Origin of the sequence: Ruegeria sp. HKCCA4008 (assembly GCF_013033125.1) — a bacterium.
Lineage (GTDB): Bacteria > Pseudomonadota > Alphaproteobacteria > Rhodobacterales > Rhodobacteraceae > Ruegeria.
The window spans coordinates 457,837-514,723 of sequence record NZ_WQDM01000002.1 but is presented as its reverse complement, the minus strand read 5'-3'; the positions used below and the strand labels follow the sequence as shown (position 1 = coordinate 514,723).

The window sequence follows — 56,887 nt, the reverse complement described above, 5'->3', positions numbered from 1 at the left end:
GCGCGTGGGCTTCACCGGTGGCGACACGGATGGCACTGATATCTTCGGGACGATTGGCAAGACGGCAGTGGATATGAACTGCGCCACCTTTCTGCGCCAGGCCCGCCATTTCCATCATACCCGCGCCCTTGCCATCGATCTGCGCCGCCTGAGCAAGAATTGCGCCAAGGGTAACGACGCCAGTACCCCCAACACCCGTGATGACCACGTTATGCGTTCCCTTGATCGCGGGCAGCTCGGGCATCGGCAGGTCCGGCAAGTCGATCTCGGTCGTTGCCTCTTTGCGGATCTTCGCGCCCTCAAGCGTCACGAACGAAGGGCAAAAGCCGTTCAGGCAAGAAAAATCCTTGTTGCAACTTGACTGATCAATGGCGCGCTTGCGGCCCAGTTCGGTTTGTTTCGGCACGATCGACACGCAGTTCGACTGCACCCCACAATCGCCACAGCCTTCACAGACATCTGTGTTGATGAACACACGCTTGTCCGGGTCCGGGAATGTGCCCCGCTTACGGCGACGACGTTTCTCAGCCGCGCAGGTCTGAACATAGACTATGACCGAAACACCTTCGATCTCGCGGAATTTCTCCTGCACCTGCATAAGATCCGCGCGCTCGTATGTCTGAACGCTGGCTGGCAGAGCCTTGAAGTTTACGTCTTCCTTTTCGTCATAGACCAGCGCGACCTCGCGGACGCCCATCGCTTTGACCTCTGCAACGATCCGTTCTGCGGTCAGGTCGCCTTCGTTGTCCTGCCCGCCGGTCATGGCGACCGCGTCGTTGAACAGGATTTTAAAGGTGATGTTCGTTCCTGCCGACAACGCCGCCCGGATCGCTTGAACGCCCGAATGGTTGTAGGTGCCGTCGCCGAGGTTCTGGAACACATGCTTGGTGGTCGAAAACGGTGCTTCACCAATCCAGTTCGCGCCTTCACCGCCCATTTGGGTGAAACCTGTCGTCTCACGGTCCATCCACTGAACCATATAGTGACAGCCGATACCGGCATAGGCGCGGCTGCCATCGGGCACCTTCGTTGAGCTGTTATGAGGACAGCCCGAACAGAAATACGGAAGCCGCGTCGCAATTTCCTGCGCGTTGTCGGCCCGGCGTGCTTCGGACAACGATGCAAGCCCGGCGTTGATGCCTTCAGTTTCACGCCCCTCTTCGATCAGGATTTCGCCTAGTTTTTCGGCGATCATGATCGGATCCAAGGCACCGCGTGTGGGGAACAATTCTTCCCGGTGCAACGTTCCGGCACCACCTTTGTACCAGCCATAAACCCTGCGACCACGCCGGTCGTCAAAAATGGCCTCTTTGACCTGAACTTCGATCAGCTTGCGCTTTTCCTCGACGATCACAATCAAGTCCAGCCCTTCGGCCCAGTCGTGGAACCCGGCCATATCCAACGGGAAAGTTTGCCCAACTTTATAGGTGGTGATCCCGAGTCGTTCGGCCTCGGCCTCCTCGATATTCAAAAGCGAAAGAGCATGTGTCAGATCTAGCCAGTTCTTGCCTGCAGCCACAAAGCCGATCTTGGCACCGGGTTTGCCCCACATTCGCTTGTCGAGCTTATTGGCATGAGAAAACGTCTCGGCTGCAAACCTCTTGTAGTCGATGACGCGCGTTTCCTGCAGATGCGGGGTATCGCCCAAACGAATATTCAACCCACCGTCCGGCATGTCGAACTCGGGCAAAACAACCTGCATGCGGTCAGGGCTGCCATCCACGACCGAAGTGACCTCGATCGTATCTTTCATCGTTTTCAGGCCAACCCAGACACCAGCAAACCGGCTAAGCGCAAAGCCGTAAATCCCGTAATCGAGGATTTCCTGAACCCCCGCTGGGCTGACAATCGGCATATACATGTCGACCAGAGACCATTCTGATTGGTGCAGAACAGTCGAGCTTTCGCCGGTATGGTCATCGCCCATCGCCATGAGCACACCGCCATGTTTGGCTGTCCCCGCCATGTTTGCGTGGCGCATGACGTCACCGGACCGGTCAACGCCCGGCCCCTTGCCATACCAAAGCCCGAAGACGCCATCGAATTTGCCGTCGCCGCGCAGACCCGCCTGCTGGCTGCCCCAAAGCGCGGTAGCCGCCAGGTCTTCGTTCAAACCGAACTGAAACGTGATATCGCTTTCGGCCAGTGGCTTTTGGGCCCGCATCATTTGCTGATCCACTGCCCCTAAAGGCGACCCGCGGTACCCGGTGACCAATCCCGCCGTGTTAAGGCCCGCTTGCCGGTCTCTGGCCTTTTGCATCAGCATCAAGCGCACAAGCGCCTGCGTTCCATTCAGAAGAACCGGGTTTTTCTCAAGATCGAACCGGTCGTTCAGCGTTATCTGTGGCTGGCTCATCAGACGTCTCCCCTCGTCAGATCAGTGTGCTTTACTTGGGCTCATTTTAGGTCATAAATTCTGACCTGTATAGAATTTATCCACTGATATGTAACGATTTCGTCCATTGAATGTAGAACTTGTTACCTATTTCATATAGGGCTTCTGAAAGATAACGAAAGTTGCGGTGATGGATTGGGACAAGCTTAGAATATTTCACGCGGTGGCCGATGCGGGCAGCCTTACGCACGCCGGAGACAAGCTGAACCTGTCTCAATCCGCCGTAAGCCGACAGATCCGCGCATTGGAAGAGTCTCTGGATGCCACCCTGTTCCACCGTCACGCGCGGGGACTGATTCTCACCGAACAGGGCGAGTTGTTGTTCGACGCCACATCCGCCATGTCGAAACGGCTGGATGCCGCAGCCGCGCGTATTCGCGACAGCGAGGAAGAAGTATTTGGCGTCTTGCGTGTCACGACGACCTTCGGCTTTGGAACACTCTGGCTGGCACCGCGCTTGCCCAAACTGTACGAGCAATACCCTGACCTTAACATCGACCTGATGCTTGAAGAACGCGTTCTGGATCTTCCGATGCGCGAAGCGGACGTCGCCATCCGCATGAAAGAACCCAGCCAGGCTGATCTGGTGCGCAAGCGCCTTATGACCGTTCAGATGATGCTGTATGCAACCCAGGATTATATCGAAAACCACGGCGGCATGTTGCAATCCCTGGAAGAGATCAAGGACCACCGTCTGATTTGTCAGACCCCTGCGGCGCCGCAGGTTGGAGCCAGTGCCGCCATGGTGCGCCACCTGATGACCTATAATCCCGGGTCCTTGCTGACTGTGAACAACTATTTTGGTGTGCTTCAGGGCGTTTTGCACAATCTGGGCATCGGTGTTCTGCCCGATTATGTCACTCAGGATTTTCCGCACCTCGTGCCCATCCTGTCAGACATCGAAACCGCAGATGTTCCGGTCTATCTGGCCTACCCGGAAGAATTACGGCATTCAAAACGCGTTGGCGCGTTTCGCGATTTCGTGCAGGACGAAATCATCGAACAGCGTAAACAACTGAAACAGATGGGAAAACTGTAGCTATGCGTAAATAGCATAACGGACATGAAGTGTTCACAGGGTTAATTGCCTTGAACGTTCACAAACTGACCCCTAAATGAGCACTCGAAGGCGGTGATGCTGAAACGCTCATCATCTTCATACCTCCCTGTTGGACTACGGCCGAGCTCATAGCTCGGCCTTTTTTTTGGCTGGACCCTGCATTAAGTCAGCGAAAGCTCTGGGAAAAATACACGCATAGGCATATGATCCCCAAAAACGATACAATTTCGTGTTTGAGGGAAAATACATGTTCCACCCACTCCGCCTGGTTTTGGCGCTCGTCTCCGCATTGTTCATGGCAGTGCCACTATATGCACAGGACGCCGGCTCAACTTCTACAGTGGCCATTCCGGAAGACCTGACACCCGAACAGGTCGACGATCTTGTTGCACGCATGTCCGATGATCAGGTTCGCGCAATTCTATTGGAGCGTCTTGATGCCGTGGCGGAAAAACAAGCCGCCGAAAAGGCGGACGTAGAAGACCCGTTGACCGAGATAAGCGAGATTTGGGCAGCCATGGTCGCATCCTGGACACATGTTCTGACCACCGCTCCCAACATTATCACCGCGCAGATTACCGCGTTCAGCAATTTTAGCGATACATTCGGAACGACCGGTGTCTTTACACTTGTGGGGCTTGTCCTTTCTGTACTTGTTGTCGGTTTCATTGCGGAAAAGCTGTTCATCTTCCTGACACGTCGCTGGCATGAAGCGACCGAAGCGGCGGACGAGGCCGACCTTTGGGGCGCCGTCAGATACCTGTTTCGTCGGTTCTGCCGCGAAATCGCCGGGCTGATCATTTTCTATGTCGTGATCCGCGCAGTTGGCCGCGGTCTTCTAACCACCGAACAGATCACCTATGCTGCACCGTTTGTATTCTATCTTATCTGGGTGCCGCGATTGGGTGCAGCAGCGTCCCGGTTTGTTCTGGCACCGGAAAAGCCGCAATTTCGGTTGGTCAATATCGACGACCACTGGGCAAAGTACCTGCACCGCAACCTGATCGGCCTGTTGATCCTGATCGGGTTCACGCTGTTCGTCGTACGGTTCAACGCGCTCAATGGCGTCACGGGTGACGATACCCGCATTGGCTTCTGGCTGAACGCTGCAATTCACGTCTATATCGCCGTAATCGCCTGGACCGCGCGTGAAGGACTGTCGCAGATGATGCTGGGGACAGACCCGGATCACACGAAATTCGATGAGGAAGTTGCGCATTATTACCCCTATTTTGCCATCGGCGTTTCGGTGGCAATCTGGCTGCTGGTCGAGTTCCTGGTCGCACAGCGTGATCCGGCAACATTGAGATTGCTGACCAGCGGTGCGCATTTCACGACGATGTTCTGGTTGTTGATTGCACCTGCGCTGGATACGCTGATCCGTGGTCTTGTGCGACATTTGCAACCGCCAATGTCGGGCGAAGGCCCTCTTGCCGAACGCGCCTACCGTTCCGCGAAACGCAGCTATATCCGGATTGGTCGCGTTATCGCCGGCTTGGTCGTGGTTTTCATGATTGCACGCGCATGGCATCTTGACCTGCGCAATGTCGCTTCGGCCGGTGTCGGTGCCGAAGTCGGCGGGGCTGTGATCGAATTCCTGCTGATCATCGCCATCGGCTATATCCTGAACGAGGTCGTCTCGCTCTGGATCAACCGCCGATTGGCCAGGGAACAGACAGCGGCCGAGGCCCTGGACGAAGAAGCAGGCGGTGAAGGCGGCGGTGCCGGCGGCTCTCGTCTGGCGACGGTTCTGCCTCTGATGCGGATCACCGCCCAGATCACGATTGCCGTGATTTTTGGCCTGCTGGCGCTGGGCGCATTGGGCATCAATATCACGCCGCTTTTGGCCGGCGCCGGTGTTCTGGGACTGGCGATCGGCTTTGGTGCGCAGAAGCTGGTTGCTGACATCGTGGGCGGGGTTTTCTTCCTGATCGACGATGCCTTCCGCGTCGGAGAATATGTCGATGTCGGTGGCACGATGGGAACTGTCGAGAAAATCTCGGTTCGCTCGATGCAGTTGCGTCACCATCGCGGCCCCGTACACACGATTCCCTACGGTGAGATTCAGAAGCTGACAAATTTCAGCCGCGACTGGGTGATCATGAAGCTGAAATTCACCGTGCCGTTCGACACCGATCCCAACAAGGTCAAGAAGATCTTCAAGAAGATCGGCGCTGAAATGATGGAGGACGAGACCCACAAGGATGGCTTCCTGCAACCGTTCAAATCGCAAGGTGTGTTCGATTTTGACGATGTCGGCATGATCATCCGCGGCAAGTTCATGGCCAAGCCCGGCAAGCAGTTCACACTGCGCAAGGAGATCTTCAACCGGGTCAAGGCGGCCTTCAAGGAAAACGGCATCGACTTTGCCCGCCGCGAAGTGCGCGTTGCAATTCCGGGTTTGGACGACAATGAAAACCTGACCCCGGAACAGAAGACGGCTGTTGGTGCCGCGGCCGCAGCGCAGCTCAACAAGGATCAGGGATCGGCGTAACCCTCGCGGCCCACGCCAGCTGCATGCACCCATTTCGGGGCGCATTCATCCGGAACCGGCAGTGATGCCGGTTCCGTTTTTCTTTGAAAGACGCAACCTGCGCCGTCTTGACCCTTTCCACACGCGCGCGCTTGCCCTACAAGGCGCGCAATCTCGGCCCACTTGGACACAGGACAGAAGATGCAAGAGCCCGCCATCACACCCGATCTGATTGCCGCACACGGGCTCAAGCCCGAGGAATATGACATGATCCTCGAGATCATCGGGCGTGAACCTACTTTCACCGAGCTCGGCATTTTCTCGGCCATGTGGAACGAGCACTGTTCCTACAAATCTTCGAAGAAATGGCTGCGCACCCTGCCCACCTCTGGTCCCCAGGTGATCTGCGGACCCGGTGAAAACGCAGGCGTGGTGGACATTGGCGACGGTCAGGCCGTGGTCTTCAAGATGGAAAGCCACAACCACCCGTCTTACATCGAACCCTATCAGGGTGCGGCGACCGGCGTGGGGGGCATCCTGCGCGACGTCTTTACCATGGGCGCGCGTCCCATTGCGTCCATGAACGCATTGTCCTTTGGCGAGACTGGCCATCACAAGACCCGTCAACTGGTCAACGGCGTGGTCGAGGGTATCGGTGGCTATGGCAACTGCTTCGGCGTGCCTTGCGTCGGTGGCGAAGTGCGCTTTCACCCTGCATACAATGGCAACTGCCTTGTGAACGCCTTTGCGGCCGGTCTGGCTGACAGTGACAAGATTTTCTATTCGGCCGCGTCGGGCGTGGGTATGCCTGTCGTCTATCTGGGCGCAAAAACCGGTCGTGATGGTGTGGGTGGTGCAACCATGGCATCCGCCGAATTCGACGACACAATCGAAGAAAAGCGCCCCACCGTTCAGGTCGGCGACCCCTTCACCGAAAAACGCCTGATGGAGGCGACGCTGGAACTGATGCGGACCGGTGCGGTGATCTCGATCCAGGACATGGGCGCGGCGGGCCTGACCTGCTCGGCCGTTGAAATGGGTGACAAGGGTGGCCTTGGCGTGCGTCTTGATCTGGAGAACGTTCCTCAGCGCGAAGAAAACATGACAGCCTATGAAATGATGCTGTCCGAGTCTCAGGAGCGTATGCTGATGGTCCTCAAGCCCGAGCTTGAGGCAGAGGCCCGCGCCGTGTTCGAAAAATGGGATCTTGATTTCGCAATCGTTGGCGAAACCATTGCCGAAGACCGCTTTCTGATCATGCATAACAATGAAGTCAAAGCCGATCTGGTTCTGTCCAAACTGTCTTCCACCGCGCCGGAATACGACCGCCCATGGGAGCCTACGCCACAGGCAGAGGAACTGGCCGAAGTGCCCCAGATCGACCCGATTGACGGGCTGCGCGCCCTGCTCGCTTCGCCGAACTACGCAGGCAAGCAGTGGGTCTATGAACAATACGACACCATGGTGATGGCGGATTCCGTCCGCACGCCGGGTCTGGGTGCGGGCCTGGTCCGCGTCCACGGGACCGACAAGGTGCTTGCCTTCACATCCGACGTGACCCCGCGCTATGTGCGCGCAAACCCTTTTGAGGGCGGCAAACAAGCCGTGGCCGAAGCCTATCGCAACCTGACCGCCGTCGGAGCCAAGCCGCTGGCCACCACGGACAACCTGAACTTCGGCAATCCCGAAAAGCCCGAAATCATGGGCCAGTTTGTCGGTGCCATACAGGGCATCGGCGCCGCAGTCGGCGCCTTGGATATGCCGATCGTGTCGGGCAACGTCTCGCTGTACAATGAGACCGACGGACAGGCCATTCTACCGACCCCCACCATTGGCGCAGTCGGCCTGTTGCAGCATTCGGACGAGGTCATCGGCAACGAAGTGCGCGAAGGCCACGTCGTGCTGGTGATCGGTGAAACCAAGGGGCATCTGGGTCAATCCGCCCTTTTGGCTGAGGTGTTCAACCGCGAAGACGGCGACGCCCCGCATGTCGATCTGGATGCCGAAAAGCGCAACGGTGATTTCATCCGCGCCAACCGCGAGATGATCAAGGCCTGCACCGACCTCAGCGATGGCGGCATCGCTCTGGCTGCCTTCGAACTGGCAGAAGCCGCAGGCGTTGGCGTGTGTCTTGACGACGCCCCGACTGAATTCCTGTTCGGTGAAGATCAGGCCCGCTATCTTGTTGCGTGCAATTTCGATCAGGCCGAGGCATTGATGATTGCGGCCGGTCAGGCCGGCGTTCCTTTGAATGCGGTTGGTCGTTTCACCGGCGATACGGTGAAGATCGGCAGTTCGGAAGCCTCGCTTGATGAACTTGCCGCGATTTACCGCAACAGCTTTGCCGAGGCTGTCGCCTGACAACGCAACGCGAATGCCAATCGAAACCCGCGCTGTGATCCGGTGCGGGTTTGGTTGTTTTTGCATGTGCCAGTGCTCTTGCACGCCCGGTTCATGCGCTCTACATCTTGGGAAAGACCTTCTGGAGATACCTACATGCCGATGAGCGCCCACGAAATCGAACACCTGCTGCGCGAAGCCTTTCCCGACGCCGAGATTCAGGTCGGCGGAAGTGACGGTGTTCATATGTCTGCCATGGTGGTGGATGAAAGCTTTCGCGGCAAAAACCGGGTTCAGCAACAGCGCGCTGTTTACGCAGCTCTGAAGGGCAAGATGGACGGCCCGGACGGAGAATTGCACGCGCTGGCGCTGACCACCAAAGTGCCGGAATAAGCTTCTCGGCTTCTTTCGAGGCGAACATATGACTCTCCCGTTGGAGAAACGAATAGGAAACGCAAAATGACCGATGTGAAAACCCAGATCGACGAAACCGTCAAAGCCAATGACGTGGTGCTGTACATGAAAGGCACCAAGGAGATGCCACAATGTGGTTTCTCGTCCCGCGTGGCCGGCGTACTGAACTATATGGGCGTCGAATACACCGACGTGAACGTTCTGGCCGACGAAGACGTGCGTCAGGGCATCAAGGATTATTCCGACTGGCCGACCGTGCCGCAGCTGTATGTCAAAGGCGAATTCGTAGGCGGTTGCGACATCATCACCGAGATGACCCTTTCGGGTGAGCTGGACACGCTTTTTGATGAAAACGGTGTCGGCTACAACAAGGAAGCAGCCGACAAAATCCGCGAAGCAAACGCGTGATCCTGCCTACCGGCTGGTACAGTCCCGATAAATCGCCTGCTCATTGGCGGCGCCCGCCGCCAAATAGCTGATCGACGCGTTCCAGCCTTTTGAGCGCAGGATATAGGTTCCTTCGGCTCCGAGAGATTCATAGCGGATGCCCGATCCGCTTTCGACCTGGCGCATCGCGACCAGAGTATTGTCCACCATCGTCGCCGCTGCGCCTGAACCGTCGGGCGCGTTGAAATAGGTCACCGGCAACGGCACGCCGTTCTCGCAGGTAAAGGTGACAGACAGAATGTCGATTTCGGCGAGCGCCGCCGTTGCCGAAAAAACAAGCAAAGCACCGCAGAAGAAATTGCGCAGATAGGTCATTGTGCCTTCTTCTCCTCGACGACCGAAGCCAGCGCTTCCGCACGTGCCGCCAGCTCGGCCAGCGTATCCGTGACGGATGGCGGCACCACCGCGACTTCAATACGTTCAGGTTCCGGCGCGGGCGCGTTTCTCAGCGATTGAAGCTCGGCCTCGGCCTCGGCCAGCCTGGCCTCCAGCGACTTGACCTTGTCTTCCGTTGCCGCCGTCTTGTCAGCCAGCAGCAGACCGGCCATCAGCAACATGCGCGCTTCCGGCATCCGCCCAATCTGATCGGACAGAACCTGCGCTTCGTCATCCAGCATTTTGGCGGCCGCGTGCAGAAAGGGTTCTTCCCCGTCCCGGCAAGACACATCAAAACCCCGCCCGCCAATATGAATGGTTACCTCGGGCATTACTCTACCTCACCTTCTACAAGTTTTGCCTGCGACAGCAGAGGTTCCAACCGTGCCAACACGGCCTGCGCTTCGGCTGCATCCGAAGCCTGCGCCGCACGCGTTGCCTCAAGCTCGGCAACGGTGGCGCGGTTCAGCAATTCAGCGTCCGTCAGCCCTTCTGCGGCCGCGGAACGCAACTCTTCGACCGAATTCCGCAACTGCTCGTTCGCCTTGCGCATACGTTGCAGATCGTCATCCAGGCGGGACATCGCAGCGCCATGGCTGGCCCGTTCGGCCCGCAGCATCTCAAGCTCGGCGCTCAGATCATCGACCCGTACCGTATCTTCAAGCTCTGCCTTGAGGCGGCTGTTTTCCGCCTCGACTTCTTTTGCCTGAGCAAGCAATTCACGCAATTGCTCAAGTTCGGCTTTCACCGCCGAAGGATCTTCGATGCCGTCAAGTTCGGCGCGCAGCCTTTCGTTCTCGGCCTTCAACGCGTCCAGTTCGGCACTGTTGTCCAAGGCCGCCTTGGCCTCGGCCAGCTCGGCGCGGGCCGCTTCGACAGACGCGATTTTCGCCCGGGCTTCCTCCAGCTCTGCGCGCAGCGCATCCGCGTCTGGGGCATCCGCTGGTTCCGTGCGCAACTCTTCCAGATCAGCACGCAACGCGTCCACTTGTTTTTCGTGCTGCTCTTTCAGGGTCTTCAGTCGTTCCTGAAGCTGCGCATTGGCAACTCTTTCGTCTTCAAGTTCGGCCTGAAGCCCCTCATTTACTTCAGCGTTCCGGGACGCACCGCCCAACCCTTCGACGCCCGCACTGATACGGTCCATCGCAGCAATAATACGGTGCTGTAGTTCCTCTAACTGGCTCATGCCCCTGTCACCTCTTTATCAAGGTTCATTCTGTCGCGAAGTGATCCGAATCAATACCGAATCCCGCTTACCGACAGTCTAACGGAATGCGACAGAAAATACCCACTGTTTGGTTTCAATCACTTGGGCCGCGCTCTTCACCTATCGGGCGTTGCCAAAGCCCGGTTCCGCTTGCACTTTGGGTGTTGAATGGTATTGAGCGCGCAATCTGCTTTTTATCCAAAGGAACAACGCCCGTGGACCTGACTGCGCTGCGCAAAGCCAACCCCGAACACTGGGACAAAGCTGCGGCCATCCGCACCCTGACCCTTGACGCCGTCGCCGCCGCAAATTCCGGCCATTCCGGTATGCCGATGGGCATGGCCGATGTTGCGACCGTTCTGTTCGAAAAGCACCTGAAATTCGACGCCTCGGCCCCGAACTGGCCCGACCGCGATCGGTTCATCCTGTCGGCTGGCCACGGTTCGATGCTGGTCTATTCGCTTCTCTATCTCACCGGTCATGCCGATGTGACGCTGGAAGAGATCAAGAATTTCCGCCAGTTGGGTGCCAAGACCGCGGGCCACCCTGAAAACTTTCTGATCGACGGTGTTGAAACCACGACCGGCCCGCTTGGTCAGGGTATCTCGAACGCCGTGGGTTTCGCCATGGCCGAGGAAATCCAGCGCGCGCATTACGGCAAGAAGGTCGTGGATCATTATACTTACGTGATCGCGGGCGACGGCTGTCTGATGGAAGGCGTCAGTCAGGAAGCGATCACATTGGCCGGCCGCCATGAGCTGAGCAAACTGATCGTCTTCTGGGACAACAACAACATCACCATCGACGGCACTGTCGATATTGCTGATCGCACCGATCAGGTCCGCCGATTTGCGGCCTCTGGCTGGCACGTGATTGAAATCGACGGCCATGACCCCAAAGCCATCGATGCGGCCATTGTTCAGGCGAAAAAGTCCAAGAAACCAACCATGATCGCCTGTGAAACCCATATCGCTCTGGGTCATGCTGCGCAGGACACCTCGAAAGGCCATGGCGCACTGACAGATCAGGATCAGCTGAAAGCCGCGAAAGAGGCCTATGGTTGGCCGCACGAAACATTCGAAGTTCCAGCCAACGTCAAAACCGCCTGGGAAGCCATTGGTGCACGCGGTGCAGACGAACGTGCGGCTTGGGAAGAACGTTTCGTGCAGCTTTCCGAGAGGAAGCAGGCCGAATTCAAACGCGCCTATGCGTTTGAGGCCCCCAAGCGGCTGGCTGGCGCCATTCGTGCGTTCAAAAAGCAGATGTCTGAAGAACAGCCGAAACTGGCCACCCGCGCCTCGTCCGAAAAAGTTCTGAACGTCGTGAACCCGATCATGACCGAGACTGTTGGCGGCTCAGCCGACCTGACCGGATCGAACAACACAAAATCGGCTGATATGGGCGTGTTCCTGCCGGAAAACCGCAAGGGCCGCTATATCCATTACGGCATTCGCGAACACGGCATGGCCGCTGCGATGAACGGCATGGCGCTGCACGGCGGTATCCGCCCCTATGGCGGTACCTTCATGGCCTTCACCGATTATGCCCGCCCATCCATGCGGCTGGCGGCACTGATGAAGATCCCGTCGGTTTTCGTAATGACCCATGACTCGATCGGTCTGGGCGAGGACGGCCCGACCCACCAGCCTGTGGAGCATCTGGCCATCTCGCGCGCGACGCCGAACACCTATGTGTTCCGCCCCGCCGATACGATCGAAACCGCAGAAGCCTGGGAACTGGCACTGACATTCAAGGACAGCCCCTCGGTTCTTTCGCTGACCCGCCAGGGCGTGCCGACCGTGCGCAAGGATCACAAGACCAAGAACCTGACCGCACAAGGCGCCTATGTTCTGGCCGAGGCCGAGGGCAAGCGTCAGGCGATCCTGATCGCGACCGGGTCCGAGGTGTCGCTGGCCATGGAAGCCAAAGCGATGCTCGAAGCCGAAGGCATCGGCACCCGCGTCGTCTCGATGCCCTGCATGGAGCTGTTCGCCGAGCAGGACGAAGCCTATCGCAAGCGTGTACTGCCCGCAGGTCCGGTCCGCGTCGGCATCGAGGCCGCCGTGCGCGCCGGTGGCTGGGATCGCTGGCTGCTGGGCGAGCGTGGCCGCGAAGCCAAGGCAGGTTTCATCGGCATGTCCAGCTTTGGTGCCTCGGCCCCTGCCGGTGAGCTGTACAAGCATTTCGGCATCACGGCCGAAGCAACCGTGGCCAAGGTCAAGGAATTGCTGGGTCTGTAAACAGACCCAGTTGATCGAGCAAAGGGCGGCCTTGGCCGCCCTTTTCATTTTGGTTTCAATGCGTTTCGGATTTGCTGAACAGGGGCATGATTATCTTGGTTGCCACCGGGATCAAAACCAATCCCCAGGCCAAACCAAATACGCCATCCATCGTGGCCTTGGATACCCACTCAACCGCACCAACCCATTGTTCAGAGACGGAATGCCCAATGGCATAGGCCCAATCGTGGATATGATGGCCCAGCCAACCAAAACCCAGAACCTCCATCCCGTGGATGACGATCGAGCCCCCCACCCACAGCATCGCCGCAGTTCCGACAATGGACAGTGTTTTCATCACTCCTGGCATTGCCTTGACCAACCCTCGGCCAAGACCGCGACCGATAGGTGTCGGCGCGTTCTGCGCCAGATAAAGCCCCACATCATCCATTTTCACGATCAACGCGACGGACCCGTAGACGGCCACCGTCACGCCGATCCCGACAACGGCCAGCGTCGCGGCCTGCATCCACAGGTTCGGGGCTTCGATCGCCGCCAATGCAATGGTCATGATCTCGGCAGACAGAATGAAATCGGTCTTGATGGCGCCCTTGACCTTTTGTTCCTCCAGGTGGCCCGGATCGCGGTTTTTCATGTCGTCCTCAATCACATGGCTGCCATGAGGAAACAGAACATGAAAAATCTTCTCGGCCCCTTCAAAACATAGATATGACCCTCCAAGCATCAACAAGGGCGTGATCAGCCACGGCGCAAAATTGGCCAGCAACAAGGCGACGGGCAGCAAGAGTATGATCTTGTTGAAGATTGACCCGCGCGCAATGCGCCAGATGATCGGCAACTCGCGCGCCGGGGCGAAACCTTGCACGTATTTCGGCGTCACTGCTGCGTCATCGATGATCACACCGGCGGTTTTGGCCCCTGCTTTGCCTGCCGCCGCAACCACATCATCCACTGATGCCGCCGCAACTTTGGCAATGCCCGCCACATCATCCAACAGGGCCAAAAGACCACTCATCGCGTTTCCCTTCAATCTGCTGCCGCCAACCGGACCCTACCTGATCCAACGGCTAGCGCAAGCGTTAGCGCAACCGGCGCAGGTTTGCGCTAACACCTTAAAAATATGCCGTTTTTGCCCTTTTGAGATTCCCTTTTCGCCGTTATATGGCCCTCAAAGCAAGCGCATCTGGAGACGTCATATGACCATCAAGGTCGGTATCAATGGTTTTGGCCGTATTGGCCGCTGCACCCTGTCGCACATCGCCGCGTCCGGGCGCAACGACATCGAAGTGATCAAAGTCAACGCAACTGGCCCGCTGGAAACCTCGGCGCATCTGCTGAAATATGACAGTGTTCACGGGCGTTTTCCGCGCGACATCACCATTGACGGCAATACCATGGATCTGGGTCGCGGCCCGATGCAGATGTTCTCGACCTACGACATGACCGAGTTGGACTGGGAAGGCTGTGACGTCGTTCTTGAATGCACCGGCAAGTTCAACGATGGCCTGAAGGCCAAAACGCATCTGGAACGTGGCGCCGGCAAGGTACTGCTGTCGGCTCCGGGCAAGAACGTCGACAAGACCATCGTTTTCGGCGTCAATCACAACACGCTGGCCGCCAATGACAACATGGTTTCGAACGGTTCGTGCACGACCAACTGCCTCGCCCCGCTGGCCAAGGTGCTGGACGAGGGCGTCGGCATCGAACACGGCATCATGACGACGATCCACGCCTACACAGGCGACCAGCCGACACTGGACCGCCGCCACAGCGACCTCTACCGCGCCCGCGCTGCCGCAATGTCGATGATCCCGACCTCGACCGGCGCCGCCAAGGCGCTGGGTGAAGTTCTGCCAAACCTGAAAGGCCGTCTGGACGGGTCCGCCATTCGCGTCCCTACCCCGAATGTTTCGGCGGTGGACCTGACGTTCCGTGCCTCACGCGACACAAGCGCGGCGGAAATCAACGCGATCGTCGAAGAGGCCGCCAAGGGCCCGATGCAGCGCGTTCTGGGATATGAGCCCGCTCCGCTGGTGTCGACCGACTTCAACCACACCGAGGAAAGCTCGATCTTTGCACCGGATCAGACCCGCGTCGTCGATGACCGCATGGTCCGCGTTCTGGCCTGGTATGACAATGAATGGGGCTTCTCGGTCCGTATGGCCGACGTAGCTGTTGCGATGGGCCGCCTTAACTGACCCTTCGGACTTCGCTTGTACCTTGATGCCCGCTCAGGTTATCTGAGCGGGCATTTTACGTTCGGGACAGCCATGACCAACCAAATAGCTATCTGGCTCGGCCTTCTTCTTCTCGGCGGTATCATGCTGGATGTGGCGCTGTACGGCACCGAACATCTGCTTTTCCTTGGAAAGAAGCTTTACGACTTTCTGGACTGGCTCGCTTTCTGGCGGTGACAGAGGTTTTCCTTGACATTTCGCTTGATCTGTCATTGTTAGCGCTAACTCATCTTGCTGAGACATTTGGACGGAGCAGACCATGACCTTGAAACTGGCGATCAACGGATTTGGACGGATCGGGCGCGGGGTTCTGCGCGCGGTGATGGAAAGCGGACGTACGGACGTCGAGATCGTCGCGATCAACGATCTTGGCAAACCCGAAATGAACGCGCACCTGTTTGAATTTGACAGCGTTCACGGCCGCTACCCCAACCCGGTTACGCTCAGCGATGCAGGTCTGGACGTGGGTCGTGGACCAATTCGGCTGAGCAGCGAGCGCAACCCCGAGGATCTGCCCTGGTCGGATATTGACGTCGTTCTGGAATGTACGGGTGTTTTCCGTACGCGCGAAGCGGCGGAACGTCACTTCAAGAACGGATCCAGGAAAGTTCTGATCTCTGCTCCGGCCAGAGGTGACGGCGGTGTGAAAACCATCGTCTTTGGCGTCAACGATGGTGAGCTGACCGCCGATGATCTGGTGGTGTCAAACGCGTCTTGCACCACCAACTGCCTGTCTCCTGTTGCTGCCGCTCTGGATGCCGGCCTTGGTATCAAGCACGGCAACATGACCACGGTTCACGCTTACACTGCCAGCCAGCCGGTGCATGATACAGTGGGTAAAGATCCCTACCTGTCCCGAGCGGCGGCGCTGTCGATGATCCCTACGACAACCGGTGCGGCCGCTGCAGTGGGGCTGGTGCTGCCGCAACTCAAAGGAAAACTGACCGGTCAGGCCATCCGCGTTCCAACCCCCAATGTCTCGGTCGTTGATCTTGTGGCCGAGGTTTCACGCCCGACGACTGAAGAAGAGGTCAACCAACTGTTCGTCGATGCGGCTGCCAAAATCCCCGGCGTTCTTGCCGCGGAAAGCCGTCCTCTGGTTTCCATCGACTTCAATCACGACCCGCACAGCTCGACCGTGTCACTGGCTGAAACCAAAGTCACTGATGGCACGCTGGTTCGTGTGCTGGCGTGGTATGACAATGAATGGGGCTTTTCGAACCGGATGCTGGATACGGCGGCCGCAATGGGTGCCCTAGCCTAACCTTTTTTTCAGCGCATCATTGACACGGGGCGTGACGAATTTCGACACGTCCCCGTTCAGCCGGGCGATTTCCTTCACCAGCTTGGACGCGATCGCCTGATGGCGCGCTTCGGCCATCAGGAACACGGTCTCGATCGAATCGTCCAGAGCCCGGTTCATGCCGACCATCTGAAATTCGTATTCGAAATCGGCAACCGCACGCAGGCCGCGCACGATGATTTGCGCGCCGACATCCCGCGCACAATCAATCAGCAGGTTTTCGAAAGGATGCGCGATGATTTCGGTTCCGGTCTGCTCGGACAGCTGGGCGCATTCCGCTTCGATCATGGCCACGCGCTCTTCCAGCGAGAACAGAGGGCCCTTGTCCCGGTTGATGGCCACACCGATAACCAGTTTGTCCACCAAAGCTGCCGCCCGACGGATGATATCGATGTGCCCCATGGTGATGGGATCAAAGGTTCCAGGATACAATCCAACCCGCATCGCGCCCTCCTGCGCAACAAAATTTCTGCGCAAGCAAACATAACTTTGCTGCAGGTGCAAGTAATTGCTTGGGCAACCCTTGCCGTCAGTGCCCCATTATCATGCCTTCAAGGGCATCTTTTTCCATCGCAAGTTCGGAAAGCTGAGCCTTCACCACATCACCCAAAGTGACAATGCCTACAAGTTTTCCATCTTCAACCACCGGCATGTGGCGAAAGCGCCCCTCTGTCATACGGGACATAATGTCTTCCACGGTGGTCTGGCGCGTCGCCGTGACGAGGTCTTGGGTCATATAAGACTTTACCGGTTGGTTCAGACAACCACTGCCGCTGGCCGCCAGTTCCCGGACGATGTCTCGTTCCGACAGGATGCCGGCCGCGGTTTCGCCACCGTCGTCGGAAACAACGACCGTTCCGATCCGCTTGTCCGCAAGAATCTTCGAGGCCTCTGAGATTGTCGCCGTTGACGCCACGGTCACGACACCATCTGTCGCTTTGGACTTCAGGATGGCCTGGACTAGCATGAAGAATACCTCCGGAATAATAACACTTATTCCAAAGCGTTGCGCGATTGCCGCGACCTGTCAAGCGTCGGGACCTGCTTCCAAACGAAGCACTTCATCGCGAATACCGCGTGTCAGGGCATCCGCAAAGCGGTTCAACCGCTCGTTGCGCTGGTCACCTTGATGCCTGACCAGATAGAAGCTGCGCGTCAAACTCACTTGATCCGTCAGGATTTTCCGAAGCCCCGGGTGGAACGGCAACGTGAAATCATGCGCCACGCAAACCCCTGTTCCCAGGCAGACCTGCCGCAGTTGAACCGATACCGAATTCGATGCAAGAGCGACACGGTCAACGCCAATGTCATTCAGGTAGTCAAGTTCCCGGTCAAAGATCATATCAGGGATATAGCCGATCAACCTGTGGCCCTTCAGGTCAGCTATGCTCCGGATCGGATCATGTCGCTTCAGATACTCTTCGGTCGCGACCATGTGCAGCTTGTAGTCGCTGATTTTCTTCACCAGCAGCTGACCGGCGGTCGGCGCACTGACCGTAACCGCCATATCCGCCTCGCGACGGGACAGGTTGATCACACGCGGAAGCGCAAGGATCTGAATGTCCAGATCAGGGTTTGCGTCGCTGATTTTGGCACACACCTGCGGCAGCAGATAGTTGGCACTGCCGTCCGGCGCACCAATCCGGATTTGCCCGCTCAGGGTTTTCGTTGGTCCTGTTACCGCCCCGGCCGCCGCGCGCATCGCCTCTTCTGCGTGCAGCCCGTGTTCCAACAGCCGCTGGCCCGCCGGGGTCAGAACATAGCCTTGCTGCGACTTGGTGAACAATGTGGAATCCAGCGTCGCCTCCAGGCGCGCAATGCGTCGACCGACGGTGGCAGGGTCGATCTTCAGGATACGACCAGCGGAAGACAGGCTTTCCTCGCGCGCGACAGCCAGGAAAATCCGCATATCATCCCAATTTGGGGTCATTTTGAACCCTTTTGCATTTTTGCAAAACTCTTTTGAGACATTGCCTCTGTTCGCGGGATTTCTGCAAGCCTATTCTGCGCGCAAATCTATCGGAGGAGCTATTGATGCAAGACCTGACCCATTTCCTGAACGGCGAAATGGTCGCCGGAACGTCCGGTCGTTTCGACGACGTCTACAACCCGGCAACGGGTGAAGTTCAATACAAGTGCCCGATGGCCAGTGCAGCGGAAACCACCGCCGCGATCGAGGCCGCCGCCGCCGCCCAGCCCGCATGGGGCGCAACCAACCCGCAAAAGCGCGCGCGCGTCATGATGGCCATGGTCGGCCTGATGAACCGCGATATGGACAAACTGGCCGAAGCGCTGAGCCGCGAGCACGGCAAAACCATCCCCGACGCCAAGGGTGATTTGCAGCGTGGTCTGGAAGTGATCGAATACTGCATTGGCGCACCGCAGATGCTGAAAGGTGAGTTTACCGACAGCGCGGGCCCCGGCATTGACATGTATTCCATGCGCCAGCCTTTGGGTGTTGTCGGCTCGATCATGCCGTTCAACTTTCCGGCCATGATGCCGCTCTGGCACGTTGGCCCTGCTCTGGCTTGCGGTAACGCCGTTGTTCTGAAACCGTCGGAACGCGACCCGTCCGTGCCGCTGATGCTGGCTGAACTGTTCGTCGAAGCCGGCCTGCCCAAAGGCGTTTTCCAGGTCGTGAACGGCGACAAGGAAGCCGTCGACACCATCCTCGACAGCGAGATCATCCAGGGCGTCAGCTTTGTGGGTTCAACCCCGATCGCACAGTATATCTACAGCCGCGCAACCGCGAATGGGAAACGGGCACAGTGCTTCGGCGGTGCCAAGAACCACATGATCGTCATGCCCGACGCCGATCTGGATCAGGCGGCGGACGCGCTGGTTGGCGCCGGTTTCGGTGCGGCCGGCGAACGTTGCATGGCCGTTTCGGTTGCTGTTCCCGTGGGTGAAGAGACCGCGGACGCACTGATCGAAAAACTGGTGCCGCGCATCGAAAAGCTGAAGGTTGGCCCCTATACTGCCGGCGATGATGTCGACATGGGCCCGGTTGTGACCGCCGCCGCGAAACAGCGCATTCTGGGCCTGATCAATTCAGGCGTCGAACAGGGGGCGAAACTGGTTGTCGACAACCGCGACTTCAGCCTGCAAGGCTATGAGGACGGCTTCTTTGTCGGCCCCCACCTGTTCGACCACGTGACGCCCGAGATGGACATCTATAAACAGGAAATCTTTGGCCCGGTTCTGTCCACCGTGCGCGCGGGTTCGTACGAAGAGGCCCTTAAACTGGCGATGGATCACGAATACGGAAACGGCACCGCGATCTTTACCCGCGATGGCGATACCGCACGTGACTTTGCCAGCCGTGTGAACATCGGAATGGTCGGCATCAATGTTCCGATTCCGGTTCCGCTGGCCTATCACACCTTCGGCGGTTGGAAGAAATCCATGTTTGGCGATCTGAACCAGCACGGCCCGGACAGCTTCAAGTTCTACACCCGCACCAAAACCGTGACCGCACGCTGGCCGTCGGGCATCAAGGAAGGTGGCGAGTTCAACTTCAAAGCAATGGACTGATCCCACAGTTTCCTGACGCTTGAAGCCCGGCCCGTTAAATGGCCGGGCTTTTTGCATCTTTCCGCCGAAAACCAGCTTTCGTCCGCTCGGTCACAGGAAATTCAAGTGGTTCACTCTGGAAAAATTCAACCAACACCCATATTTTGGCGTGAACGATGTACTGAGCAGTGAACTTATCGGAGGCAACCTTGTCCCAATCCCGTATGACCCGTCGCTCTGCCTTGCTGGGCGTGGCTTCTTTGGTGGCAACACCTGCCCTTGTTCGGGCACAAAGCACGGATGCTTTCCCTGAAACGGAAGACGCGATCAGTACGCAATTGCCAGTCCGACGCAATATATCGTCCTTCTCGCAGCAGAACTGGCAGGACCATTTCGATGAATTGGGCGTTGGTTGCCTGTTGGCCGATATCACCAGCCGCGCCGTCCATTACTGGGGGCCTGACGGCACATACAAACTGTACCCAAGTTCCGTACCCATGAGCGAAGAGCTTACCAAACGCGGGTACACGAAAGTTGTGCGTAAGACGGAATTCCCAAGCTGGACACCTACGGCATCAATGCGCGAACGTGATCCTTCTCTGCCGCTTCGGATGGAAGGTGGCGATCCCGGCAACCCACTGGGAACCCGCGCCATGTATCTGGGTTGGCCTGCCTATCTTGTCCATGGCACGCACGACACCCGCAAGATCGGTCGTCAGAGCTCGTCAGGTTGCATTGGCCTGTACAACCAGCATGTAGAAGAGCTGTATCCGCTGGTGAAAGTTGGCACACAGGTTCGACTGGTCTGATCCACCCGGGCTGAAAAGCAAAAGCCCCAGTCGGTCGCCGGGGCTTTCTTGTCTTCGGAAGACGACGTTTATTCCGGCAGGATCACGGCATCGACGACGTGGATGACGCCATTGCTGGCTTCAATGTCGGCCTGTACGACTTTGGCGTCGTTCACTTTCACGCCGTTTTTGGCGTTGACGCTCAGCCGGTCGCCCTGAACAGTCAGAACCTTGGCGCGTTTGCCCGCGATATCACCGGACATAACCTTGGCCGGTACCACGTGATAGGTCAGAATCGCGACCAACTGATCTTTGTTTTCTGGTTTCAAAAGCGTCTCGACAGTGCCTTCAGGAAGCGCAGCAAAAGCTTCGTCCGTGGGTGCAAATACGGTGAACGGACCATCACCTTTCAGGGTGTCAACCAAGCCTGCAGCCTGAACGGCGGCGACCAGAGTGTTGAACGACCCGGCGGCAACGGCGGTGTCGACGATGTCAGCGGCCTGAGCCTTGAGCGGCATAGCGAATGCAAGTGCGGCGGCTGCGCTCATGAATGTACGACGGAACATAGCTGTCTTCTCCTCTCCAGCGTGTTATGGAAAGGGTTACGGACCTTTTGCCGCAATGGATCACTTTGGTTTCAGTTTTCTTTGAGCTGCACCCAGATGCTTTGCGCCCGCCCCTCGGCCAGGAACGGCAAGGCAACAACGGCATCAGGCCGATCCTGTTGCAGGTAATATCCCGGCCAAAGCATTGAATACGCGCCAGATTGCAGCAAGCTGTGCAATACGTACTGCTCTCCCCAGCCCGGACAATCATAGAAGAAGCGCTTGGGATATTCGTAGGGCAAAAAAACATCGTGAACGTGGATCACCACCCCGGGGTTCAGCGACGGTATAATGCGGCAGAACAGATGGGCGACGTCATTGCTCATCCGCACAACATGGCTGGAGTCGATGAACAGAATGTCTCCGGCCTCCAGCTCTGCGAACAGTGCCGGGTCTGTTTCTTCAAGACGTTTTTGTTCGAACCGGTCGACCACATGGGCGATATCGGCGCGTGGGTACGGATCAACCGCGGTAATGGTGGTATCCAGATTGCCATCGATGATTGCCTGACGGGTCACACGGGTGGAATTGCCGCAACCGACCTCGATCACGCGTTTGGGCTGAAAACGGCGGATCATCAGATACAACGCATCCGCATCCGGGCTGTCATAGTAACCATTGCCCGTACGATAACCGGTCTGGTTGCGTGCGGGATCTTTCAGCGCCTCCAGGGCGGCTTTGTGACGCTCGTATTCCGCCACAAGTTGAGAGATGTCGAACCCTTCCATCCCTGGCGACAACGCATAGGCGGGGCGCGTCAACCCACCCGCCGCTTCGAAGGCTTCCAGCCGCGCCCGTTCATCCTGTTCCGCAACTCTGTCGACCAGTTTCACCCCCAATTCTTCAAGGGCGGCGTTGATCTTCGGGAATTTTCTGGGTTTCAAGGCGCTGGCTCCGCGATCTGTGATGCAATGTTCCTTACCGTTGCGAACCGTTTCTCTGCAAGGGCAAGCCTGTCAAACCCTTGGCAAAACGTAAATTTCCGTATTCACTGATGGGACTGACAACTGCGAGGGCCCCCATGCAGCAGGAATTTACACTCGGGATCGAAGAAGAATACCTGTTGGTGGATCGTGACAGCCTGCAATTGTCCGAAGCCCCCGAAGCGCTGATGGCGGCCTGCCAAAGCGATTTCGAAGGTCAGGTCAGCCCCGAGTTCCTGCAATGTCAAATCGAGGTTGGAACCAGACCGCACGCCACGGTCGCTTCGGCGCGCGAAGACCTGAAGCGGCTGCGGTCATGCGTGTCGAAACGGGCTGCTGAATACAACCTGTCCCCTATCGCCGTCTCGTGCCACCCTTTTGCCAACTGGAAGGATCAACACCACACGCGGAAAGAACGCTATGACGCGCTGCAACATGCATTGGGCGGCGTTGCCCGGCGGATGCTGATCTGCGGGATGCATGTACATGTCGGGGTCGAGGACCCTGCCTTGCGTGCCGATCTGATGCCGCAACTGTCATACTTTCTTCCTCATCTTCTGGCGTTGTCCACATCTTCGCCCTATTGGAACGGCGAGGATACCGGCCTGTCTTCATACCGGTTGACGGTGTTCGACAACCTGCCCCGCACCGGGCTGCCACCCGTGTTCGCTAGCTGGGGCGAGTACGAACGGAACACAGGCATTCTGGTCGAGCTTGGGGTCATCGAAGACACCACCAAGATTTGGTGGGATCTGCGCCCCTCCCATCGTTTCCCAACTCTGGAAACGCGGATCATGGATGTTCAACCCCGTCTGGAACACACTTTGTCGTTGGCCGCACTGGTTCAGGCATTGACCCGGATGCTGTGCCGTCTGAAAGACCGCAACCTGCGCTGGCGGCAATATGATCGTTTCCTGATCGGTGAAAACCGCTGGCGCGCGCAGCGCTACGGAGTGGGTGAAGGGCTGATCGATTTCGGCGACCGTTCGGTCAAGCCCATGTCTGAACTGATCGGCGACCTCATGGGGTTGTTGGCAGAAGACACCGAAGCACTTGGCACGATGACCGAGCTTGCACGGCTCAGGCAGATTGCTGAAAACGGCACTTCCGCCACGCGCCAACGCCGTATTCATGCCGAGGCATCAGCGCGCGGTGATGATCCGGGGCAAGCCGTCGTGCGCCACCTGATCGAGGAGTTTCACGCCGATCTCTGAACGTTTCCGGCTTGTGACCCGTTTCAACCGACTCATTGTTGCGCCTGCAAAATTTCTGTAAGAATTCAGAAATAAACAACCGTTCAATTCATTGCCGACGGGAGGGAGCGTCATGGATTTCGCACTCAGCGAGGAGCAAACAGCCATATTCGACATGGCGCACGCGTTCGGGCAGGAAAACATCGCCCCCTTTGCGCGCCAGTGGGAAGCGGACGGAACCATTCCCAAAACCCTGTGGCCCCAGATAGGCGAGCTTGGTTTCGGCGCGCTGTACGTATCCGAGGAAAGCGGAGGGTCAAATCTGACCCGCCTGGATGCCACGCTGGTTTTCGAGGCGCTGTCGATGGCCTGCCCGTCGGTCGCCGCCTTCCTGTCGATCCACAACATGTGCGCCAAGATGTTGGACAATTTCGCGGATGACGACCTAAAGGCGCGCATCATGCCGGATGTTCTGAGCCTGAATACGGTTCTGAGCTATTGCCTGACCGAACCCGGTTCCGGCTCTGACGCGGCGGCCTTGAAAACCCGCGCCGAACGCACCAACGAAGGATATACGTTGAACGGTACCAAGGCGTTCATTTCGGGCGGTGGCTATTCGGATGCCTATGTTTGCATGGTACGCACCGGTCAGGACGGGCCCAAGGGGATCTCGACCGTATATGTCGAGGACGGCACGCCGGGGCTCAGCTTTGGGGCGCTGGAGCAGAAAATGGGCTGGAAAAGCCAACCCACTGCGCAGGTTCAGTTCGACGACTGCAAAATTCCCGCAGGCAACCTCGTGGGCACCGAAGGCGACGGCTTCAAATACGCGATGATGGGCCTCGATGGCGGGCGGCTCAATATCGCGGCCTGTTCTCTTGGGGCTGCTCAGGCCGGGCTGGATATGACCCTGCAATACATGTCCGAGCGCAAGGCGTTCGGCCAATCCATCGATCAGTTCCAGGCCCTTCAGTTCCGTCTGGCGGATATGGAGATCGAATTACAGGCCGCCCGCACCTTCCTGCGTCAGGCGGCATGGAAACTGGACAACGGCGCGCCCGATGCCACGAAATTCTGTGCGATGGCGAAGAAATTCGTAACCGAAACCGGGTCGAAGGTGGTGGATCAGTGCCTGCAACTGCATGGCGGGTACGGATATCTTGCGGATTACGGCATCGAAAAGCTTGTGCGCGATCTTCGCGTGCATCAGATTTTGGAAGGCACGAACGAGATTATGCGCGTGATCGTCGCGCGCCAACTGCTCGCCAATCGCTGAGGCCCCGATGTCAGACATTGAAATCCGCAACACAGGCCGTGCCGGTCGCATCACCCTGACCCGTCCCCATGCGCTGAACGCGTTGAGCTATGACATGTGCATGGCCATCGACACGGCGATGCGCAACTGGCGGGAAGACGATGCCGTTGACCTGATCGTTCTGGACGCTGAAGGAGAAAAAGCATTTTGTGCAGGGGGTGACATTGCCGAACTTTATGAAACGGGCACCAAGGGCAATTATGCGTATGGTCAGAAGTTCTGGCGTGATGAATATCGTCTGAATGCCCTTATCTTCGAATATCCCAAACCAGTCATCAGTTTTCTTCAGGGGTTTACCATGGGCGGGGGTGTCGGCATCGGCTGCCATGGCAGCCACCGTGTCGTCGGAGAAAGCTCCAGGATTGCCATGCCCGAATGCTCGATTGGCTTGATTCCGGATGTCGGCGGGTCATTGATGCTGGCCCTTGCACCGGGGCGACTGGGTGAATTCCTTGGGACCACGGGCTTCAGGATGGGGCCTGCGGACGCGATCTTTGCGGGGTTTGCCGACCATTTCATCCCCCAGTCGCAATGGTCTGACCTGATCGAAATTCTGGAAGCGTCTGGAAATGCCGAACTGGTGGCCGAACATTCCGAAACGCCACCCAATGGTGAATTGGCAGGGGCGCTGACGGACATCGACAATCATTTTTCCGGTGAAACTCTGGGCGACATCCTGATCAGCCTGCGCAATGACGGTCAGGAATTTGCAGACAAAACTCTGGAAAAAATTACGAAAAACGCACCGCTTTCCGTGGCCTGCACGATCGAGATGCTGCACCGTCTGCGTGGCCCCTCGCTTACCATGCGGCGCGCGTTGGAGATGGAATACCGCTTTACCCACCGGGCGATGGAGCATGGTGACTTTCTGGAAGGTATCCGCGCGCAGATCATAGACAAAGACCGCAACCCGAACTGGCAGTTTTCCGATATGGACGTCCCCCTGGTGGCCGTCTCGAAAATGTTGCAGCCATTGGGTGCGGACACCCTGACATTCGAGGAGGACTGAGAGATGCAGATCGGGTTCATAGGGCTGGGAAACATGGGGGCGCCCATGGCGGCCAATCTGGCAAAGGCCGGCCATCAGGTTCTCGGATTCGACACGGCCGGCGTTGCCGTTGACGGGGTGACTCAAGCCGATACCGCGACCGAAGCCGTCGCCTCTGCCGATGCAGTCATAACCATGCTGCCGAATGGCGCCATCCTGCGGGCCGTTGCAGATCAGATCATTCCCGCCATGGCGAAGGGTGCCGTGCTGATCGATTGTTCGACAGTTGACGTGGACAGCGCACGCGCAGTCGCGGAACAGGCCAGCGGCGCTGGTCTGCTGTTCGTTGACGCTCCGGTTTCGGGGGGTGTCGGCGGCGCGGCAGGTGGCACCCTGACATTCATGGCCGGCGGGTCAGACGACGCCTTTGCAAAGGCGGCTCCTTTGTTCGACATCATGGGGCAGAAAGCGGTTCACTGCGGCGAAGCCGGAGCCGGCCAGGCCGCCAAGATCTGCAACAACATGATCCTCGGCGTGACCATGATCGCCACGTGCGAGGCCTTTGCCCTGGCCGACAAACTGGGTCTGGACCGCCAAAAGATGTTCGATGTGGTCAGCACCTCATCGGGGTACAGCTGGACGATGAACGCCTATTGCCCTGCCCCGGGCGTTGGCCCGCAAAGCCCAGCCGACAATGACTATACGCCTGGATTTGCAGCCGAGTTGATGCTGAAGGACCTGCGCCTCAGCCAACAGGCTGCATCCAGTGCGGATGCGGATACACCGATGGGACAAGCCGCGACTGCCCTTTACGAGCAGTTCGTCGAAAACGAGGACGGTCTGGGCCGCGATTTCAGCGCCATGCTGCCTCGGTTTGAAAAGCGTGGTCGAAGTTGATCCAAGTCATATTCCACTCATGGAATGCTTTATATCCAAAGGGTGCAACCTTTTGGAAAGGATTCTTACGTGATGACCAAAAACATGGGTGGGCTCGACAAAACGCTTCGGATCGCATTAGGCGCCGCGCTTATTCTGGGCGCTCTGTTGGGATACGGAACCTGGATGTGGATCGGCATCGTGCCGTTGGTCACCGGTCTGCTGAATTCATGCCCGATATACTCGGTGTTGGGCATCAGCACCTGCCCAACCAAGAAAAACTGATTGGACAGGCGGTGGAGCGACGGCAGCCTGAAGCCGCCTACTCCGCCGCCACCCGATCCGGGTTGAGCATGGTTTTCAGATACCTACCGGTATGGCTGCGTTCGACTTGAGCGATTTCTTCGGGTGCTCCGACGGCTACGATCTCACCACCGCCGTCGCCGCCTTCAGGCCCGATGTCGATGATGTGGTCGGCGGTTTTCACCACGTCCAGATTGTGTTCGATCACCACGACGGTATTGCCCTGATCTACCAATTCATGCAGCACTTCCAACAGCTTGCGTACATCTTCGAAATGCAGACCCGTGGTCGGTTCGTCCAGGATATAGAGCGTCCGCCCGGTTGACCGTTTCGACAGTTCCTTGGACAGTTTGACACGCTGCGCCTCGCCACCCGACAGCGTGGTCGCCTGTTGACCCACCTTGATATAGCCAAGACCAACGCGGGCCAGCGCATCCATCTTGTCGCGGATTGATGGCACCGCCTTGAAGAATTCCTGCGCGTCTTCCACCGTCATATCAAGCACATCCGCAATGGACTTGCCCTTGAACTTGATCTCGAGCGTCTCGCGATTGTACCGCGCGCCCTTGCAGGTTTCGCAGGTGACATAGACGTCGGGAAGGAAGTGCATCTCGATCTTGATGACGCCGTCCCCCTGACAGGCCTCACAGCGGCCGCCCTTCACGTTGAAGCTGAAACGGCCCGGCTTGTATCCTCGCGCTTTCGCCTCGGGCAGCCCGGCGAACCAGTCTCGGATCGGAGTGAAGGCCCCGGTATAGGTTGCCGGATTCGACCGCGGAGTCCGCCCGATCGGGCGTTGATCGATATCGATGACCTTGTCCAGATGCTCCAAACCCTTGATTGTCTCACACGGCGCAGGCGTCTGCCGCGCGCCATTCAGGCGCATCGAGGCGGTCTTGAACAACGTCTCAATCGTCAGGGTCGACTTACCGCCGCCAGATACACCCGTGACACAAACAAACTTGCCCAAAGGAAATTCGGCCGTCACGTTCTTGAGGTTGTTGCCCGAAGCCTTTACCACCGTTACCTTTTTCTTGTTCCCCTTGCGCCGCTCGGCGGGCACCGGAATCTCGCGAACGCCCGACAGGTACTGCCCCGTGATCGAGGCCGCATCGGCCGCGATCTGCTCGGGCGTGCCGTGGCTGACCACCTGCCCGCCATGAACGCCGGCGCCGGGGCCAATGTCGAACACATAATCGGCTTCGCGGATGGCTTCCTCGTCATGTTCGACAACAATCACGGTGTTGCCCTGATCCCGCAGATTCTTGAGCGTACCAAGCAACCGGTCATTGTCACGCTGGTGCAAGCCGATCGAGGGCTCGTCCAATACGTAAAGAACCCCGGTCAAGCCCGATCCGATCTGGCTGGCCAGCCGGATGCGCTGGCTTTCACCGCCTGACAGGGTTCCACTTGAACGCGACAGCGTAAGGTATTCCAAACCAACATTATTCAGGAATCCCAGCCGCTCGCGGATTTCCTTCAGAATGGCCCGGGCGATCTCATTCTTCTGAGCGCTCAGATGGTTCGGAGCATCCTCGATCCAGGCAAGCGCCTCGCGGATCGACATTTGCACCACCTGACCGACATGCAGCCCCGCGATCTTCACGGCCAAGGCTTCGGCGCGCAGACGATACCCTTCGCAGGTGCCGCATGGGCGGTTGTTTTGGTACCGTTCGAATTCCTCACGTATCCACGCGCTATCCGTTTCGCGATAACGCCGTTCCATATTCGGAATCACGCCTTCGAAGCTGCGTGTCACCTGGTACACCCGTCCGCCCTCGTCATAGCGGAACTGGATTTCCTCATCGCCCGAACCCCGCAGGAACACCTGCTGCACTTTGCCGGGCAGGTCTTTCCAGGGCGTGTTCTTGTCAAACTCATAATGACGCGCGATGGCCTCGATGGTCTGAAGGAAATAGGGCGACTTGCCTTTCCTCCATGGTGCCAGGGCCCCGTCATACAGTTTCAGCGTCTGATCCGGCACCACGAGACGTTCGTCAAAGAACAGCTCGACCCCCAAGCCGTCACAATCCGGGCAGGCTCCGAATGGCGCATTGAACGAAAACAGGCGCGGTTCGATCTCGGGGATGGTGAAACCGCTGACCGGGCAGGCAAAATTCTCGCTGAAGGTAATTCGTTCCGGCTCTCCTTCTCGTGGGGCGGTTTCCAGAATCGCGATTCCGTCCGCCAGATCCAGAGCGGTGCGCAGGCTATCGGCCAATCGCGTTTCCATGCCTTCACGAACAACCAGGCGGTCAACCACAACGTCGATATCGTGACGGAACTTCTTGTCCAATGTCGGGGGTTGATCCAGTTCATGGAACTCACCATCCACCTTCACGCGCTGGAACCCCTGCTTGCGCAGTTCCAGAAATTCCTTCCGGTACTCACCTTTGCGGTCGCGCACGATCGGAGCCAGCAGATAACCCCGCGTACCCTCCTCCATCGCCATGATGCGGTCGACCATGTCCTGCACCTGTTGCGCCTCGATCGGCTGGCCGGTAGCCGGGCTGTACGGCGTACCTGCGCGGGCAAAGAGCAGACGCAGATAGTCATAGATCTCGGTGACGGTTCCCACAGTCGAACGCGGGTTCTTCGAGGTCGTTTTCTGTTCAATGGAGATCGCCGGAGACAGTCCACTGATATGGTCGACATCAGGCTTTTCCATCATGTCGAGAAACTGCCGCGCATAGGCGGACAGGCTTTCGACATAACGGCGCTGACCTTCGGCATAAATCGTGTCGAACGCCAGCGACGACTTGCCCGAACCGGACAGCCCGGTGATCACCACCAACTGATCCCGAGGGATATCGACATCGATGCCCTTGAGGTTATGCTCGCGCGCGCCGCGCACCTCTATATTCTTCAGCTCAGCCATTTCCGGCCCCCAACAAACAAGTGGTTTAGAGATAGGCGAGCTTGCCCGAGTCTCCAACAGAAAAGTTAGAACATTTAGTGAACATACAGGTTTTCGCCTACCAAATCAAACGATGGGCATGGAATCGAACAACTCAATGCCTGGCTATCTGGCGAACCCATGATTTTGAGAAGAAAATGGCGCGGTTGACGGGGCTCGAACCCGCGACCCCCGGCGTGACAGGCCGGTACTCTAACCAACTGAGCTACAACCGCGCATCTATTTCATGGCCTTTGCCCTGGACCAAGGTAGGCAGCGATGGCGCGGTTGACGGGGCTCGAACCCGCGACCCCCGGCGTGACAGGCCGGTACTCTAACCAACTGAGCTACAACCGCCCGCTGCATGTTCATTGCTGAACGTTTGGGTGTATTATGGCCACGCTCGGGCAGCGTCAAGCGGCGTTTTGCAGTTTTTTATCAGAATCCAGTTTTTTGTTTGCTCGCTGTTTTTTGCCCTCGCGAATTGTTCAATTTCGCTTGCAGCGCCCTGCCGGGGAAGATATGACCGCGTGTCATGGGTGATTAGCTCAGTGGTAGAGCGCTTCGTTCACATCGAAGATGTCAGGAGTTCAAATCTCTTATCACCCACCACCTCCTTTTCGGATTTTCGCTTGGAACCAGCGGGCTTGCCATGTTGCACGTTCGGTGGCTATCGTGCCCTATTTGGCCTGACAACAGGCCACGCACAAAGGCTGAGGTCACCATGACGGGGTTGAAGCGCGACATTGGCCTTCTGGGACTGACCTTCATTTCAGTCGGAGGAATCATCGGCTCGGGCTGGTTATTCGGCCCCCTTCTGGCCGTTCAGCATGCAGGGCCCGCGGCCACGATCTCGTGGATAATCGGCGCGGTTGCCATGTTCATTTTGGCCATCACCTTCGCAGAGATTTCCGCCATGCTGCCCATTCCCGGAGGGATCGCGCGCGTGCCTCAGTTTTCGCATGGCAACATCGTATCGATGGCCATGGGATGGACTGCCTGGATCGGCTACAACACCACTGCGCCCATCGAAGTCGAGGCCATGCTGAAATACCTGACGCCGTATGCGCCTTGGCTGCATACGGCCGAGACAGGTGATTTGACCGGGGCGGGTATTTTCGTTGCGCTGGTTTTCATGCTGCTGTTCGTCGCGGTGAATGCGCTTGGGGTCAAGTTCTTCACGCGCGTCAATGCTGCGCTAACCTGGGCCAAGATCACCATACCAGTTGTCCTGTCCATTCTGCTTGTCGCAAGCCGGTTCAACATCGAGAACTTCACCCAACCGGATGGTTTTGCGCCCTACGGCGCGCAGGGTATCATGGCCGCCGTTTCCACCGGGGGCGTTATTTTTTCATTCATCGGCTTTCGCCATGTGGTTGATATGGCTGGCGAAGTTCGAAATCCGAAATTTGCGATTCCGGCCGCATTGGTGTTGTCGATTGTTCTGTGCGCCGTCATCTACCTTGGTCTGCAAGTGGCCTTCATCGGTGCGCTGGACCCATCCATGCTGTCCAAAGGATGGGCGCAGTTGAGCTTTGGGGGCGAAGGACCACTGGACGCCATCATCATGTCTGTCGGGCTGGTCTGGTTTCTGAGCCTGCTGAATGTCGGATCCGTGATAGGACCCTTTGGAAACGGGCTGGTCGCAACCGGGTCGAACGCCCGTATCGCCCTCGCCCTTTCAAAAAACCGTTTCCTGCCCAAACGGTTGCAGGTTTTGTCGTCATTCGGGGTTCCACTGTGGGCGCTGGGGCTGAACTTTCTGATCGGAACGGTTTTCCTGCTGACAGTACCCTTTACCACCGTCATTGCCCTGAACGGTGCGGCCATCGTTTTGTCATTCGCCGTCGGGCCCATAGCCGTGGTTTGCCTGAGAAACCTAATGCCAGATCATCCCAGATCGATCCGAATACCGGCCGTGCGTCTTGTCGCGCTGACGGCCTTCGCCATCGCCACGATGATCGTGTATTGGAGCGGATGGGACACGGTCTGGCGGCTTGGCATCGCGCTGATTGTCGGGAAAATTCTGTTGCTGATCCGGTTCCGGGGACGTTTGGACGAAATGGACGTTACCGAGGCCCTGTGGCTTGTGCCTTATTTCTCAGGTCTTGGGCTGATCTCATTCCTTGGGCAATTCGGAGCCGGATCGTTGAAGCAGATCCCGTTTGGCTGGGACCTTCTGCTTTGCATCCTGTTTTCGTCGATCATTTTCGTTCTTGCCGTCCGCTCGGCGCTGCCATCGAAAAAGTTCAATGAATATATAGCCGAAGAAGAAATACTTGATCCAAAGCAACCCGTCATTGGATTGTAAAAAAGGCAGGGCATTCGCCCCGCCTTTTCATTCGCTCAATCTGCTTAGTGTGCCGTGGCCGATGGCCCAGTCGCCTCTGACGAGGCTGCGGCGGCTGCGGCGGCCTCCTCGGCGGCTTCGTCCCATTCAACCGGCTCCGGTGTACGAACCAGAGAATGCGCAAGAACCTCCGAGACGTGCTTGACCGGGATGATCTTCAAGCCATCCTTCACATTGTCCGGGATATCCGCCAGGTCCTTTTCGTTTTCCTCTGGGATCAGGACCGTCTTGATACCACCGCGCAACGCAGCCAGCAGTTTCTCCTTCAAGCCGCCAATCGGCATTGCGTTCCCGCGCAACGAAACCTCGCCCGTCATGGCGATATCCTTGCGAACAGGAATGCCCGACAGAACCGATACGATCGATGTCACCATCGCCAGACCCGCTGACGGACCATCCTTGGGCGTTGCGCCATCCGGCACGTGCACATGGATGTCGATCTTGTCGAACTGAGGCGGTTTGACTCCGATCTTGGGAGAAATCGACCGCACATATGACGACGCCGCATCGATGGATTCTTTCATCACATCGCCCAGCTTGCCTGTCGTCTTCATCCGACCTTTGCCGGGAAGCTTCAGCGCCTCGATATGCAGCAGATCGCCCCCGACCGAGGTCCAGGCCAAACCGGTCACGACACCGACCTGATCGTCCTGTTCGGCCAGACCGTAACGGAACTTTGGCACGCCCAGGAATTCATCCAGGTTTTCAGGCGTGACCGTAACGGTTTCCGCCTCTTTCTTGATGATCTTGGTCAGCGCCTTCCGTGCCACCTTGGCGATTTCGCGCTCCAGGTTCCGCACACCGGCCTCGCGGGTGTAGGTGCGGATTATCTTTTGCAGCGCGTCATCGGTCAGCTCAAATTCCTTGGTTTTCAGACCATGGTTTTTGACCTGCTTGGCGATCAGATGCTGCTTGGCGATCTCGCGCTTTTCATCCTCGGTATAGCCAGCCAGTGGGATGATCTCCATCCGGTCCAGCAACGGCCCGGGCATGTTATAGCTGTTGGACGTGGTCAGGAACATCACGTTCGACAGGTCATATTCGACCTCAAGATAGTGATCCATGAACGTGTTGTTCTGTTCCGGGTCCAACACCTCGAGCATCGCCGAGGCCGGGTCACCACGGAAGTCCTGCCCCATCTTGTCGATTTCATCGAGCAGGATGAGCGGGTTCGTGGTTTTCGCCTTTTTCAGCGCCTGGATGATCTTGCCGGGCATCGAACCGATATAGGTCCGGCGGTGGCCGCGGATCTCGGATTCGTCGCGCACCCCACCCAAGCTAATGCGAATGAACTCGCGCCCCGTGGCCTTGGCGACGGATTTACCCAAGCTGGTCTTGCCCACGCCCGGAGGGCCAACAAGGCACAGGATCGGGCCTTTCAGCTTTTTCGAACGCTGCTGAACGGCGAGATATTCGACGATCCGCTCCTTGACCTTTTCAAGGCCATAGTGATCGGCGTCCAGTATATCCTGCGCGCGACCCAGATCCTTTTTGACGCGGGATTTGGTACCCCACGGCAAAGACAGAATCCAATCCAGATAATTGCGCACCACGGTTGCTTCGGCTGACATGGGCGACATGTTCTTGAGCTTCTTCAGCTCGCCTTCCGCCTTCTCGCGCGCTTCCTTCGACAGCTTGGTCTCGGCGATCTTGGCTTCCAGTTCGGCGATCTCGTTCGCGCCGTCCTCGCCATCGCCAAGCTCTTTCTGAATGGCCTTCATCTGCTCATTCAGATAATACTCGCGCTGGGTCTTCTCCATCTGGGATTTGACGCGGGTCTTGATCTTTTTCTCGACCTGCAGAACCGACATTTCGCCCTGCATCAGGCCATAGACTTTTTCAAGCCGCTCGCTGACGCTGAGTGTTTCCAGCAGGTCCTGCTTTTGTTCGACCTCGATGCCCAGATGGCCCGACACAAGGTCGGCCAGCTTTGCCGGCTCGGTGGTTTCACCCACAGCCGTCAGCGCTTCTTCGGGGATGTTCTTGCGCACTTTGGCATAGCGCTCGAACTCGTCCGCGACGGTGCGCAACAGGGCTTCGGTCGTGGTGACGTCACCCGGGATTTCGGTCAGATATTCCGCCCGCGCCTCGAAAAACTCTTCGTTTTCAAGAAACTCGGTGATCTGCACGCGCGCCTGCCCTTCGACAAGCACCTTGACGGTGCCGTCGGGCAGTTTCAGCAGCTGCAACACATTGGCCAGAACACCGGACTGGTAAATACCGTTCTCATCCGGGTCGTCGACGCTGGGGTCGATCTGGCTGGACAGCAGAATTTGTTTGTCATCCTGCATCACCTCTTCCAGCGCGCGTACCGATTTGTCTCGGCCCACGAAAAGCGGCACGATCATATGTGGGAACACCACGATATCGCGCAGCGGCAGGACGGGGTATGAGGAATTCAGAGGCTCTTGCATGCTCTATCCTTATCGTTGGCAAGATGGCGCTTGTCCCTCATCGAGGCAACATCCGGCCATCTCCTGTCTTGGACGATAAAGGTGGGGCCTCATCGCCCTTTTTCAACCTTATCGCCATGTATCGTATCGCAGCATGAACCGAGGTTTTCGGGACTGCAAGATGTCCCGGGAACATATCCACCGAAATTAGTGCAACATGCATATGCAATGCGCAAATTCAGGGTCAGAACACCTGCTGCACTGCCCGGGACAGAAAAAAACCGTGGCCATCCAGGTTGCGACATTCCAGACCTTTCGTGGAGGAGGTGCAGGTAAATCCTCCGAACCGACCGGTTACACCGTATTCCGCACGGTCAAATCCGTCCCGGCTCCGGTTCAGTGGCTGGCACAGCAATTCTACGGGACCGGTGTCGAACATCTGAAAATCATGCCCCCAGTCAGATTGACAGTTCGCGGGGCGCGGCAACGCTGGAGGGCCGTATCTTTCTATGATCGTACACCGAATGTCCGAGGACTCGGCGCTTTCCCCCACCGAACACTGAATGTTTTCGGATGGGGTTTCAAAGGTCCAGACGTAAGCAACGGAAGGGGATGCGCAAAAAATGACTGCGCCGAGTAAAAAGCGGAACATTAAAAATTCTCCGGGTGACAAACAAAACAACTTTGAACAAAGTGGTTTCAGAATACCGGAAAACCCCGCAATTGTCACCTGAACGGACAGGTTACAGGGGTTCGATATCGCCTTGCGCGCGTTGCGCGTGGAACGCGGCCTGCCACGCCTCGAATGAGCCTTCAGCGATAGCGTCCCGCATGCCCTGCATGATTTCCTGAAAGTAATGCAGGTTGTGCCAGGTCAGCAACATGCCCGAGATCATCTCGTTGGCGCGGAACACATGGTGCAGGTAGGCACGTGAATAGTTCGAACAGGCCGGGCAAGAACAGTTTTCATCCAGCGGGCGCGGATCCTCCGCATGACGCGCGTTCTTGATGTTCACCACGCCGTGGCGCGTGAACACCTGCCCCGTCCGGCCCGAGCGCGAGGGCAGAACGCAATCCATCATGTCGATCCCGCGCGCCACTGCTCCGACTATGTCATCCGGCTTGCCAACGCCCATCAGGTAACGCGGCTTGTCCATGGGCAGGAAATCAGGCGCATAATCCAGACAGTCGAACATGGCCTCCTGCCCCTCGCCCACTGCCAGACCGCCAACGGCGTAGCCTTCGAAACCAATCTTCTTCAACGCCTCGGCGCTTTCTTCCCGCAGGTCCCGCTCAAGCCCGCCCTGCATGATTCCGAACAAAGCATGCCCCGGACGGTCCCCGAATGCGTCACGGGACCTCTCGGCCCAACGCATCGACAAACGCATGGACTCGGCGATCCGGTCGCGATTTGCGGGCAATGCAGGGCATTCGTCAAAGCACATCACGATGTCGGAACCCAAAAGGCGCTGAATTTCCATTGATCTTTCTGGCGTCAGCTCGTGCTTCGATCCATCAATATGGGATTTGAAGGTCACACCCTTTTCGGTCAGCTTCCGCAATCCGGCCAGCGACATGACCTGAAACCCACCTGAGTCCGTCAGGATCGGTCGGTCCCAGTTCATGAACTTGTGCAACCCGCCCAGGCGATCAATCCGCTCGGCCGTGGGGCGCAGCATCAGGTGATAGGTGTTGCCCAGCAGGATGTCGGCCCCGGTGGCCCGGACGCTTTCCGGCATCATCGCCTTGACCGTCGCGGCGGTACCAACCGGCATGAAGGCAGGTGTCCGCACCTCGCCACGCGGAGTGCTGATAACACCGGTGCGCGCCTTGCCGTCTGTGTCCTTGAGCTTGAAAGAGAATTGCTGGGTCATGTCATCGCCTCGGATCGCCGAACCGGGCAGGATTTGCCCGATCCGATCGGTCTTTGCAACCCGTCAGGGCAAGGATGCAACGCGGTCAGTAAACAGACGCACGACACCCGCCCCATCCACATCACGACAAACATGAACTGCGGGACGATCCCGGTCAGGTTGCGTCGCACCTATCCGGTCGCCTTCCGTCACAACACGCAGCCCGGTTTCGACCATGTCGAACATGGCCCCGTGCGAACAGGCGATCACGGCGGTTGAATCGTGCAGACCGCACCCTTCCAATCCGCCGATTTCTTTATAGAATTTCAGGTAAAACCGAGAGATATCACGCAGAAAAGATCCCATGCCGGGCGATTTTTGAGCCAGCGCGTCGAAATCCGCGGTCTCGTAAAGTGTTTTCAGGGTGACGTCCAAACCAACCAGCACGGTCTCGGGCGGTGCGGAAAAGACCGCATCTGCGGCAACCGCATCGTGATAGATGTTGGCTTCTGCATGGTCGGTAACGTTGCCCTTGCAGTAGACGGCACCGCCCATGATCACCAAACGGCCGAGATTACCGGCAAATTCCGGGTCCAATCGCATGGCGTTGGCAATGTTGGTCAGCGGTCCGACCGCACATACCACCAACTCGTTTTTGTGCATCCGGGCCATCTCGGCCAGAAACTCCGCGGCGGGAAGATCATGGTTCCGTCCGATCTCGGGAATCTCGGTCAGATCGCCAAACCCTTCGGGACCATGGACATGGTCCGATGGGACGTGCATGTCAGCCCCCAGAGGGAAAGGCGCGCCTTCCGCCACCGGAAGGTCCAGGCCCAGCTTGTCCAGCAGGAAACGGGCATTGCGGCTGGACTGATGAACGTGCGTATTGCCGAAAACCGTGGTCAGGCCGATCAGGTCAAATTCAGGCGCGGCGGCGGCATATGCAATCGCCATGGCATCGTCGATGCCGGGGTCTGTATCGATTATCAATTTCATCCCCGCCCGATACCGCAAACAAGCCGGGATGCAAAGCAGTCACAGCAGTTCGGCTCAATGCTGAATTCCCGTAGTGAGGCGTTTGCATCCGCCGGCTTTCCCTCCATACCAGAGTTGAAATCGAGCGACTCGATCCCCATATGTATACCATAGTACACAATAAAAAGAGGACAGAATGACCGAAGATCAGATCATCGGACTGCTTTCATCAAACATCATTTACCTGCTGGCCGCCGTGCTGGTGGTTATCATTATTTTCAAGGGCATCAAGATCGTTCCGCAATCCGAAAAATACGTGGTTGAACGGTTTGGAAGACTGCATTCGGTGCTGGGCCCCGGCATCAATTTCATCGTTCCGTTACTGGACGTTGCCCGCCACAAGATCTCGATCCTTGAACGCCAGTTGCCGAACGCGACACAGGACGCGATCACCAAGGACAACGTGCTGGTGCAAATCGACACCTCTGTCTTCTACCGCATTCTCGAACCGGAAAAGACGGTCTATCGTATCCGCGACGTTGATGGAGCGATTGCCACCACGGTTGCCGGTATCGTTCGTGCCGAGATCGGCAAGATGGATCTGGACGAAGTGCAGTCGAACCGCGCACAGTTGATCACACGCATTCAGGAAAGCGTTGAAACCGCAGTGGATGATTGGGGCATCGAAGTGACCCGGGCCGAGATTCTGGATGTGAATCTGGATCAGGCCACCCGCGATGCCATGCTGCAACAGCTGAACGCGGAACGCGCCCGCCGTGCGCAGGTGACCGAAGCCGAAGGCCAAAAACGCGCCGTCGAACTGCACGCCGATGCCGAGCTGTACGCAGCGGAGCAAACCGCCAAGGCGCGACGGATTCAGGCCGAGGCCGAGGCCTACGCGACAGGCGTCGTCGCCAAGGCCATTCAGGACAATGGCATCGAGGCTGCGCAGTATCAGGTTGCGCTGAAACAGGTTGAAGCCCTTAATGCACTGGGCAACGGTTCCGGCAAGCAGACCATAGTTGTGCCTGCCAATGCGCTCGAAGCCTTTGGTGACGCGTTCAAAATGCTCAAAGGAGGTAGATGATGGCTGATCCCTTTTGGCTGACCTGGTGGATCTGGCTGGCCGCCGCTCTGGCTCTGGGGATCCTGGAAATCGTTCTGCCCGGATTCATCTTTTTGGGCTTTGCGATCGGGGCCGCGATCACCGGCCTTATCCTTGTCATCCCCGGCCTGACACTGTCATTGCATGTGCTCGTGCTGATCTTCGCAGTTCTTTCGTTGATCGCATGGCTTATCCTGCGCAAGCTTTTTGCCTTGCCGCATGGTCAGGTCAAAACCTTCACGCATGACATCAATGACTAAGACACTGTGACGCTCACCCGAGCGTCACGCCCCTACTGGACGCTGTTGCAGGTATTCCCTATATAATCACTCAGGCAACTGACCCGAGGCAAAGATGACCCACCCGAGCGAACAGTTTGAAGGCACCCCGCTGATTGCGCCGTCAACGATTGAACACCCGCTGTACGAGGCAGTCGTCGAAGCGTGCCGCACGGTTTACGACCCGGAGATTCCGGTCAACATCTATGACCTGGGCCTGATTTATACGATCGACATTTCTCCGGACAACGCCGTGAAGGTAATCATGACCCTGACGGCACCCGGATGTCCGGTCGCGGGCGACATGCCCGGCTGGATTGTCGAGGCCATAGAGCCTGTTGCGGGCGTCAAGGAAGTCGATGTCGAACTGACCTGGGAACCGCCTTGGGGCATGGAGATGATGTCAGATGAGGCGCGCCTGGAATTGGGCTTTATGTAGCCATCAGGCACTTGCCCTGCCAACTGTCACGAAACTTTGGTGTTTTTGTCACCCTATCGTGCAGCCCCTGTCACACTCCTGACGGATAACATCTGAAGGTGGCATTCGCGTATGCGGTGCCGTCGGCTGGGCACGCCATGACCGCCCCCCGCTTCCCAGCTCAAGAATATGGGCCGTTCTTGCCCGAGAACGGTCCTTTTTTGTTCCGACAACGACGATCAATTCTGATTGCAGGTTTCCTTGATCTCTGCCGCTCTGGCGTCCAATTGCTTGACGTAGTCACCTGACAGCATTTGCAGCCTTTTTTGCTCGGTTCCCGTGACCAGCCCCAACAGAGCCCCGGCAGGTGTTATGGCAGCAATGCTTTCCAGTTGTTTGTCTTCTGCATGTTTCTTTTCCGATGCAATTGCGCGCAGATCCCCTTCCGCCGTTGCACAATTCACCGGGTGCCGTTCGGATCCCGTGGCCGCCCAAGCTTCGTTGGACATCACACACACGCTTACAGAAAAAAGTGCGGCCGCAAGTGAAGCTACCTTAACTTTCGACTCTAAATAATTCATATTTATACCACTTCATGTCATGCCATCTATTCCGGCAGGGTTCCAAAACTTTTTAAGACCGATGCTAACCCCGCCTCCCGTATCAAAGCAAGTTTGCGGAGCGGCGACGCAGAAAAACAGAGCTTTTCAGCGAATTCAAATTCTTTGCGCCACATTGCCTTGAGCAAAAGAGCCTTGGCCCCTAGATTGGATGTAACGCGCGACAACGGAGATTTACATGTTCGGCATCCCCGGCAAACAGGCTGTGACCATAACGCCCAAAGCCGCAGAGCAGATTACCCGCCTGATGAATTCGGGCGGTCACGCTGGTTTGCGCATCGGCGTCAAAAAAGGCGGCTGTGCAGGCATGGAATACACCATGGAATACGTCGATCAGGCAGATCCTCATGACGAAGTCGTCGAACAGGACGGCGCGCGCATCATGATTGCGCCAATGGCCCAGATGTTCCTGTTTGGAACCGAAATCGATTACGAAGTGTCGTTGTTGGAATCCGGCTTTAAGTTCAAGAACCCGAACGTCGTCGACGCCTGCGGCTGCGGTGAGTCGATCAAATTTGACGAAAGCATCGGCCAACAAGGCTAAGCCCGCCTCATCACTTTTCATTTGAACGTCGCATGCGGACCGATCTTCGGTGTTTCCGCCCGGGATCGGCATGCGAGCAGAATTGTAAGATGATGCCGACAATGCTATCCGCATGCTAAAATCATCGGATGATCAGGGAGATACCGAAATGCGGCAGAAGCTGGCGGCTGGAAACTGGAAAATGAATGGGACCGGCGCTGAGTTGACCGAGTTGAAGGCGCTGTCTCAGATCCACCCGGCGGCATCGGTGGATATCTTGATTTGCCCACCGGCAACATTGCTCAGCCGCGCATCAATTGCCGTTCAGGGCACCGCCATCTCTGTCGGTGGTCAGGACTGTCATGCCGCGAAATCAGGCGCGCATACCGGAGATATCAGTGCGGACATGCTGGTGGATGCCGGGGCAACATCGGTCATCCTGGGCCATTCCGAACGCCGCGTGGACCATGGTGAACATGACGAAGATGTGCGGGCCAAGGCGCGCGCGGCAATGGATGCGGGTCTGAAGGCGATCATTTGCGTCGGTGAAAGCCTTGAGCAGCGCGAAGCGGCCAATACGCTCGACATCATCGGCGGCCAGATGTCCGGGTCGATCCCGGATCAGTCGACCGGCGAGAACCTGATCGTCGCGTATGAACCGATCTGGGCAATTGGCACCGGCAAAGTTCCCACCCTGGAAGAAATCGGGGAAGTTCACGACTTCATGCGCGCCCGGCTGGAGCGCCGCTTTGGCGAAGGCGTGGGCCGTTCCGTCCGCCTGCTTTATGGCGGTTCGGTGAAACCCGGCAATGCGGCGGATATATTTTCAGTTTCCAACGTCGATGGCGCACTTGTGGGCGGGGCCAGCTTGAAAGCGTCTGATTTCTCGGGAATCATTCAAGCGCTGGAAGGCGCCTAATTCCAGACTTCGTCCCGCAGTTTCTTCGGCCCAAGGATCGGTTATTCAATAGATCGTCGCTTCAACGCGTTGCGGTCAGGGTTGTTCGCTACAACAGGCCCGTCCCCTTTGATCGTACAAAAATCCTGCCTTGCGCACGAAACTCCGTGAGTTGACGAAGATACGCGGGATTCCGAACTGAGCGATGGGAAGCGAACAAATTACACTGTGTAATGGCGCGGTATGTTTTCTGACGCCCTGCCTTGCGCAGGGCTTCCATCTGTTCCAGCACGGTCGGGTTGCCGCCCTGTACAGGATGATTGCGACCTTGTGAGACAACTCCGCCATCCCGCGCCAGAACCTATGCGATGCGACATCCGCCGCCATCAAATCCGGCCTCCGCCTTTTCAGGAGCCACGCAAAATGCGTCTGTCAGAGCCGGTCAAAATTCCGAGCCGCGTGTGTGTGCTACAAACTGCCGAAGTACTTTGGCTTGGCAAGTCAAGCGCATCAGGCCAGCTTCATCACCACAAGGCCTGTCACGATCAGAACCGCAGCTGCGATCCGCGCAGGTGTCAGGGCTTCGCCAAGAAACAGAATACCGACACTGAACGCCCCCACCGCACCGATCCCAGTCCAGATCGTGTATGCGGTCCCCAACGGCAAGTCCAGCATTGCAAGCGCCAGCAGACCAAATGAACCCAACATCGAAACGCCCATCACGGCCGTCGGCCACAATCGGGTAAAACCGGCCGACTGCTTCATGGCAACCGCCCAGACAATTTCCAAAAGGCCAGCAAACAGAAGAAAGATCCAGGGCATAAGACAACCTCATATCCGTACGGGTCGTCCCGAATGATGTCCCAGAAAGCAGAGGTCGTCCTCTGTGCCTCAGATAAGAACCCATCGCGCGGTTTCAAGACACGAAAAAGCCGGGCAGTTGACACCACCCGGCTTTGTTCAGTTTTCAGACAGTCTAGTTGGTTATTATTTCCGGCCCCATGAAGGTGTTGGGCAGGAAAGTCGATATCCACGGAATATACGTCACCATGATCAGGAAGACGAACAGCACCGCAAGGAAGGGCAGCGCCGCCTTCACAACGCTCATCATCGGCATACCCGCAACACCCGAAGTCACGAACAGGTTCAGACCGACCGGAGGCGTGATCATCCCGATCTCCATGTTGACCACCATGATGATACCCAGATGGATCGGGTCGATGCCCAGCTCGATAGCGATCGGGAACACCAGGGGCGCCACGATGACCAGCAGGCCAGACGGTTCCATGAACTGACCGCCGATCAGCAGGATCACGTTTACCACGATCAGGAAAGCCACCGGGCCAAGGCCCGCCGACAGCATCGCTTCGGCGATATGCTGCGGCACCTGTTCGTCGGTCAGAACATGCTTGAGGATCAGCGCGTTGGCGATCACGAACAGCAGAGTGACAGTCAACTTGCCAGCCTCGAACAGCGTATGCTTGGTGTCCGGGTGAAAGAAAGCCGTGATCAGCGCATGGGGTTTTTTCAGCAGCGGCAGGTTCTGGGTGCCTTCTTCCGTGCTCAGCGGGCCCATGTCCTTGTACACAAAGCTGGCAATGAAGAACGCGTAGACTGCGGCGACTGCGGCGGCTTCGGTCGGCGTGAAGATGCCACCATAGATACCACCCAGAATGATGACGATCAGGAAAAGACCCCAACCGGCCTCACGGGCCGAGGTAAAGATCTCTCCCCAGCCTTTCCATTCGCCCTTGGGCAGGTTCTTGACCTTGGCCATGACATAGATGGTGATCATCAGCATCAAACCGGCCATCAGACCGGGAATAACACCTGCAAGGAACATGCGCCCAACCGAGACTTCAACAGCGGCGGCATATACGACCATGACGATGGACGGAGGGATCAGAATACCCAGTGTCCCCGCGTTGCAGATCACACCGGCGGCAAATTCCTTTGAGTAGCCCACTTGACGCATCCCCGCGATGACGATCGAGCCGATGGCGACCACGGTCGCCGGGGACGACCCGGACAGGGCTGCGAACAGCATACAGGCAAAGACGCCCGCAATCGCCAGACCGCCGGGCAAATGCCCGACACAGGCGATCGAGAACCGGATGATCCGTCGTGCGACACCGCCTGTTGTCATGAAGGACGACGCCAGGATGAAGAACGGGATCGCCAGCAGGGTAAAATGCCCTTCAAAAGCCTCGAACAGCGTGCCCGCGACAGAAGCGAGTGAACTGTCTGAGTAGATCAGCAGAAACAGGGTCGAGCTGAGGCCAAGCGCAACCGCAATCGGCACACCGATCAGCAGCAGGCCGACGACCATCGAGAAAAGAAGTACGACGTCCATTAGTTGTGCTCTCCTTGCTGAGCGCGGACTTCTTCGATCTCGTCCTCGACTTCGTGGCTGGCGACAAGGCGATCCGTTTCACCACGCCAGATCTGAACGGCAACCTGGGCGAACCGGATCACCAGCAGCAGCATCGATACCGGCAGCACCAGATAAGGCACCACTTTGGGAAGCTTCTCGTACCCTTCGCCATAGTTGATCAGGTCTTCCAGAAACCGCAGCGGAGCGACCATCGGGATATCGTCCACCTCATAGAAGCTCTGGCTGCGGGCGTCGAAGTTGAACCCGGTCGGGAACCAGCGTCCGGATGTCGGCGGCAGATCCGCGAAGACCGCCCAATAGTCATAGGCGCCTTTCAGCAACAGCAGCGAAAACACCAGACAGCACCCCACAGCGATGAGCGCCAGAATGCGACGCGGCGCTGGGGCCAGCATGTTCAGGATCGCATCAACACCCAGATGAGAGTGTTTCTTGACCGCGTAAGAGGCACCAAGCAGCACCAGCCAGCCAAAAGTGAACACCGTCAGTTCAAGCGCCCACAGGATATTGGAATTGAAAACAAACCGCGCGATCACGTTGGCAAATGTCACGACCGTCATCAGGCCCAACAGACACGCGATCAGGGTTTCTTCGATATGGTCGACCAGCCCGCCTTGGCCGGAATTCGCACCAGACATCTTTCTGTCCCCGCATTTTTTGTGATGAGAGAGTGTTGGGCGGGCTTGTTCAGCCCGCCCGGCCAGCGCGTCGAATACTCCCCAGTCCCCGGACGCGCGGCCTTTGGCCAGATTCAGAAGCCGGCGTTGATGGCCTGAGCCGCGTCGATCTTGTCCTGACCCACGTCACCTGCGAACTGGTCCCAAACGGGCTTCATCGCATCAACCCAGGCCTGACGCTGTTCCGGGGTCAACTCGCGGATGACACCGCCTGCTTCAACGATCGAGGCTTTGGCTGCTTCGTTCACGGCAAAGGCTTCTTTGTTCCGTGTTTCCGTGACTTCAGCCAGAATGGTCAGGAACTGGTCACGCACGTCCGGATCCAGGCTGTCCAGCCAGTCCACAGAGGTCACGACCAGATAGTCGATGATGCCGTGGTTGGTCTCGGTGATGCCGTCCTGCACTTCGAAGAACTTCTTGCCATAGATGTTCGACCAGGTGTTTTCCTGACCATCCACAACCCCCTGTTGCAGCGCGCCGTAAACTTCCGAGAACGCCATTTTCTGCGGGCTGCCACCAATGGCCTCCATCTGTGCCACCAGAACGTCCGAGGACTGAACACGGAACTTCAGGCCGTTTGCATCCGACGGATCAACCAGCGGCTTGTTGGCCGACATCTGCTTCATGCCGTTGTGCCAGAAGGCCAGCCCCTGAAGGCCACGGCGCTGCATGCTGTCCTTCATCGCCTGACCATCGGCCGAAGCCTGGAATGCATCCACAGCATCGATGTTCTTGAACATGAAAGGCAGGTCAAACAGGCGGAACTGCTTGGTGAACTTCTCGAACTTTGACAGTGACGGCGCGGCCAGCTGAACGTCGCCCTGCAACATCGCCTCCAGCACCTTGTCGTCGTTGTACAGGGTCGAGTTCGGATAGACCTCCATGCACATCACGCCGTTCATCTCATCATTGACGCGCTGTTCCAGCAGCGATGCGGCAATGCCCTTGGGGTGTTTGTCAGTGTTGGTCACATGCGCGAACTTGACGACGATTTCACCATCGTCACAGGCTGCCATCCCTGCGGTGGCTGTGACTGTCAGCGCCAGAGCGGTTGCTGCCGTTGTCAGGAATTTCATCTGTCTTTTCCTCCCAGACTTCCTTGAAACTGTCCTTCGACACCAATTCGGTATCAGATGCAGCGAAGTGAAACGAATCGGCACGATCCACTCAACGATTTGTTTTTTGCTCCTCGAGTTTCTATTTAGTGATTTTATTTCATAAGGTTATGAACCGTTCTGCAATGGATACTTGACGCACTCGAAACCCCGAGTGCGAAATTCCGCACAGCAATCTTCCAGTTTGTGCGGAAATCCGCACACCCTGCGAATCAAAACACCCGAATCAACTGGCGCGAAACCGCAGCCCGCGACAGCGGGCTGCCCGGCCCAACAGCTTTAGACGCATGTTAAAACGGAAAAAGGTGGCGGGAGCCCGACCGTTACCGCCGGTAATCCTCGGCCCGAATCTGGTACCGTGCCAGCTTGTCGTAAAATGTCTTGCGCGGCAGTTTCAATGCCTTCGCCGCATCTGATGCCTTACCGTTGTGACGACCCAGCGCCGCGATGAGCAGCGACCGCTCCACCCGCGCCATCTGTTCGCTGAGCCCCAGATCAGTTGCCTGCGCGACTTCTTCCGGCATTCCCAGCACGAAGCGCATCGCGGCTGACATCAGGGATCGCGCATTCCCCGGCCAGTCGCTGGCCATTAGCGACGCCAGATGCTCGGACGAGATTTCCGGCGCCACGATCCCCGCCTGTTCTGCGGCCTGTGCAACGTAATGGCGGAAGATCACCGGAATGTCGTCGGGGCGTTCTGCCAGCGATGGAATACGCACCCGCATGACATCCAGCCTGTAAAACAGGTCTGCATTGAACCGGCCTTCAGAACTCAGCGCTGAAAGATCAGCGGTCGTTCCCGCAATGATACGCCCGCCTGGTCCATGCTCGATGATCTCCAACGCCGCAAATTGCGTGGCATGGGGCATGGCCGAGACTTCGTCCAGAAACAATGACCCACCTGCCGCATCTTCACAGCTCTCGGCCAAGTCGTCGGGGCTGAGGCTTGAGGCCGTGCGTTTGACAAATGGTCCCTGCCCTGCTGGCGACATCAGATGCACGACCTCGGCGACCTTCGAGATGCCGCTGCCTGGCGGTCCCGTCACAAGAACTTCGGCACCTGTTGGCGCAACGGTCCGAACCCGTTCGCGCAGGGCCTCGGCCTGCGGAGACAGTCCGAACAGCAAACGCGCGGCGGGGTCTCCTCGTTCCAACTCGGATTTCGCCGCTCTTTGCTCCAACACCTGCGAACGGGTTGCAAAGGCGCGTTCAAGCACCTCCAGAAGATCGGACGCGGCGCACGGCTTTTCCAGAAAATCGAACGCACCCTTTCCCATGGCGTCGACGGCCATGGGAATATCGCCCTCACCCGTCAGAAGAACCACGGGAAGATCCGGATCGACCTCTCGGGCATAAGACAAAAGGTGGAACCCGTCCCGCCCCGGCATGCGGATATCCGAGATGATGACACCGGGAAACTCGCGGCTGATGTGATCCTTGGCCGCCACAAAGGATCCAGCGGTCGTTGGCTGATAATCCGCCAATTCCAGAGTTTGAGACAGGGCCTCGCGTACGGCGGCATCATCATCGACCAACAAAACCCTGCGCATCATGCGGCCTCTTCCTTGTCGCAGGGTTCCAGTTCGACGGTAAACATGGCCCCATCCGCCGTGTTCGCGCCCCGTATATCCCCACCAAAACTTTGAACCAGCCCGTAGGAAATGGAAAGCCCCAGCCCCAAACCTTCTGACGATCCAACGCTTTTCGTGGAATAGAAGGGCTCGAACATCCGGTCGGGGTCTTCAATGCCCGGGCCAGTATCCTGCAAGGAAACGCTCAATCGTGCGCCTTTTCGCAGCGTTATCGTAATAATCCGTTTTGGTCGCCCCAGCATTGCATCCGCCGCATTGTTGATCAGATTTACGAACACCTGCACCAAACGTACTTCACCCCCCCAAACATACACAGCGCCATTCGGGGGGTTCCAGTTCAGGGTTACATCGTCGTCTCGCAGGCGGGCCTCGGTCAGTTCAACAGCGGTGTTGAGAACCTGTATCAGGTCAACCCGCCCCATCGGTTCGCTTTCGTTGCGGGCAAAGGCGCGAAGGTTCTTGATGATCCGCGCCATCCGCGCCGCCATTTCCGAGATCCGGCCCAGATTCTCGGCAGCCATTTCAGGTTTTCCCCGCGTCATGAACGCTGAACCGTTATCCGCGAATTGTCGTATGGCCATAAGCGGCTGGTTCAGTTCATGGCTGATCCCCGCCGACATTTGCCCCAATGCGCTGAGCTTTCCCGCCTGCACCAGGTCTGCCTGGGCCCGCCGCAGCGCCGCCTCGGCTTCTTCCCGTTCCGCCACTTCCTTGCGCAAACTGGCATTTGCCACTGTCAGGTCATGGGTACGTTTGGCCACACGGCTTTCCAGAACGGCATTCGCTTCTGCCAATGCCCGCCGCCGCTCCATGGCAAGAAAGAGCATGGCCCCAAAGGCCAGACAGATCGCCGCGACGGCCGCCGCCTGAAGCCTGGCAAGCTGAAGGGCTGGCGCCACATCCACCAGAACCTCGGCCGTCATGTCGATCACCGGCAAATCAAGGGTCAGATGCAGCGCATCGCGCGGCAGGTAACGCCCCCAGTTCAAATGCCACAACTCGTGCCTGCCGACCTGTTTCGAAGAAAAATCGACGGCCGCACCATCTGGCGGCGTCAATCCCGCCTCACCGTCCGCCCGGCGCCAGAACAGCAGGTCGGATCTGTTGGAAATGAAAACGACACCATCTGAATCGACAAAGAAAACCGCCTCGGTACTGCCGCGCCACGTTTGTTCAACGTCCTGAACATCAGCAACGACCATCAACGCGCCTTCGATCTGGCCAGACGGGCCAAAAGTGGGGGCGGCATAGGAATAGATCCGGTCTTCGCCCGAAGGTACAACCTCATGCGCACTGCCCAAGGCGCCCTGCATCGCACGGCGGAAAGCCGGATGATGGGCCATGTTGCGCTGGGACACAGGCTGCGCCGATACCAGCACGTGTCCGTTCGTATCCAGATACATCATGTTTACGGCGGCCGTTTTGTCAGCGACGTCCAGCAGCGTTGCCCGGGCTTGGCGAATACCGGCCTGCGTATCCAGTTCATGCAAAACGGGATGAGTTGCCATCAGTACGGCAAGTTCCTGATACACTTGCATCTGCGTGCTCAGCCGGTCAGCCGCCAGCTCAAGATCTGCCTCTGCCTTCTCGCTCAGCTGAGACAGGGCCTGTCGATATCCATAAGACCAGACAAACCCCGACAATAGCCCAACGGCGAGCAAAAAACCGGAAATGAACCAAACCCTGTGCATAGACAGGGTCTTGCATTCAATGCGCCGCATGGCAAGTGTGCGGCGCATGAAGTCTTTTTCGCAATCACCGACAGACCCGGGTTTCGTCCAAAACCCCTACCCGTTCTACGACAAGGCGCGAGGCTCAGGCGATCTGTTCTATTGGCAGGACTATGGTGTGGTCGCCGCGGTTTCAAACCGCGCAGTTCGCACCCTATTTCGGGACCGCAGATTTGGCCGCGAGGTACCGCCCGAACTGGCAGAGCAAGGTCCCGCCCATCTGGCGCCCTGGCTGGCCATCGAGGCCCATTCACTGCTTGAGGCAGAACCGCCAAGGCACACACGCCTTCGGTCATTGGTGATGCGCGCCTTCACGTCACGGGCGATTTCTGCGCTGCAACCTTCCATCGAAGATCTGTGCCACGGCCTGATCAAGGAATTCCCTCGGAACACGTTCGACCTGTTGGAAGCCTATTGCACTCAGGTTCCGGTGGTCACGATCTGCCGGCTTCTGGGCGTCCCCGAAGCCATGGCGCCCGATCTGCTACGGTGGTCTCACGATATGGTTGCCATGTATCAGGCCAATCGCACGCAGGACACCGAAGACACGGCCGCCAAATCATCTCGGGAGTTCACCGAATTCCTGAAGGAATACATAGAGCTGCGGCGCAATGATCCACGGGACGACCTGATAACCCGGTTGATAAGCGCCGAGGAAGAAGGCCAGAAACTGTCACTGGACGAGCTGGTTGCCACCTGCATCCTGCTGCTCAACGCAGGCCATGAGGCCACCGTGCATTCACTGGGGAACGGGGTGAAAACCCTGTTGCAGACCCGTACCGCCCCCGACGCCCTGGCACCGGATGGACTCGACGCAACCATCGAAGAAATCCTGCGCTATGACCCGCCTCTGCACATGTTCACACGTTACGCGTATGAGGACGTGGATCTGTTCGGCCATTCATTCAAACGTGGCCATCAAGTGGCACTGTTGCTTGGCGCGGCCAACCGCGACCCCGCTGTCTGGGCTGAACCGAACACGTTTCAGCCGAGCCGTCCGATTGAAGTCAACACAAGCTTTGGGGGCGGAATTCATTTCTGCGTCGGCGCACCTCTGGCGCGTCTTGAAATGCGGATTGCTTTGCCGATCCTGTTCGAAAGCTGCCCGAACCTGCAACTGGCTGCACCGCCGCATTATTCGGACAGCTATCACTTTCACGGGCTGAATCAGCTGCTGGTCAGACCTTAGCCATCACCTTTCGCATTTCTACACGACGCTTCCGGCGATTTTGCTTCCGGCCGGATGAAAACACCCATCAGTTCATCTGGCTCAAAGCCCCATGAAAGACACAGGCAGAAGGGTATGGCCGTGGGTTCTAAGCCCCCTCTGCCAACGCATTCAGCGGCAGCATCGTCGTGGACTTGATCTCTTCCATGGACAACAACGCCGTGACATTGTGCACACGCACTTCCGAGATGAGCGACTGATAGAACTGATCATAGGCACGTGCGTTCTTGACCCGGACTTTCAGGATATAGTCGATATCACCCGCCAACCGGTGCGCCTCTTGCACTTCGGGGTGATCCTTCAATGCTTTCAGGAATTTACGTTGCCAGTCCGCCTCATGTTCCGAGGTGCGGATCAAAACAAAAAAGGTGGCTTCGAACCCAAGTGCCTCGGCATCCAGCAGCACCGTTTGCTGGCCGATGATTCCCGCCCCCTTGAGCTTGCGAATGCGATTCCAGACAGGCGTCTTTGAACTGCCGACCCGAGCCGCAATTTCGTCCAATGATTGGCCCGCGTCCCGTTGCAGCTCGGCCAGAATTTTTCGATCCGTGTCATCTATCCGCACCGACATTCCAATTTTCCTTCTGTTTCGACACCCCTGTTCCGGTTTTCCCGAAAATCGGAACATTCGTCCTTATTTCAGCGGCGATATGGCGCTTTGGTGGGAATATTTCCTATATTGAGAGTCAAGTCAAACAATGTCCGAGACGATCCGATGCAGGATTTTCACACAACCAAGCCCAAAGGTCATGTCGACTTTGTCGGCGCCGGGCCCGGTGACCCCGAATTGCTGACGCTCAAGGCGTTGGCCGCATTCGAGCGCGCGGATGTGGTGCTGCATGATCGCCTGATCACCAAGCCTGTGCTGGACATTGCCGCCCAGAACGCCGCTTTGGTCGATGTCGGCAAGGCCGGGTTCGGCCCCTCGTGGAAGCAAAGCGATATCGACGCGCTTCTGGTTGAACACGCCCTGAATGGCAACCGTGTGGTGCGCCTGAAGTCGGGGGATCCCACAATCTTTGGCCGCATGGACGAAGAAATCGAGGCCGTCGACGCGGCCGGCATATCCTGGCAGATCATTCCCGGCATCACGGCGGCCTCTGCCGCAGTGGCTGGCATCGGTCAAAGCCTGACCCGCCGTGGACGCAACTCATCGGTGCGTTTTTTGACCGGGCACGACATGCAAGGATTCGCGGATCACGATTGGAACGCTCTGGCTCAGGCCGGTTCCGTGGCGGCAATCTACATGGGCAAGAAATCCGCTCGGTTCATTCAGGGCCGTCTGATCATGCACGGCGCCGATCGCACCACCCCCATTACCCTGGTCGAGAATGCCTCGCGTCCCGACCAACGGATTTTGGCCACCACCTTGGACCAGTTGCCCACCGATCTGGCCGCCGCCGAAATGGATGGACCGGCCCTGACCTTCTATGGCCTTGCCCCGCGCGAAGCGGCGCAGGCCGTAACCGAATTCAACAAGGAGCTTGCCTGATGGCCCGCGCTTTTACTCCCAAAGTCGTAACTGCAAATGACTTGCTCGAAGGTGACGTGATTTACCTGACCGAAGATGACCGCTGGTCCCGTGACCTGAGCGAGGCAGAACTGATCACCGACGAGGCGCATGCGCAGGTTCGCCTGCTGGATGCCGCGCGTCAGGCAAACAAAATCGTGGGCGCTTATCTGGCCGATGCCGTCGCTGGCGAAAACGGCCCCGAGCCCACCCATTTCCGGGAAGACTTCCGCCGCACTGGTCCGTCCAACTATGCCCACGGCAAACAGGAAACTTCCCCGCAGCCCCGGGCCTGACCTCTGGCCCTTCTCTCTCCCCTTCAAGGCCCCAGGTTCGGGGCTGCAACCAAGGACAGCTAGACATGTATCGCTACTCCGAGTTTGACAAAGATTTTCTGGCAGAGCGTAACGCGCAGTTCCGCGCTCAGGTCGAGCGCCGCATCGACGGTTCGCTGACCGAAGATGAATTCAAGCCTTTGCGCCTGATGAACGGCCTGTATCTGCAATTGCACGCATACATGCTGCGGGTCGCCATTCCCTACGGCACGCTGAACAGCGCGCAAATGCGTCAACTGGCCCTGCTGGCTGAAAAGTGGGACAAAGGTTATGGTCATTTCACCACCCGTCAGAACATCCAGTACAACTGGCCGAAACTGAAAGATGTGCCAGACATGCTGGACGCGCTGGCCGAGGTCGGCATGCACGCCATCCAGACCTCGGGCAACACCATCCGCAACGTGACCGCCGACCATTTCGCCGGTGCCGCCGCGGATGAGGTCGCCGACCCGCGTCCCTATGCCGAACTGCTGCGCCAGTGGTCGACCGACCACCCGGAATTCCAGTTCATGCCGCGCAAGTTCAAGATCGCGATCACCGGTTCGGAAAACGACCGCGCCGTGATCAAAGCGCATGACATCGGCCTGCAACTGGTCGAACGTGACGGCGTTCTGGGTGCGCGCGTCATCGTCGGTGGCGGTCTGGGCCGTACACCGATGATCGGCAAGGAACTGTCCGAATTCGTCGCATTCGATGATCTGCTGGCCTATCTTGAAGCCACAGTGTCGGTCTGGAACCAGATCGGTCGCCGCGACAACAAGTACAAGGCACGCATCAAGATCACCGTGCATGAACACGGCATCGACGCCATCCGCGCCAAGGTGAATGAGCGTTTCTTGCAGGTTCGCCCACAGTTCAAAGGCGCCGACATGGCGCTGCTGGATGAGATCAAGGGCCATTTTGCGCCTCCGGCCTTCCGCGAAGGTTCGGTTGCGTCGTTTGAAAGCGCCTATTCCAACGATCCGGTTTTCCGGTCGTGGGTCGATACCAACATCGCGCCCCACAAGAACGCGGACCACGCGATCGTTACGATCTCGATCAAGAAACACGGTCAGACACCGGGTGATGCGACCGCCGAGCAGATGCGCGTGATGGCCGATCTGGCCGAAGAATTCGCCTATGATGAGCTGCGTATCAGCCACGAGCAGAACGTGATCCTGCCGCATGTCCACAAATCGGACCTGCCCGCGATCCACGCCAAGCTGAAACAGCACGAACTGGCCACCGCCAATATCGGGCTGATTAGCGATATCATCGCCTGCCCCGGCATGGATTACTGCGCGCTGGCGACGGCGCGCTCGATCCCGGTTGCTCAGGAAATTGCGACCCGCTTTGAAGAGTTGAAGCTTGAGCATGACATCGGGCACCTGAAGATCAAGATCTCGGGCTGCATCAACGCCTGCGGCCACCACCATGTGGGCCATATCGGCATCCTGGGCCTGGATCGTGCAGGCGTCGAAAACTACCAGATCACCCTGGGTGGCGACGCCACCGAGACGGCAGCGATCGGCGACCGCACCGGTCCGGGTTTTGCCTATGACGAGATCGTGCCGGCCGTGGAACGCATCGTCGACGCCTACCTGGATCTGCGCGAGAGTGCTGAAGAAACCTTTCTGATGACCTATCGCCGCGTCGGCATGGAGCCGTTCAAGGCCGCCCTCTACCCCGAGGCTCGGGCGAATGCCGCTTGATCTGATCCAAACGGAACTGGGCAAAGACCGCAGCGACCTGACCGAGAAGGTCAACGCATTGAATGCCCGGTTCCGTCACCACAGCGCCCATGACGTGATGCATGGTGCCCTTGAAGAGATCGATGCGCTTGCTCTGGTCTCAAGCTTTGGTGCGGAATCGGTGGTGCTGCTGCACATGGCTGCGGTGATCGACAAGATGACGCCGGTGTTGTTCGTGGATACCCAATTGCTGTTCACCGAAACGCTGGAGTACCAGCAGGAAGTCAGCGAGCGCCTGGGGCTCAGGAACATCCGGATCATCCGGGCGGATGACGAAGAACTGCAACGCGAAGACCCCTATGGCGCGCTGCGCCTGCGGGATACGGATGCGTGCTGCAACCTGCGCAAGACCTTTCCTTTGCAGCAAGCCCTGACCGGGTATTGCGGTTGGATTACCGGCCGGAAACGGTTCCAGTCCGGCACGCGCGCCGCGCTCGAGTTTTTCGAGGTCGAAGACGGCACGGGCCGGATCAAGGTCAATCCGCTGGCCCATTGGGCGCCGGACGATGTGCGCGCCTATATGGAAGAAAACAACCTGCCCCGGCACCCGCTGGTGGCCAAAGGATACCCTTCGATCGGCTGTGCGCCCTGCACTTCGCCGGTGAAGGAAGGCGAAGACCCCCGCGCCGGCCGCTGGCGCGATCAGAACAAGGAAGAATGCGGCATTCATTTTGTCGATGGCAAGATGGTGCGCATCGGAGAGAAAACATGAACGTAATCGTAACGGATGAGGGCTTTTCGCCCGATGACTGGACCGACGGCTTTGTCACTCTGGATGATGCCGCAAATGACGTGGTTGCGCTGGACGTCAGCTCGGACACGGACCCGGATGAGCTTTTTGACCGCTTGGGCAGTGCCAAGCTGGTCCGGGTGGATTTTCCATCCTTTGCCGACGGTCGCGGCTTTACCATCGCCCGCACCTTGCGCCTTAAGGGCTATACGGGACGCTTGCGCGCCAAGGGTCATGTTCTGGCAGATCAGTATGCCATGGCGCGCCGCTGCGGCTTTGACGAAGTTGAGATTGACGGAGACCTGGCAGATCGCCAGCCCGAAGATCAGTGGCTTTCCCGGGCCAACTGGAAAGAGAACAATTATCAGGCGCGTTTGCGCGGTTAAAATCCGCCCATCGCCAGCTTGAAACGCAAAGGGGGCAATCTGTCCCCTTTTCCTGACTTGGATCAAAGATTAAACGGAGATGTCGGTTTAGCAGACCGGCAGGTAAACGATGACAGAGATGAAGCCCGTGAGCGAAGCAACTGCCGTGAAGGCCCCGGTCCTGCCGGACGCGCAAACTGTAACCGAGGTCAAGCATTGGACCGACAGCCTGTTCTCTTTCAAGGTGACGCGCCCCGCCACGCTGCGTTTCCGCTCGGGCGAGTTCGTGATGATCGGTCTGCTGGGCGACAATGGCAAACCATTGCTGCGCGCCTATTCAATCGCTTCGCCGTCGTGGGACGATGAGCTGGAGTTCTATTCGATCAAGGTTCAGAACGGCCCGCTGACGTCGAAGCTTCAGCATATCAAGCCCGGCGACCAGATCATCCTGCGCCCCAAGCCGGTTGGCACGTTGGTGCATGACGCCCTGCTGCCGGGCAAGCGTTTGTGGTTCTTTGCCACTGGCACCGGCTTTGCCCCGTTTGCTTCGTTGTTGCGCGAACCGCAAACATATGAAGACTATGACGAGGTGATCATCACCCATACCTGCCGCGAAGTGGCCGAACTGGAATATGGCCGCCAATTGATCGACAGCATCCGTCAGGATGAAATGCTGGCTGAACTTATTGGCGAAGGCTTTGCTGACAAGATCCGCTATTACCCGACAACCACGCGCGAAGAGAGCCCCAAGATGGGTCGGATCACCGACCTGCTGAAGGATGGCACCGTGTTCAGCGATCTGGGCATTGAAGGCGGAATCAAGCCCGAAACCGATCGCGCCATGGTCTGCGGGTCGCTGGCTTTCAACCTGGACATCAAGGAAATCCTTGAAGGTTTTGTTCTGCGCGAGGGCGCGAATTCCGAACCCAAAGAGTTCGTGATCGAAAAGGCCTTTGTCGGCTAAAGGCACCTTGCGTTCGGAGCTTTGCAGCCCCGAACGCAAAAATCACTGGACAAAACACTGTTTTTTCGCAACTGCCGGTGTTTATGCCGCTTGAAGTGTGGCCCGGCCCGGTTTAAATTCCGGGCTCGAAATTCTGCAATTATCAAAGGAATGAACCCATAGCTCGCAGACCTCACAACGCGCCGCCACAACGAGACACCGGCCCGCGCGTCAATGATAAGATCCGTGCCCCCGAAATTCGCCTGATTGGCGCCGAAGGTGAAAATGTCGGGGTGGTTCATCCCGCCAAAGCCATGCAGATGGCCGCTGATGCAGGTCTTGATCTGGTCGAAATTTCGCCCAATGCGAACCCACCGGTCTGCAAGATCATGGACTTCGGCAAATTCAAATATGAAACGCAGAAACGCGAAGCCGAAGCCCGCAAGAAGCAAAAGATCATCGAGGTGAAAGAGGTCAAGTTCCGACCCAACACCGACACGCATGATTATGACGTCAAGATGCGCAACGTCTTCAAGTTTCTGGAAAACGGCGACAAGGTCAAAGTTACCCTGCGTTTTCGCGGTCGCGAAATGGCACACCAGAACCTGGGCCGCGAATTGCTGGAGCGCGTCGCCGAGGACGTCAAGGACTTGGGCAAGATCGAAAACATGCCCAAGATGGAAGGCCGTCAGATGATCATGATGATCGGCCCGCTGCCGCAGAAATAATCCGGTCCAAAGATCGAAACGGTCCAAGCCCCTTCTCTCTTGAAGGGGCTTTTTTGTTCACGGCGCCTGCCTGCTTCGCAACCAACGGGCCGCGTCCCGGAAATCGAACACCAGCGAGGTGATATCGACGATCATAAGCACCCGGAGAAAGCCGGCAAAGGCTGGGCTCAGGGTTTCTTCGGAAAACAGCAGAAGCGTCGCGATGATGACCAGTGGCACCCAGCACAGAATGTGCGGCAAGGCCATCGCACCGCTCATCCCGCGTGCACCCAACATGATCGGCACATTCAGCGCCATGCCTGAAATTGCAAACCATGCAATCAGGTGCCCCTGTGGCTGATCCAGAAATGCCAACGGAAGCAGGTTTACCGGTACCAAAACAACGGCGACCCAGACCTGCACCCACACAGGGAGCGTTCGGAAACTGCGCCAGATATCCAGCACCATGGACGTCGCCTTTTCCAATTCCGTTGCCCACGACACATAGCAAACGCGTCGCAGGCAAACA

Annotated in this window: 54 protein-coding genes and 3 tRNA genes (1 of these 57 cut by a window edge); 31 read left to right on the top strand and 26 right to left on the bottom strand. The window is 57.7% G+C overall.

Annotated features, from left to right (window positions below; genetic code table 11):
- Positions 1-2,356: the 5' portion of an indolepyruvate ferredoxin oxidoreductase family protein gene (locus GOW60_RS06780; RefSeq protein WP_171228689.1), read on the bottom strand. 1,064 nt of this gene lie to the left of the window's left edge; only the first 2,356 of its 3,420 coding nucleotides appear in the window; its start codon is at positions 2,354-2,356; its stop codon lies beyond the left edge, outside the window.
- A 169-nt stretch (positions 2,357-2,525) separates the two neighbouring features.
- On the opposite strand from GOW60_RS06780, the gene GOW60_RS06775 reads away from it, so the two are divergent.
- The 5 genes from GOW60_RS06775 (at position 2,526) to grxD (ending at position 9,090) form a co-directional block, all read left to right on the top strand.
- Positions 2,526-3,434 carry a LysR family transcriptional regulator gene (locus GOW60_RS06775; protein ID WP_171228688.1) on the top strand — a complete coding sequence of 303 codons (909 nt, stop codon included), beginning with the start codon at positions 2,526-2,528 and terminating at the stop codon, positions 3,432-3,434.
- Positions 3,435-3,702: 268 nt separating this feature from the next.
- Complete coding sequence (locus GOW60_RS06770; RefSeq protein ID WP_171228687.1) at positions 3,703-5,949, top strand: mechanosensitive ion channel family protein; 2,247 nt, start codon at positions 3,703-3,705, stop codon at positions 5,947-5,949.
- A gap of 180 nt (positions 5,950-6,129) precedes the next feature.
- Complete coding sequence (purL, locus tag GOW60_RS06765; protein WP_171228686.1) at positions 6,130-8,289, top strand: phosphoribosylformylglycinamidine synthase subunit PurL; 2,160 nt, start codon at positions 6,130-6,132, stop codon at positions 8,287-8,289.
- 135 nt (positions 8,290-8,424) lie between these two features.
- Complete coding sequence (locus GOW60_RS06760; RefSeq protein ID WP_170354080.1) at positions 8,425-8,661, top strand: BolA/IbaG family iron-sulfur metabolism protein; 237 nt, start codon at positions 8,425-8,427, stop codon at positions 8,659-8,661.
- A gap of 66 nt (positions 8,662-8,727) precedes the next feature.
- A complete protein-coding gene (gene grxD / locus GOW60_RS06755) occupies positions 8,728-9,090 on the top strand; it encodes a Grx4 family monothiol glutaredoxin (protein WP_171116094.1) in 363 nt (120 codons plus the stop codon).
- Positions 9,091-9,096: 6 nt separating this feature from the next.
- Here the strand turns inward: grxD and GOW60_RS06750 are convergent, their stop codons facing one another.
- From GOW60_RS06750 to GOW60_RS06740, 3 genes are read right to left on the bottom strand one after another with little or no spacing between them, the layout of a single operon-like run.
- Positions 9,097-9,444 carry an MliC family protein gene (locus GOW60_RS06750; protein WP_171228685.1) on the bottom strand — a complete coding sequence of 116 codons (348 nt, stop codon included), beginning with the start codon at positions 9,442-9,444 and terminating at the stop codon, positions 9,097-9,099.
- Positions 9,441-9,836: a cell division protein ZapA gene (locus GOW60_RS06745; protein WP_171116096.1), complete on the bottom strand. Its 396-nt coding sequence runs from the start codon at positions 9,834-9,836 to the stop codon at positions 9,441-9,443. Before GOW60_RS06745 ends, GOW60_RS06750 begins: the two co-directional genes overlap by 4 nt.
- Entirely contained in the window at positions 9,836-10,690 is an 855-nt protein-coding gene (locus GOW60_RS06740) for a hypothetical protein (RefSeq protein ID WP_171204700.1), read from the bottom strand. The genes GOW60_RS06745 and GOW60_RS06740 overlap by 1 nt, the downstream gene beginning before the upstream one ends.
- A 236-nt stretch (positions 10,691-10,926) precedes the next feature.
- On the opposite strand from GOW60_RS06740, the gene tkt reads away from it, so the two are divergent.
- Positions 10,927-12,951 (top strand): transketolase, encoded by a 2,025-nt coding sequence (gene tkt / locus GOW60_RS06735; RefSeq protein WP_171228684.1) that lies wholly within the window; start codon positions 10,927-10,929, stop codon positions 12,949-12,951.
- 55 nt (positions 12,952-13,006) lie between these two features.
- Here the strand turns inward: tkt and GOW60_RS06730 are convergent, their stop codons facing one another.
- Complete coding sequence (locus tag GOW60_RS06730; protein WP_171228683.1) at positions 13,007-13,966, bottom strand: DUF808 domain-containing protein; 960 nt, start codon at positions 13,964-13,966, stop codon at positions 13,007-13,009.
- A gap of 181 nt (positions 13,967-14,147) precedes the next feature.
- Between GOW60_RS06730 and gap (GOW60_RS06725) the strand changes: the two genes are divergently transcribed.
- From gap (GOW60_RS06725) to gap (GOW60_RS06715), 3 genes are all read left to right on the top strand, one after another.
- Positions 14,148-15,149, top strand: coding sequence for a type I glyceraldehyde-3-phosphate dehydrogenase (gap, locus tag GOW60_RS06725; RefSeq protein WP_171228682.1), 1,002 nt, complete (start codon positions 14,148-14,150; stop codon positions 15,147-15,149).
- A gap of 72 nt (positions 15,150-15,221) precedes the next feature.
- A complete protein-coding gene (locus tag GOW60_RS06720) occupies positions 15,222-15,365 on the top strand; it encodes a hypothetical protein (RefSeq protein ID WP_171116107.1) in 144 nt (47 codons plus the stop codon).
- 82 nt (positions 15,366-15,447) lie between these two features.
- Positions 15,448-16,452 (top strand): type I glyceraldehyde-3-phosphate dehydrogenase, encoded by a 1,005-nt coding sequence (gene gap, locus GOW60_RS06715; RefSeq protein ID WP_152457870.1) that lies wholly within the window; start codon positions 15,448-15,450, stop codon positions 16,450-16,452.
- Here the strand turns inward: gap (GOW60_RS06715) and coaD are convergent.
- The 3 genes from coaD to GOW60_RS06700 form a co-directional block, all read right to left on the bottom strand.
- Positions 16,444-16,935, bottom strand: coding sequence for a pantetheine-phosphate adenylyltransferase (gene coaD, locus GOW60_RS06710; protein WP_171228681.1), 492 nt, complete (start codon positions 16,933-16,935; stop codon positions 16,444-16,446). The genes gap (GOW60_RS06715) and coaD overlap by 9 nt on opposite strands.
- Positions 16,936-17,020: 85 nt before the next feature.
- Complete coding sequence (locus GOW60_RS06705) at positions 17,021-17,458, bottom strand: CBS domain-containing protein (RefSeq protein WP_171168312.1); 438 nt, start codon at positions 17,456-17,458, stop codon at positions 17,021-17,023.
- A gap of 60 nt (positions 17,459-17,518) precedes the next feature.
- Positions 17,519-18,421 carry a LysR family transcriptional regulator gene (locus tag GOW60_RS06700; RefSeq protein WP_152457867.1) on the bottom strand — a complete coding sequence of 301 codons (903 nt, stop codon included), beginning with the start codon at positions 18,419-18,421 and terminating at the stop codon, positions 17,519-17,521.
- A 104-nt stretch (positions 18,422-18,525) separates the two neighbouring features.
- Between GOW60_RS06700 and GOW60_RS06695 the strand changes: the two genes are divergently transcribed.
- Entirely contained in the window at positions 18,526-20,025 is a 1,500-nt protein-coding gene (locus tag GOW60_RS06695) for a CoA-acylating methylmalonate-semialdehyde dehydrogenase (protein WP_152457866.1), read from the top strand.
- A gap of 203 nt (positions 20,026-20,228) precedes the next feature.
- On the top strand, positions 20,229-20,813 hold the full coding sequence (locus tag GOW60_RS06690; RefSeq protein ID WP_171116564.1) for a L,D-transpeptidase: 585 nt from the start codon (positions 20,229-20,231) through the stop codon (positions 20,811-20,813).
- A gap of 68 nt (positions 20,814-20,881) precedes the next feature.
- Here GOW60_RS06690 and GOW60_RS06685 read toward each other — a convergent pair whose 3' ends face one another.
- Both GOW60_RS06685 and GOW60_RS06680 read right to left on the bottom strand, forming a co-directional pair.
- Positions 20,882-21,358: a fasciclin domain-containing protein gene (locus GOW60_RS06685; protein WP_171228680.1), complete on the bottom strand. Its 477-nt coding sequence runs from the start codon at positions 21,356-21,358 to the stop codon at positions 20,882-20,884.
- A 71-nt stretch (positions 21,359-21,429) separates the two neighbouring features.
- Positions 21,430-22,281 carry a class I SAM-dependent methyltransferase gene (locus GOW60_RS06680; protein WP_171228679.1) on the bottom strand — a complete coding sequence of 284 codons (852 nt, stop codon included), beginning with the start codon at positions 22,279-22,281 and terminating at the stop codon, positions 21,430-21,432.
- 137 nt (positions 22,282-22,418) lie between these two features.
- On the opposite strand from GOW60_RS06680, the gene GOW60_RS06675 reads away from it, so the two are divergent.
- From GOW60_RS06675 to GOW60_RS06655, 5 genes are all read left to right on the top strand, one after another.
- Positions 22,419-23,534: a carboxylate-amine ligase gene (locus GOW60_RS06675; RefSeq protein ID WP_152457862.1), complete on the top strand. Its 1,116-nt coding sequence runs from the start codon at positions 22,419-22,421 to the stop codon at positions 23,532-23,534.
- A gap of 112 nt (positions 23,535-23,646) precedes the next feature.
- A complete protein-coding gene (locus GOW60_RS06670; protein WP_152457861.1) occupies positions 23,647-24,789 on the top strand; it encodes an acyl-CoA dehydrogenase family protein in 1,143 nt (380 codons plus the stop codon).
- A gap of 7 nt (positions 24,790-24,796) precedes the next feature.
- Positions 24,797-25,837, top strand: a complete 1,041-nt coding sequence (locus GOW60_RS06665; protein ID WP_171228678.1) for an enoyl-CoA hydratase/isomerase family protein — start codon at positions 24,797-24,799, stop codon at positions 25,835-25,837.
- Positions 25,838-25,840: 3 nt separating this feature from the next.
- Positions 25,841-26,713: a 3-hydroxyisobutyrate dehydrogenase gene (gene mmsB, locus GOW60_RS06660; protein WP_171228677.1), complete on the top strand. Its 873-nt coding sequence runs from the start codon at positions 25,841-25,843 to the stop codon at positions 26,711-26,713.
- Between the two features lie 72 nt (positions 26,714-26,785).
- A complete protein-coding gene (locus GOW60_RS06655) occupies positions 26,786-26,977 on the top strand; it encodes a DUF2892 domain-containing protein (protein WP_152457858.1) in 192 nt (63 codons plus the stop codon).
- A gap of 37 nt (positions 26,978-27,014) precedes the next feature.
- Here the strand turns inward: GOW60_RS06655 and uvrA are convergent, their stop codons facing one another.
- The 3 genes from uvrA to GOW60_RS06640 form a co-directional block, all read right to left on the bottom strand.
- Complete coding sequence (gene uvrA, locus GOW60_RS06650) at positions 27,015-29,873, bottom strand: excinuclease ABC subunit UvrA (protein WP_171228676.1); 2,859 nt, start codon at positions 29,871-29,873, stop codon at positions 27,015-27,017.
- A gap of 177 nt (positions 29,874-30,050) precedes the next feature.
- Positions 30,051-30,127: transfer RNA gene (locus tag GOW60_RS06645), tRNA-Asp, on the bottom strand.
- Positions 30,128-30,171: 44 nt separating this feature from the next.
- Positions 30,172-30,248: transfer RNA gene (locus GOW60_RS06640), tRNA-Asp, on the bottom strand.
- A gap of 180 nt (positions 30,249-30,428) precedes the next feature.
- On the opposite strand from GOW60_RS06640, the gene GOW60_RS06635 reads away from it, so the two are divergent.
- Both GOW60_RS06635 and GOW60_RS06630 read left to right on the top strand, forming a co-directional pair.
- Positions 30,429-30,503, top strand: a tRNA-Val gene (locus GOW60_RS06635).
- Positions 30,504-30,615: 112 nt separating this feature from the next.
- Positions 30,616-32,202 (top strand): APC family permease, encoded by a 1,587-nt coding sequence (locus GOW60_RS06630; RefSeq protein WP_171228675.1) that lies wholly within the window; start codon positions 30,616-30,618, stop codon positions 32,200-32,202.
- 44 nt (positions 32,203-32,246) lie between these two features.
- On the opposite strand, the gene lon is transcribed toward GOW60_RS06630, so the two are convergent.
- The 4 genes from lon to GOW60_RS06610 all read right to left on the bottom strand — a co-directional run bounded on the left by lon (position 32,247) and on the right by GOW60_RS06610 (position 37,483).
- Positions 32,247-34,655, bottom strand: coding sequence for an endopeptidase La (gene lon / locus GOW60_RS06625; protein WP_171228674.1), 2,409 nt, complete (start codon positions 34,653-34,655; stop codon positions 32,247-32,249).
- A gap of 223 nt (positions 34,656-34,878) precedes the next feature.
- Positions 34,879-35,286 carry a DUF6636 domain-containing protein gene (locus tag GOW60_RS21395; RefSeq protein ID WP_171228673.1) on the bottom strand — a complete coding sequence of 136 codons (408 nt, stop codon included), beginning with the start codon at positions 35,284-35,286 and terminating at the stop codon, positions 34,879-34,881.
- 91 nt (positions 35,287-35,377) lie between these two features.
- Complete coding sequence (gene tgt, locus GOW60_RS06615) at positions 35,378-36,508, bottom strand: tRNA guanosine(34) transglycosylase Tgt (protein WP_171228672.1); 1,131 nt, start codon at positions 36,506-36,508, stop codon at positions 35,378-35,380.
- Between the two features lie 63 nt (positions 36,509-36,571).
- The gene (locus GOW60_RS06610) at positions 36,572-37,483 is read right to left on the bottom strand and encodes a nucleoside hydrolase (RefSeq protein WP_171204688.1); all 912 of its coding nucleotides are present in this window, start codon (positions 37,481-37,483) and stop codon (positions 36,572-36,574) included.
- 175 nt (positions 37,484-37,658) lie between these two features.
- Here GOW60_RS06610 and GOW60_RS06605 point away from each other — a divergent pair, with 175 nt between their 5' ends.
- The 3 genes from GOW60_RS06605 to GOW60_RS06595 all read left to right on the top strand — a co-directional run bounded on the left by GOW60_RS06605 (position 37,659) and on the right by GOW60_RS06595 (position 39,284).
- Entirely contained in the window at positions 37,659-38,549 is an 891-nt protein-coding gene (locus GOW60_RS06605; RefSeq protein WP_152457851.1) for an SPFH domain-containing protein, read from the top strand.
- Entirely contained in the window at positions 38,549-38,827 is a 279-nt protein-coding gene (locus GOW60_RS06600) for an NfeD family protein (RefSeq protein ID WP_171228671.1), read from the top strand. The genes GOW60_RS06605 and GOW60_RS06600 overlap by 1 nt, the downstream gene beginning before the upstream one ends.
- A 94-nt stretch (positions 38,828-38,921) precedes the next feature.
- Positions 38,922-39,284: an SUF system Fe-S cluster assembly protein gene (locus GOW60_RS06595; RefSeq protein ID WP_152457849.1), complete on the top strand. Its 363-nt coding sequence runs from the start codon at positions 38,922-38,924 to the stop codon at positions 39,282-39,284.
- A 218-nt stretch (positions 39,285-39,502) separates the two neighbouring features.
- Here GOW60_RS06595 and GOW60_RS06590 read toward each other — a convergent pair whose 3' ends face one another.
- Entirely contained in the window at positions 39,503-39,772 is a 270-nt protein-coding gene (locus tag GOW60_RS06590; RefSeq protein WP_254443852.1) for a hypothetical protein, read from the bottom strand.
- A 289-nt stretch (positions 39,773-40,061) separates the two neighbouring features.
- Here GOW60_RS06590 and GOW60_RS06585 point away from each other — a divergent pair, with 289 nt between their 5' ends.
- A complete protein-coding gene (locus GOW60_RS06585) occupies positions 40,062-40,427 on the top strand; it encodes an iron-sulfur cluster assembly accessory protein (RefSeq protein ID WP_171228670.1) in 366 nt (121 codons plus the stop codon).
- 148 nt (positions 40,428-40,575) lie between these two features.
- The gene (gene tpiA, locus GOW60_RS06580; protein WP_171228669.1) at positions 40,576-41,325 is read left to right on the top strand and encodes a triose-phosphate isomerase; all 750 of its coding nucleotides are present in this window, start codon (positions 40,576-40,578) and stop codon (positions 41,323-41,325) included.
- A gap of 489 nt (positions 41,326-41,814) precedes the next feature.
- On the opposite strand, the gene GOW60_RS06575 is transcribed toward tpiA, so the two are convergent.
- The 6 genes from GOW60_RS06575 to GOW60_RS06550 all read right to left on the bottom strand — a co-directional run bounded on the left by GOW60_RS06575 (position 41,815) and on the right by GOW60_RS06550 (position 48,819).
- Complete coding sequence (locus GOW60_RS06575) at positions 41,815-42,126, bottom strand: multidrug efflux SMR transporter (protein ID WP_171228668.1); 312 nt, start codon at positions 42,124-42,126, stop codon at positions 41,815-41,817.
- Between the two features lie 154 nt (positions 42,127-42,280).
- Positions 42,281-43,657: a TRAP transporter large permease gene (locus tag GOW60_RS06570; protein ID WP_171228667.1), complete on the bottom strand. Its 1,377-nt coding sequence runs from the start codon at positions 43,655-43,657 to the stop codon at positions 42,281-42,283.
- Positions 43,657-44,334, bottom strand: a complete 678-nt coding sequence (locus tag GOW60_RS06565; RefSeq protein WP_152457843.1) for a TRAP transporter small permease — start codon at positions 44,332-44,334, stop codon at positions 43,657-43,659. Before GOW60_RS06565 ends, GOW60_RS06570 begins: the two co-directional genes overlap by 1 nt.
- Before the next feature lie 113 nt (positions 44,335-44,447).
- Positions 44,448-45,449, bottom strand: coding sequence for a DctP family TRAP transporter solute-binding subunit (locus GOW60_RS06560; RefSeq protein WP_171228666.1), 1,002 nt, complete (start codon positions 45,447-45,449; stop codon positions 44,448-44,450).
- Positions 45,450-45,811: 362 nt separating this feature from the next.
- On the bottom strand, positions 45,812-47,041 hold the full coding sequence (locus tag GOW60_RS06555; protein ID WP_171228665.1) for a sigma-54 dependent transcriptional regulator: 1,230 nt from the start codon (positions 47,039-47,041) through the stop codon (positions 45,812-45,814).
- The gene (locus GOW60_RS06550) at positions 47,038-48,819 is read right to left on the bottom strand and encodes an ATP-binding protein (RefSeq protein ID WP_171228664.1); all 1,782 of its coding nucleotides are present in this window, start codon (positions 48,817-48,819) and stop codon (positions 47,038-47,040) included. The genes GOW60_RS06555 and GOW60_RS06550 overlap by 4 nt, the downstream gene beginning before the upstream one ends.
- Here GOW60_RS06550 and GOW60_RS06545 point away from each other — a divergent pair.
- Positions 48,818-49,999: a cytochrome P450 gene (locus tag GOW60_RS06545; protein ID WP_171228663.1), complete on the top strand. Its 1,182-nt coding sequence runs from the start codon at positions 48,818-48,820 to the stop codon at positions 49,997-49,999. The genes GOW60_RS06550 and GOW60_RS06545 overlap by 2 nt on opposite strands.
- A gap of 127 nt (positions 50,000-50,126) precedes the next feature.
- On the opposite strand, the gene GOW60_RS06540 is transcribed toward GOW60_RS06545, so the two are convergent.
- Positions 50,127-50,609 carry an Lrp/AsnC family transcriptional regulator gene (locus tag GOW60_RS06540; protein ID WP_117869097.1) on the bottom strand — a complete coding sequence of 161 codons (483 nt, stop codon included), beginning with the start codon at positions 50,607-50,609 and terminating at the stop codon, positions 50,127-50,129.
- 144 nt (positions 50,610-50,753) lie between these two features.
- Between GOW60_RS06540 and cobA the strand changes: the two genes are divergently transcribed.
- The 7 genes from cobA to infC all read left to right on the top strand — a co-directional run bounded on the left by cobA (position 50,754) and on the right by infC (position 56,379).
- Positions 50,754-51,530 carry a uroporphyrinogen-III C-methyltransferase gene (cobA, locus tag GOW60_RS06535; RefSeq protein WP_171228662.1) on the top strand — a complete coding sequence of 259 codons (777 nt, stop codon included), beginning with the start codon at positions 50,754-50,756 and terminating at the stop codon, positions 51,528-51,530.
- A complete protein-coding gene (locus tag GOW60_RS06530) occupies positions 51,530-51,844 on the top strand; it encodes a DUF2849 domain-containing protein (protein ID WP_152457837.1) in 315 nt (104 codons plus the stop codon). Before cobA ends, GOW60_RS06530 begins: the two co-directional genes overlap by 1 nt.
- Positions 51,845-51,909: 65 nt before the next feature.
- On the top strand, positions 51,910-53,574 hold the full coding sequence (locus GOW60_RS06525; protein ID WP_171228661.1) for a nitrite/sulfite reductase: 1,665 nt from the start codon (positions 51,910-51,912) through the stop codon (positions 53,572-53,574).
- Positions 53,564-54,325 carry a phosphoadenylyl-sulfate reductase gene (locus GOW60_RS06520; protein WP_171116163.1) on the top strand — a complete coding sequence of 254 codons (762 nt, stop codon included), beginning with the start codon at positions 53,564-53,566 and terminating at the stop codon, positions 54,323-54,325. The genes GOW60_RS06525 and GOW60_RS06520 overlap by 11 nt, the downstream gene beginning before the upstream one ends.
- Positions 54,322-54,729: a DUF934 domain-containing protein gene (locus tag GOW60_RS06515; RefSeq protein WP_171116164.1), complete on the top strand. Its 408-nt coding sequence runs from the start codon at positions 54,322-54,324 to the stop codon at positions 54,727-54,729. The genes GOW60_RS06520 and GOW60_RS06515 overlap by 4 nt, the downstream gene beginning before the upstream one ends.
- 109 nt (positions 54,730-54,838) lie before the next feature.
- The gene (locus tag GOW60_RS06510) at positions 54,839-55,672 is read left to right on the top strand and encodes a ferredoxin--NADP reductase (protein ID WP_171228660.1); all 834 of its coding nucleotides are present in this window, start codon (positions 54,839-54,841) and stop codon (positions 55,670-55,672) included.
- A gap of 158 nt (positions 55,673-55,830) precedes the next feature.
- Positions 55,831-56,379, top strand: coding sequence for a translation initiation factor IF-3 (infC, locus tag GOW60_RS06505; protein WP_152457832.1), 549 nt, complete (start codon positions 55,831-55,833; stop codon positions 56,377-56,379).
- A 57-nt stretch (positions 56,380-56,436) separates the two neighbouring features.
- Here infC and GOW60_RS06500 read toward each other — a convergent pair whose 3' ends face one another.
- Entirely contained in the window at positions 56,437-56,826 is a 390-nt protein-coding gene (locus tag GOW60_RS06500) for a hypothetical protein (RefSeq protein WP_171228659.1), read from the bottom strand.
- Between the last annotated feature and the right edge of the window lie 61 nt (positions 56,827-56,887).

Coding starts and splice junctions, on each gene's coding strand:
- GOW60_RS06775 (WP_171228688.1), top strand. CDS start 2,526: ATGGATTGGGACAAGCTTAGAATATTTCACGCGGTGGCCGATGCGGGC.
- GOW60_RS06770 (WP_171228687.1), top strand. CDS start 3,703: ATGTTCCACCCACTCCGCCTGGTTTTGGCGCTCGTCTCCGCATTGTTC.
- purL (WP_171228686.1), top strand. CDS start 6,130: ATGCAAGAGCCCGCCATCACACCCGATCTGATTGCCGCACACGGGCTC.
- GOW60_RS06760 (WP_170354080.1), top strand. CDS start 8,425: ATGCCGATGAGCGCCCACGAAATCGAACACCTGCTGCGCGAAGCCTTT.
- grxD (WP_171116094.1), top strand. CDS start 8,728: ATGACCGATGTGAAAACCCAGATCGACGAAACCGTCAAAGCCAATGAC.
- GOW60_RS06750 (WP_171228685.1), bottom strand. CDS start 9,444: ATGACCTATCTGCGCAATTTCTTCTGCGGTGCTTTGCTTGTTTTTTCG.
- GOW60_RS06745 (WP_171116096.1), bottom strand. CDS start 9,836: ATGCCCGAGGTAACCATTCATATTGGCGGGCGGGGTTTTGATGTGTCT.
- GOW60_RS06740 (WP_171204700.1), bottom strand. CDS start 10,690: ATGAGCCAGTTAGAGGAACTACAGCACCGTATTATTGCTGCGATGGAC.
- GOW60_RS06730 (WP_171228683.1), bottom strand. CDS start 13,966: ATGAGTGGTCTTTTGGCCCTGTTGGATGATGTGGCGGGCATTGCCAAA.
- gap (WP_171228682.1), top strand. CDS start 14,148: ATGACCATCAAGGTCGGTATCAATGGTTTTGGCCGTATTGGCCGCTGC.
- GOW60_RS06720 (WP_171116107.1), top strand. CDS start 15,222: ATGACCAACCAAATAGCTATCTGGCTCGGCCTTCTTCTTCTCGGCGGT.
- gap (WP_152457870.1), top strand. CDS start 15,448: ATGACCTTGAAACTGGCGATCAACGGATTTGGACGGATCGGGCGCGGG.
- coaD (WP_171228681.1), bottom strand. CDS start 16,935: ATGCGGGTTGGATTGTATCCTGGAACCTTTGATCCCATCACCATGGGG.
- GOW60_RS06705 (WP_171168312.1), bottom strand. CDS start 17,458: ATGCTAGTCCAGGCCATCCTGAAGTCCAAAGCGACAGATGGTGTCGTG.
- GOW60_RS06700 (WP_152457867.1), bottom strand. CDS start 18,421: ATGACCCCAAATTGGGATGATATGCGGATTTTCCTGGCTGTCGCGCGC.
- GOW60_RS06695 (WP_152457866.1), top strand. CDS start 18,526: ATGCAAGACCTGACCCATTTCCTGAACGGCGAAATGGTCGCCGGAACG.
- GOW60_RS06690 (WP_171116564.1), top strand. CDS start 20,229: ATGACCCGTCGCTCTGCCTTGCTGGGCGTGGCTTCTTTGGTGGCAACA.
- GOW60_RS06685 (WP_171228680.1), bottom strand. CDS start 21,358: ATGTTCCGTCGTACATTCATGAGCGCAGCCGCCGCACTTGCATTCGCT.
- GOW60_RS06675 (WP_152457862.1), top strand. CDS start 22,419: ATGCAGCAGGAATTTACACTCGGGATCGAAGAAGAATACCTGTTGGTG.
- GOW60_RS06670 (WP_152457861.1), top strand. CDS start 23,647: ATGGATTTCGCACTCAGCGAGGAGCAAACAGCCATATTCGACATGGCG.
- GOW60_RS06665 (WP_171228678.1), top strand. CDS start 24,797: ATGTCAGACATTGAAATCCGCAACACAGGCCGTGCCGGTCGCATCACC.
- mmsB (WP_171228677.1), top strand. CDS start 25,841: ATGCAGATCGGGTTCATAGGGCTGGGAAACATGGGGGCGCCCATGGCG.
- GOW60_RS06655 (WP_152457858.1), top strand. CDS start 26,786: ATGACCAAAAACATGGGTGGGCTCGACAAAACGCTTCGGATCGCATTA.
- uvrA (WP_171228676.1), bottom strand. CDS start 29,873: ATGGCTGAGCTGAAGAATATAGAGGTGCGCGGCGCGCGCGAGCATAAC.
- GOW60_RS06630 (WP_171228675.1), top strand. CDS start 30,616: ATGACGGGGTTGAAGCGCGACATTGGCCTTCTGGGACTGACCTTCATT.
- lon (WP_171228674.1), bottom strand. CDS start 34,655: ATGCAAGAGCCTCTGAATTCCTCATACCCCGTCCTGCCGCTGCGCGAT.
- GOW60_RS21395 (WP_171228673.1), bottom strand. CDS start 35,286: ATGTTCCGCTTTTTACTCGGCGCAGTCATTTTTTGCGCATCCCCTTCC.
- tgt (WP_171228672.1), bottom strand. CDS start 36,508: ATGACCCAGCAATTCTCTTTCAAGCTCAAGGACACAGACGGCAAGGCG.
- GOW60_RS06610 (WP_171204688.1), bottom strand. CDS start 37,483: ATGAAATTGATAATCGATACAGACCCCGGCATCGACGATGCCATGGCG.
- GOW60_RS06605 (WP_152457851.1), top strand. CDS start 37,659: ATGACCGAAGATCAGATCATCGGACTGCTTTCATCAAACATCATTTAC.
- GOW60_RS06600 (WP_171228671.1), top strand. CDS start 38,549: ATGGCTGATCCCTTTTGGCTGACCTGGTGGATCTGGCTGGCCGCCGCT.
- GOW60_RS06595 (WP_152457849.1), top strand. CDS start 38,922: ATGACCCACCCGAGCGAACAGTTTGAAGGCACCCCGCTGATTGCGCCG.
- GOW60_RS06590 (WP_254443852.1), bottom strand. CDS start 39,772: ATGTCCAACGAAGCTTGGGCGGCCACGGGATCCGAACGGCACCCGGTG.
- GOW60_RS06585 (WP_171228670.1), top strand. CDS start 40,062: ATGTTCGGCATCCCCGGCAAACAGGCTGTGACCATAACGCCCAAAGCC.
- tpiA (WP_171228669.1), top strand. CDS start 40,576: ATGCGGCAGAAGCTGGCGGCTGGAAACTGGAAAATGAATGGGACCGGC.
- GOW60_RS06575 (WP_171228668.1), bottom strand. CDS start 42,126: ATGCCCTGGATCTTTCTTCTGTTTGCTGGCCTTTTGGAAATTGTCTGG.
- GOW60_RS06570 (WP_171228667.1), bottom strand. CDS start 43,657: ATGGACGTCGTACTTCTTTTCTCGATGGTCGTCGGCCTGCTGCTGATC.
- GOW60_RS06565 (WP_152457843.1), bottom strand. CDS start 44,334: ATGTCTGGTGCGAATTCCGGCCAAGGCGGGCTGGTCGACCATATCGAA.
- GOW60_RS06560 (WP_171228666.1), bottom strand. CDS start 45,449: ATGAAATTCCTGACAACGGCAGCAACCGCTCTGGCGCTGACAGTCACA.
- GOW60_RS06555 (WP_171228665.1), bottom strand. CDS start 47,041: ATGATGCGCAGGGTTTTGTTGGTCGATGATGATGCCGCCGTACGCGAG.
- GOW60_RS06545 (WP_171228663.1), top strand. CDS start 48,818: ATGAAGTCTTTTTCGCAATCACCGACAGACCCGGGTTTCGTCCAAAAC.
- GOW60_RS06550 (WP_171228664.1), bottom strand. CDS start 48,819: ATGCGCCGCACACTTGCCATGCGGCGCATTGAATGCAAGACCCTGTCT.
- GOW60_RS06540 (WP_117869097.1), bottom strand. CDS start 50,609: ATGTCGGTGCGGATAGATGACACGGATCGAAAAATTCTGGCCGAGCTG.
- cobA (WP_171228662.1), top strand. CDS start 50,754: ATGCAGGATTTTCACACAACCAAGCCCAAAGGTCATGTCGACTTTGTC.
- GOW60_RS06530 (WP_152457837.1), top strand. CDS start 51,530: ATGGCCCGCGCTTTTACTCCCAAAGTCGTAACTGCAAATGACTTGCTC.
- GOW60_RS06525 (WP_171228661.1), top strand. CDS start 51,910: ATGTATCGCTACTCCGAGTTTGACAAAGATTTTCTGGCAGAGCGTAAC.
- GOW60_RS06520 (WP_171116163.1), top strand. CDS start 53,564: ATGCCGCTTGATCTGATCCAAACGGAACTGGGCAAAGACCGCAGCGAC.
- GOW60_RS06515 (WP_171116164.1), top strand. CDS start 54,322: ATGAACGTAATCGTAACGGATGAGGGCTTTTCGCCCGATGACTGGACC.
- GOW60_RS06510 (WP_171228660.1), top strand. CDS start 54,839: ATGACAGAGATGAAGCCCGTGAGCGAAGCAACTGCCGTGAAGGCCCCG.
- GOW60_RS06500 (WP_171228659.1), bottom strand. CDS start 56,826: ATGGTGCTGGATATCTGGCGCAGTTTCCGAACGCTCCCTGTGTGGGTG.